Source organism: Providencia sp. NPDC089933 (assembly GCF_049545585.1).
GTDB classification, from domain to species: domain Bacteria; phylum Pseudomonadota; class Gammaproteobacteria; order Enterobacterales; family Enterobacteriaceae; genus Providencia; species Providencia huashanensis.
This window is the reverse complement of sequence record NZ_JBMWDT010000002.1, coordinates 115343-173013: the sequence shown is the minus strand read 5'-3', so window position 1 is coordinate 173013 and position 57671 is coordinate 115343. Positions and strand designations below refer to the sequence as shown.

At 39.6% G+C, this 57671-nt stretch carries 55 protein-coding genes and 1 riboswitch (2 of these 56 running past the window's edge); of the genes, 24 read left to right on the top strand and 31 right to left on the bottom strand.

Annotated elements, in window-relative coordinates; translation table 11 throughout:
- The 3 genes from yeiB to ACPEH5_RS04585 form a co-directional block, all read right to left on the bottom strand.
- Nucleotides 1–702, bottom strand: the 5' portion of a protein-coding gene (yeiB, locus tag ACPEH5_RS04595; protein ID WP_042846579.1) for a DUF418 domain-containing protein YeiB. Its footprint begins 441 nt before the window's first position; 702 of the gene's 1143 nt are visible here — the first part of the coding sequence; the start codon lies at nt 700–702; its stop codon lies beyond the left edge, outside the window.
- A 3-nt stretch (nt 703–705) separates the two neighbouring features.
- Nucleotides 706–1365 carry a GTP cyclohydrolase I FolE gene (folE, locus tag ACPEH5_RS04590; RefSeq protein WP_042846580.1) on the bottom strand — a complete coding sequence of 220 codons (660 nt, stop codon included), beginning with the start codon at nt 1363–1365 and terminating at the stop codon, nt 706–708.
- 201 nt (nt 1366–1566) lie between these two features.
- Nucleotides 1567–2748 carry a YbfB/YjiJ family MFS transporter gene (locus tag ACPEH5_RS04585; protein WP_048606549.1) on the bottom strand — a complete coding sequence of 394 codons (1182 nt, stop codon included), beginning with the start codon at nt 2746–2748 and terminating at the stop codon, nt 1567–1569.
- A 261-nt stretch (nt 2749–3009) separates the two neighbouring features.
- Here ACPEH5_RS04585 and moeA point away from each other — a divergent pair, with 261 nt between their 5' ends.
- The 3 genes from moeA (at nt 3010) to ACPEH5_RS04570 (ending at nt 5531) form a co-directional block, all read left to right on the top strand.
- Nucleotides 3010–4251 (top strand): molybdopterin molybdotransferase MoeA, encoded by a 1242-nt coding sequence (moeA, locus tag ACPEH5_RS04580; protein WP_048606506.1) that lies wholly within the window; start codon nt 3010–3012, stop codon nt 4249–4251.
- Between the two features lie 5 nt (nt 4252–4256).
- On the top strand, nt 4257–5009 hold the full coding sequence (gene moeB, locus ACPEH5_RS04575) for a molybdopterin-synthase adenylyltransferase MoeB (RefSeq protein WP_370661212.1): 753 nt from the start codon (nt 4257–4259) through the stop codon (nt 5007–5009).
- Nucleotides 5010–5195: 186 nt separating this feature from the next.
- Nucleotides 5196–5531 (top strand): zinc ribbon domain-containing protein YjdM, encoded by a 336-nt coding sequence (locus tag ACPEH5_RS04570; protein WP_042846644.1) that lies wholly within the window; start codon nt 5196–5198, stop codon nt 5529–5531.
- Between the two features lie 111 nt (nt 5532–5642).
- On the opposite strand, the gene ACPEH5_RS04565 is transcribed toward ACPEH5_RS04570, so the two are convergent.
- From ACPEH5_RS04565 to ACPEH5_RS04555, 3 genes are all read right to left on the bottom strand, one after another.
- Nucleotides 5643–7241: an ABC-F family ATPase gene (locus tag ACPEH5_RS04565; RefSeq protein WP_281110668.1), complete on the bottom strand. Its 1599-nt coding sequence runs from the start codon at nt 7239–7241 to the stop codon at nt 5643–5645.
- Between the two features lie 250 nt (nt 7242–7491).
- Complete coding sequence (locus tag ACPEH5_RS04560) at nt 7492–7950, bottom strand: GNAT family N-acetyltransferase (RefSeq protein WP_042846585.1); 459 nt, start codon at nt 7948–7950, stop codon at nt 7492–7494.
- Nucleotides 7951–7983: 33 nt separating this feature from the next.
- The gene (locus ACPEH5_RS04555) at nt 7984–8559 is read right to left on the bottom strand and encodes a TIGR00730 family Rossman fold protein (protein ID WP_042846586.1); all 576 of its coding nucleotides are present in this window, start codon (nt 8557–8559) and stop codon (nt 7984–7986) included.
- Nucleotides 8560–8869: 310 nt separating this feature from the next.
- Here ACPEH5_RS04555 and rhtA point away from each other — a divergent pair, with 310 nt between their 5' ends.
- Together rhtA and dps are read left to right on the top strand one after the other, a co-directional pair.
- The gene (gene rhtA, locus ACPEH5_RS04550; RefSeq protein ID WP_042846587.1) at nt 8870–9757 is read left to right on the top strand and encodes a threonine/homoserine exporter RhtA; all 888 of its coding nucleotides are present in this window, start codon (nt 8870–8872) and stop codon (nt 9755–9757) included.
- 326 nt (nt 9758–10083) lie between these two features.
- Nucleotides 10084–10587, top strand: a complete 504-nt coding sequence (gene dps, locus ACPEH5_RS04545) for a DNA starvation/stationary phase protection protein Dps (protein ID WP_042846588.1) — start codon at nt 10084–10086, stop codon at nt 10585–10587.
- Nucleotides 10588–10735: 148 nt separating this feature from the next.
- Here the strand turns inward: dps and dinG are convergent, their stop codons facing one another.
- Nucleotides 10736–12844, bottom strand: coding sequence for an ATP-dependent DNA helicase DinG (gene dinG, locus ACPEH5_RS04540; protein ID WP_131680499.1), 2109 nt, complete (start codon nt 12842–12844; stop codon nt 10736–10738).
- A 249-nt stretch (nt 12845–13093) separates the two neighbouring features.
- Between dinG and ACPEH5_RS04535 the strand changes: the two genes are divergently transcribed.
- The gene (locus ACPEH5_RS04535; protein WP_164975526.1) at nt 13094–13255 is read left to right on the top strand and encodes a hypothetical protein; all 162 of its coding nucleotides are present in this window, start codon (nt 13094–13096) and stop codon (nt 13253–13255) included.
- 37 nt (nt 13256–13292) lie between these two features.
- On the top strand, nt 13293–14132 hold the full coding sequence (sseA, locus tag ACPEH5_RS04530; RefSeq protein ID WP_042846590.1) for a 3-mercaptopyruvate sulfurtransferase: 840 nt from the start codon (nt 13293–13295) through the stop codon (nt 14130–14132).
- A 91-nt stretch (nt 14133–14223) separates the two neighbouring features.
- Here sseA and ACPEH5_RS04525 read toward each other — a convergent pair whose 3' ends face one another.
- The 3 genes from ACPEH5_RS04525 to rhlE all read right to left on the bottom strand — a co-directional run bounded on the left by ACPEH5_RS04525 (nt 14224) and on the right by rhlE (nt 17199).
- Complete coding sequence (locus tag ACPEH5_RS04525; protein ID WP_042846591.1) at nt 14224–14472, bottom strand: GlsB/YeaQ/YmgE family stress response membrane protein; 249 nt, start codon at nt 14470–14472, stop codon at nt 14224–14226.
- Between the two features lie 158 nt (nt 14473–14630).
- Nucleotides 14631–15572 carry a tRNA dihydrouridine(16) synthase DusC gene (gene dusC / locus ACPEH5_RS04520; protein ID WP_166685362.1) on the bottom strand — a complete coding sequence of 314 codons (942 nt, stop codon included), beginning with the start codon at nt 15570–15572 and terminating at the stop codon, nt 14631–14633.
- 301 nt (nt 15573–15873) lie between these two features.
- Nucleotides 15874–17199 (bottom strand): ATP-dependent RNA helicase RhlE, encoded by a 1326-nt coding sequence (gene rhlE, locus ACPEH5_RS04515; RefSeq protein WP_210814282.1) that lies wholly within the window; start codon nt 17197–17199, stop codon nt 15874–15876.
- A 283-nt stretch (nt 17200–17482) separates the two neighbouring features.
- On the opposite strand from rhlE, the gene cecR reads away from it, so the two are divergent.
- The 5 genes from cecR (at nt 17483) to ACPEH5_RS04490 (ending at nt 23329) form a co-directional block, all read left to right on the top strand.
- Nucleotides 17483–18181 carry a transcriptional regulator CecR gene (cecR, locus tag ACPEH5_RS04510; protein ID WP_173424819.1) on the top strand — a complete coding sequence of 233 codons (699 nt, stop codon included), beginning with the start codon at nt 17483–17485 and terminating at the stop codon, nt 18179–18181.
- A gap of 151 nt (nt 18182–18332) precedes the next feature.
- The gene (gene hlyD / locus ACPEH5_RS04505) at nt 18333–19328 is read left to right on the top strand and encodes a secretion protein HlyD (RefSeq protein WP_210814283.1); all 996 of its coding nucleotides are present in this window, start codon (nt 18333–18335) and stop codon (nt 19326–19328) included.
- Nucleotides 19329–19337: 9 nt separating this feature from the next.
- Nucleotides 19338–21077 carry an ATP-binding cassette domain-containing protein gene (locus ACPEH5_RS04500; protein WP_166686720.1) on the top strand — a complete coding sequence of 580 codons (1740 nt, stop codon included), beginning with the start codon at nt 19338–19340 and terminating at the stop codon, nt 21075–21077.
- Nucleotides 21074–22213 carry an ABC transporter permease gene (locus ACPEH5_RS04495; RefSeq protein WP_042846597.1) on the top strand — a complete coding sequence of 380 codons (1140 nt, stop codon included), beginning with the start codon at nt 21074–21076 and terminating at the stop codon, nt 22211–22213. Before ACPEH5_RS04500 ends, ACPEH5_RS04495 begins: the two co-directional genes overlap by 4 nt.
- 9 nt (nt 22214–22222) lie before the next feature.
- Nucleotides 22223–23329 carry an ABC transporter permease gene (locus ACPEH5_RS04490; protein WP_042846598.1) on the top strand — a complete coding sequence of 369 codons (1107 nt, stop codon included), beginning with the start codon at nt 22223–22225 and terminating at the stop codon, nt 23327–23329.
- A gap of 207 nt (nt 23330–23536) precedes the next feature.
- On the opposite strand, the gene ACPEH5_RS04485 is transcribed toward ACPEH5_RS04490, so the two are convergent.
- The 5 genes from ACPEH5_RS04485 to moaA all read right to left on the bottom strand — a co-directional run bounded on the left by ACPEH5_RS04485 (nt 23537) and on the right by moaA (nt 26559).
- Nucleotides 23537–24244 carry a Bax inhibitor-1/YccA family protein gene (locus ACPEH5_RS04485; protein ID WP_048606499.1) on the bottom strand — a complete coding sequence of 236 codons (708 nt, stop codon included), beginning with the start codon at nt 24242–24244 and terminating at the stop codon, nt 23537–23539.
- A gap of 134 nt (nt 24245–24378) precedes the next feature.
- The gene (gene moaE, locus ACPEH5_RS04480; protein ID WP_042846600.1) at nt 24379–24831 is read right to left on the bottom strand and encodes a molybdopterin synthase catalytic subunit MoaE; all 453 of its coding nucleotides are present in this window, start codon (nt 24829–24831) and stop codon (nt 24379–24381) included.
- 1 nt (nt 24832) lies between these two features.
- Nucleotides 24833–25078 carry a molybdopterin synthase sulfur carrier subunit gene (moaD, locus tag ACPEH5_RS04475; RefSeq protein WP_042846601.1) on the bottom strand — a complete coding sequence of 82 codons (246 nt, stop codon included), beginning with the start codon at nt 25076–25078 and terminating at the stop codon, nt 24833–24835.
- Nucleotides 25078–25554 carry a cyclic pyranopterin monophosphate synthase MoaC gene (gene moaC, locus ACPEH5_RS04470; RefSeq protein WP_042846602.1) on the bottom strand — a complete coding sequence of 159 codons (477 nt, stop codon included), beginning with the start codon at nt 25552–25554 and terminating at the stop codon, nt 25078–25080. The genes moaD and moaC overlap by 1 nt, the downstream gene beginning before the upstream one ends.
- Nucleotides 25555–25578: 24 nt before the next feature.
- On the bottom strand, nt 25579–26559 hold the full coding sequence (moaA, locus tag ACPEH5_RS04465; RefSeq protein WP_042846603.1) for a GTP 3',8-cyclase MoaA: 981 nt from the start codon (nt 26557–26559) through the stop codon (nt 25579–25581).
- Nucleotides 26549–26688: riboswitch (molybdenum cofactor riboswitch) on the bottom strand. Its footprint overlaps the gene before it by 11 nt.
- A 651-nt stretch (nt 26689–27339) precedes the next feature.
- Here moaA and ACPEH5_RS04460 point away from each other — a divergent pair.
- The 3 genes from ACPEH5_RS04460 to glsA all read left to right on the top strand — a co-directional run bounded on the left by ACPEH5_RS04460 (nt 27340) and on the right by glsA (nt 30348).
- The gene (locus ACPEH5_RS04460; protein WP_042846604.1) at nt 27340–28248 is read left to right on the top strand and encodes a gluconeogenesis factor YvcK family protein; all 909 of its coding nucleotides are present in this window, start codon (nt 27340–27342) and stop codon (nt 28246–28248) included.
- A gap of 188 nt (nt 28249–28436) precedes the next feature.
- Nucleotides 28437–29369 (top strand): AEC family transporter, encoded by a 933-nt coding sequence (locus ACPEH5_RS04455; RefSeq protein ID WP_166686719.1) that lies wholly within the window; start codon nt 28437–28439, stop codon nt 29367–29369.
- Nucleotides 29370–29412: 43 nt separating this feature from the next.
- The gene (glsA, locus tag ACPEH5_RS04450; protein ID WP_048606494.1) at nt 29413–30348 is read left to right on the top strand and encodes a glutaminase A; all 936 of its coding nucleotides are present in this window, start codon (nt 29413–29415) and stop codon (nt 30346–30348) included.
- An 82-nt stretch (nt 30349–30430) separates the two neighbouring features.
- Here the strand turns inward: glsA and uvrB are convergent, their stop codons facing one another.
- The 5 genes from uvrB to bioB form a co-directional block, all read right to left on the bottom strand.
- Nucleotides 30431–32449 (bottom strand): excinuclease ABC subunit UvrB, encoded by a 2019-nt coding sequence (gene uvrB, locus ACPEH5_RS04445; RefSeq protein ID WP_048606492.1) that lies wholly within the window; start codon nt 32447–32449, stop codon nt 30431–30433.
- Between the two features lie 628 nt (nt 32450–33077).
- Nucleotides 33078–33758 carry a dethiobiotin synthase gene (bioD, locus tag ACPEH5_RS04440; protein ID WP_071547846.1) on the bottom strand — a complete coding sequence of 227 codons (681 nt, stop codon included), beginning with the start codon at nt 33756–33758 and terminating at the stop codon, nt 33078–33080.
- A complete protein-coding gene (gene bioC, locus ACPEH5_RS04435; protein ID WP_166686718.1) occupies nt 33751–34536 on the bottom strand; it encodes a malonyl-ACP O-methyltransferase BioC in 786 nt (261 codons plus the stop codon). The genes bioD and bioC overlap by 8 nt, the downstream gene beginning before the upstream one ends.
- Nucleotides 34514–35671 (bottom strand): 8-amino-7-oxononanoate synthase, encoded by a 1158-nt coding sequence (gene bioF, locus ACPEH5_RS04430; protein WP_166686717.1) that lies wholly within the window; start codon nt 35669–35671, stop codon nt 34514–34516. The genes bioC and bioF overlap by 23 nt, the downstream gene beginning before the upstream one ends.
- A complete protein-coding gene (bioB, locus tag ACPEH5_RS04425) occupies nt 35671–36708 on the bottom strand; it encodes a biotin synthase BioB (RefSeq protein ID WP_042846611.1) in 1038 nt (345 codons plus the stop codon). The genes bioF and bioB overlap by 1 nt, the downstream gene beginning before the upstream one ends.
- Nucleotides 36709–36800: 92 nt before the next feature.
- On the opposite strand from bioB, the gene bioA reads away from it, so the two are divergent.
- Nucleotides 36801–38069 (top strand): adenosylmethionine--8-amino-7-oxononanoate transaminase, encoded by a 1269-nt coding sequence (gene bioA, locus ACPEH5_RS04420; RefSeq protein ID WP_166686715.1) that lies wholly within the window; start codon nt 36801–36803, stop codon nt 38067–38069.
- A gap of 180 nt (nt 38070–38249) precedes the next feature.
- On the opposite strand, the gene pgl is transcribed toward bioA, so the two are convergent.
- Complete coding sequence (gene pgl / locus ACPEH5_RS04415) at nt 38250–39236, bottom strand: 6-phosphogluconolactonase (protein WP_042846613.1); 987 nt, start codon at nt 39234–39236, stop codon at nt 38250–38252.
- Nucleotides 39237–39523: 287 nt separating this feature from the next.
- On the opposite strand from pgl, the gene ACPEH5_RS04410 reads away from it, so the two are divergent.
- Nucleotides 39524–40342 carry a pyridoxal phosphatase gene (locus ACPEH5_RS04410; RefSeq protein WP_042846614.1) on the top strand — a complete coding sequence of 273 codons (819 nt, stop codon included), beginning with the start codon at nt 39524–39526 and terminating at the stop codon, nt 40340–40342.
- A 65-nt stretch (nt 40343–40407) separates the two neighbouring features.
- Here ACPEH5_RS04410 and ACPEH5_RS04405 read toward each other — a convergent pair whose 3' ends face one another.
- Genes ACPEH5_RS04405 through modA form a run of 4 tightly spaced genes read right to left on the bottom strand, consistent with a single transcriptional unit; the run spans nt 40408 to nt 43251 of the window.
- Nucleotides 40408–40716 (bottom strand): hypothetical protein, encoded by a 309-nt coding sequence (locus ACPEH5_RS04405; protein WP_129466772.1) that lies wholly within the window; start codon nt 40714–40716, stop codon nt 40408–40410.
- A complete protein-coding gene (gene modC / locus ACPEH5_RS04400; RefSeq protein WP_042846619.1) occupies nt 40691–41758 on the bottom strand; it encodes a molybdenum ABC transporter ATP-binding protein ModC in 1068 nt (355 codons plus the stop codon). The genes ACPEH5_RS04405 and modC overlap by 26 nt, the downstream gene beginning before the upstream one ends.
- Before the next feature lies 1 nt (nt 41759).
- On the bottom strand, nt 41760–42449 hold the full coding sequence (modB, locus tag ACPEH5_RS04395; protein ID WP_042846620.1) for a molybdate ABC transporter permease subunit: 690 nt from the start codon (nt 42447–42449) through the stop codon (nt 41760–41762).
- A 25-nt stretch (nt 42450–42474) separates the two neighbouring features.
- A complete protein-coding gene (gene modA / locus ACPEH5_RS04390; protein WP_306804601.1) occupies nt 42475–43251 on the bottom strand; it encodes a molybdate ABC transporter substrate-binding protein in 777 nt (258 codons plus the stop codon).
- A 278-nt stretch (nt 43252–43529) separates the two neighbouring features.
- Between modA and ACPEH5_RS04385 the strand changes: the two genes are divergently transcribed.
- The gene (locus ACPEH5_RS04385) at nt 43530–44561 is read left to right on the top strand and encodes an ElaD/SseL family deubiquitinase (RefSeq protein ID WP_166685368.1); all 1032 of its coding nucleotides are present in this window, start codon (nt 43530–43532) and stop codon (nt 44559–44561) included.
- A 90-nt stretch (nt 44562–44651) separates the two neighbouring features.
- Here ACPEH5_RS04385 and ACPEH5_RS04380 read toward each other — a convergent pair whose 3' ends face one another.
- Nucleotides 44652–44804, bottom strand: coding sequence for an AcrZ family multidrug efflux pump-associated protein (locus tag ACPEH5_RS04380; RefSeq protein ID WP_004256731.1), 153 nt, complete (start codon nt 44802–44804; stop codon nt 44652–44654).
- A gap of 215 nt (nt 44805–45019) precedes the next feature.
- Between ACPEH5_RS04380 and modE the strand changes: the two genes are divergently transcribed.
- The 5 genes from modE to ACPEH5_RS04355 all read left to right on the top strand — a co-directional run bounded on the left by modE (nt 45020) and on the right by ACPEH5_RS04355 (nt 50298).
- Nucleotides 45020–45808 (top strand): molybdenum-dependent transcriptional regulator, encoded by a 789-nt coding sequence (gene modE / locus ACPEH5_RS04375; protein WP_206227060.1) that lies wholly within the window; start codon nt 45020–45022, stop codon nt 45806–45808.
- Nucleotides 45809–45947: 139 nt separating this feature from the next.
- Entirely contained in the window at nt 45948–47417 is a 1470-nt protein-coding gene (gene modF / locus ACPEH5_RS04370) for a molybdate ABC transporter ATP-binding protein ModF (protein ID WP_048606391.1), read from the top strand.
- A 200-nt stretch (nt 47418–47617) separates the two neighbouring features.
- On the top strand, nt 47618–48445 hold the full coding sequence (locus ACPEH5_RS04365; RefSeq protein ID WP_281110669.1) for a CPBP family intramembrane glutamic endopeptidase: 828 nt from the start codon (nt 47618–47620) through the stop codon (nt 48443–48445).
- Nucleotides 48446–48626: 181 nt separating this feature from the next.
- Nucleotides 48627–49379 carry a 2,3-diphosphoglycerate-dependent phosphoglycerate mutase gene (gpmA, locus tag ACPEH5_RS04360; RefSeq protein WP_042846626.1) on the top strand — a complete coding sequence of 251 codons (753 nt, stop codon included), beginning with the start codon at nt 48627–48629 and terminating at the stop codon, nt 49377–49379.
- Nucleotides 49380–49557: 178 nt separating this feature from the next.
- Nucleotides 49558–50298: a hypothetical protein gene (locus tag ACPEH5_RS04355; protein ID WP_042846627.1), complete on the top strand. Its 741-nt coding sequence runs from the start codon at nt 49558–49560 to the stop codon at nt 50296–50298.
- A 63-nt stretch (nt 50299–50361) separates the two neighbouring features.
- On the opposite strand, the gene ACPEH5_RS04350 is transcribed toward ACPEH5_RS04355, so the two are convergent.
- From ACPEH5_RS04350 to ACPEH5_RS04330, 5 genes are all read right to left on the bottom strand, one after another.
- Nucleotides 50362–51384 carry a hypothetical protein gene (locus ACPEH5_RS04350; protein WP_281110670.1) on the bottom strand — a complete coding sequence of 341 codons (1023 nt, stop codon included), beginning with the start codon at nt 51382–51384 and terminating at the stop codon, nt 50362–50364.
- Nucleotides 51385–51745: 361 nt separating this feature from the next.
- A complete protein-coding gene (aroG, locus tag ACPEH5_RS04345) occupies nt 51746–52801 on the bottom strand; it encodes a 3-deoxy-7-phosphoheptulonate synthase AroG (protein ID WP_048606384.1) in 1056 nt (351 codons plus the stop codon).
- Between the two features lie 366 nt (nt 52802–53167).
- On the bottom strand, nt 53168–53890 hold the full coding sequence (pnuC, locus tag ACPEH5_RS04340; RefSeq protein ID WP_042846630.1) for a nicotinamide riboside transporter PnuC: 723 nt from the start codon (nt 53888–53890) through the stop codon (nt 53168–53170).
- Nucleotides 53891–53975: 85 nt separating this feature from the next.
- Nucleotides 53976–55016, bottom strand: a complete 1041-nt coding sequence (gene nadA, locus ACPEH5_RS04335; protein WP_042846632.1) for a quinolinate synthase NadA — start codon at nt 55014–55016, stop codon at nt 53976–53978.
- A 675-nt stretch (nt 55017–55691) separates the two neighbouring features.
- A complete protein-coding gene (locus ACPEH5_RS04330) occupies nt 55692–56531 on the bottom strand; it encodes a hypothetical protein (RefSeq protein WP_166696852.1) in 840 nt (279 codons plus the stop codon).
- A 403-nt stretch (nt 56532–56934) separates the two neighbouring features.
- Here ACPEH5_RS04330 and ACPEH5_RS04325 point away from each other — a divergent pair, with 403 nt between their 5' ends.
- A protein-coding gene (locus tag ACPEH5_RS04325; RefSeq protein WP_129466779.1) for an aminoglycoside 6-adenylyltransferase crosses the window boundary here: on the top strand, nt 56935–57671 show its 5' portion. The gene runs 133 nt beyond the window's last position; the window shows 737 of its 870 coding nt (coding positions 1–737); the start codon lies at nt 56935–56937; its stop codon lies beyond the right edge, outside the window.

Genomic DNA, 57671 nt, shown 5'->3' with positions numbered 1-57671 from the left:
CCGGTAATGTTGTGGACTAAATTGCCCTTTAAGCCAACCATTTTTAATTAATAACGCCCCAATGACCATTAGCGCTAATAATTGCCAGCCATATTGGATGACCAGCATTTCTACCATGATAAACATTTCTGTTGTGCGGTAAATAACCCCTTCGATTCCCCCCGCAATTCTTACCATTTGCTCATCAGCTACCTGTTGCGCTGAAATTTGCCAAAAATGGCTCGGGTCAACGCCACTACCTAAAATAAATAATATAATCAAACCAACTAAATAAATGGTAACAGCGAGGTTTAACAATACTCGGTCACTATAATAATTAATTAGATACACAGCGACTAACCCTGTCAATGCATAAGCAAGAAGAATGTCTCCATCCCAAAAAAGCACACCATGAATAACTCCAAAGATAGCTAAGATAAAAAGCCGGCAATGATTCCATCTCAATGTTCGCGACTGTAATAATGCTAAAGTCGCCCCAAATAAAATAGAAAAAATGGCCAAAACCTTGCCTTGAAACAGCACATTGAAAACAACCCAGATATAGGCTTCTGAAGGAGAGGTCGTTGACGTGTAATAGGGGTTTAAATAAGCTGCTTGTGGCAAAGCAAACCCAAAGATATTCAAAAGAAAAATACCTAGAATTGCCATGCCACGAACAGTGTCAAGCTGCGCTATACGCCTTGACGATGCCGCTGTTACCATAACTTATAAGTGGCGAACAGCACGTAGAAACTCTTGCCTTGTGTTTTGGCTAGACTTAAATAACCCACCTAACGATGTCGTCGTTGTCGCGCTGGTGGCGTCGCGTATACCACGTGCTTTAACACAATAATGCACGGCATCAATGGAAACAGCAACGTTCGTCGTTCCCAACAACGTTTGTAAGGCGACTAAAATTTGCTGAGTTAAACGCTCTTGAACTTGCGGGCGCTGAGAGAAAAACTGCACAATACGATTAATTTTTGATAAACCAATGACTTTATCTTTTGGAATATAAGCAACCGTCGCTTTACCATCAATGGTCACAAAGTGGTGCTCACAAGTACTGGTTAATGTGATATCCCGTACCGTTACCATCTCATCGACTTTCATTTTATTTTCAATCAATGTGATTTTTGGGAAATTAGTATAATCTAAACCTGAAAAAATCTCATCGACGTACATTTTTGCAATACGACGAGGGGTGTCAGCTAAGCTATCATCAGATAAATCCAGATTCAGTAGCTTCATGATCTCTGTCATATGCCCTTCAATCAGTTGCTTACGCTCTTCGCCTGATTTCGGCTGGATACGCAAAGGCGTTTCTAAGCCTCTAGCTTCCAAAGCTGCATGAACTAATTCGGCCTCTTTACTCAGAGATGGCATGGGTTCCTCCACAAATGGTGTAACTATTATTATAAAAATGCAGGTGTGCGCTTTACTCTAAAACAGCAGGTACAGATAATCCAGTATAACCTCAACTGTGGGAGTGAAATATTTGCATGTCCATAGGCAACTTTCTTCACCATAGTAATCCTATGATTTAAAATCACTATCACATATATAATATGCTGAACTAAATATTTATTAACGAAGCTCACGTTTAGGGTAACGATAAACCAATAATCCGCCTACTACCAAGGCGATAAGTGCGATATATAGCGCGGGTTCCAATCGCCCTGTTAAAGACGTGGATATAAATGATAGCGTTGGCCCTATTAATTGCCCAATAGCATAAAATGTTGTCAATAACCCTGCCATAAAACGGTTATGATCGGGTGCAAGTTCACGCCCTAATTGAAGCGCTAACTGCACCGTACACATAAAACCTGAACCGACCAATACCGCAGAAAATGCTAAACCTGAAATGTCGGGAACCACTTCCGCAATCAAAATACCGAGCCCTTGTAACCACAAGCTAATCGCTAAACGATTACGGGTTGTTGACAAATTTCGTAGTAGCATGGCTAATACAATCCCAACAACCGCTGATGCCCCAAAAATAGGCCAAACAAACTGGGCAAATAAGCTATCCGGGAAACGCTGTGCTGCCATTTGCGATAAAAATGTAGCAGGTAAAATATAACCAAAACCAGCCAACCCATAACACCAAACCAAACGTTTAATTTCTGGGGTTAGTATTAATTTTTTTATTTCACCAGAAGGCCTTTCCCACTGCCCTTTGCGGGGTAAATATCGGCTAATATATAAGCTTAAGATCAGCGCTAGTACCCCATAAATAATCCAAGCTTGGCTAGCCGTTAAATGCCAACTTTGGATAGCAACAGCCAGCACACCACTAATAAAAATCCCAGCACCTGTGCCCGCAAAAACAGCAACACTGAGTGCTGGCCTATTTAACCGAGCAAGGGTTTCATTCGCCCATGCTGCGACAAGAACTAATGCTATTCCACTCGCCCAACCAATCACAAAGCGGGCAACGCTGTGTAAAATAGGCCCATTTAACAACGCGCTAAGCAGAGTTATCACTACCGCGCCCCAAACACCTAACCACATGCGCTTTTCAACGTGTGAGCGTGCTCTCATCGCATCAAATGAGCCAAGTAAATAACCAAGATAATTACAAGCAGCAACAACACTGGCAGTCGATAGTGTTAACTGATGTTCTTTGATCATTAAAGGCACTTGAGGGGTTAATGTAAATCGCCCTATCCCCATCACCACGATTAAGGAGAGAAACCCCGTAAATGCGATATGAAAAGCCTTTGCGCTATGGCTTGGAGAAAAAGTTATTGGTTTTATTGACACTATATTCACTCATATTAAGCCTGAATATTATTGTTATATAGAATAATTCAATTTCTAACTTTTAACATCATTTCAACAAATCAAGTATGCTTTTCGTGCAGTTTATTGTCGCTTAATTCATTGCTCACTAATATAAATCTGACTAAAAGCTATTTGTAATCAATTTCTATTCATTCACCCAATCAGGTATTTCTGCCATAATATGCATTACCAACACATTTTTAGCCTCAAGGCATATAACAATAATGAGGGTTATTATTTATGGATCAGTGTCATACTAACGATTTGATTTCTCTAGAGCTTGCATTAGAAAAGCTACTCTCTAACACTAAAACCGTGACAGGCACAGAGATCATTCCACTGACCAGCTCAGCTCAACGTATTATCGCCACTGACCTGATTTCCCCGATTAATGTTCCACCATTTGATAATTCTGCGATGGATGGATATGGTTTATGTTTTGCTGATTGGGATGGCAAAACCCCATTGCCAGTTGCCGGTAAATCTTTTGCAGGTAAACCGATGGAGGGGGAGCTTAAAGCAGGTTGCTGTATCCGTATTATGACCGGAGCTCCAATTCCCCAAGGCGTTGATACCGTAGTTATGCAAGAATCAACAGAGCAAACTGAGCAGGGTATTATATTCACACAGCCAATTAAAAAAGGCAGTAATATTCGTAAAGCGGGGGAAGATATTGCCCAAGGTAGCGCAGTGTTCCCTGCGGGCACATTACTGACAACAGCGCAATTACCCCTTATTGCGTCATTAGGCATTTCTGATGTGACCGTCTATCGCCGTTTAAAAGTTGCCGTTTTCTCCACCGGAGACGAGCTACAGGCTGTTGGCCAACCATTAACTGACGGGCAAATTTATGACACTAACCGTTTTACCGTTCGCCTGATGCTCGAAAAACTCAACTGTGAAATATTAGATTTTGGCGTGATCCCCGACTCCCCAGAGAAACTAAAACAGACTTTTATCGAAGCCGACCAACAAGCAGATTTAGTGATCAGTAGCGGTGGTGTTTCTGTGGGGGAAGCTGACTATACCAAACAAATTTTAGATGAGCTTGGTTCGATTGGCTTTTGGAAGTTGGCAATAAAACCGGGGAAACCTTTTGCTTTTGGCAAACTCAGCTCTTCATGGTTTTGCGGTCTACCAGGAAACCCAGTTTCTGCTGCATTAACCTTTTATCAGTTGGTACAACCGCTGATCGCCCGCCTCTCAGGGCACAGCCAATGGTGTACACCGCTGCGTTTTAAAGTACCAGTCACTACACCACTGAAAAAAACACCGGGCCGCCTTGATTTCCAACGTGGTATTTTAACGGCCGACGAACAAGGGCAATTACACGTCGCCACTACTGGCCACCAAGGGTCGCATGTATTTAGCTCATTTAGCTTAGCGAACTGTTTTATCGTATTAGAAAGAGAACGCGGTCGAGTTGAAGCGGGAGAAATGGTCGAAGTTGAAATGTTTAACTACTTATTGAAAAGCGAATAATTATCGTGCAAGAACTCAGTGATGACGAAATGCTGCGTTACAACCGCCAAATTATCTTACGCGGGTTTGATTTTGACGGGCAAGAAAAACTCAAATCCAGCCATGCGCTCGTTATCGGTCTAGGTGGCTTAGGTTGCGCAGCGACCCAATACCTTGCGGCAGCTGGAGTCGGTCACTTAACCTTGGTTGATTTTGATACGGTGTCATTATCAAACTTGCAAAGGCAAATTTTGCACCGCGATGCAACTATTGGTGAGCCTAAAGTTAATTCAGCTAAATCGCAGCTTAGTGCTATCAATCCGCATATTCGTATTGACACAGTTAATATGCAATTAGATGACCAACAGCTTGATGAATTAATTAAACGCCATGATGTGGTCTTAGACTGCACCGACAATGTAGCCATTCGTGAGCAGTTAAATCGTTTATGTTTACCTCATAAAAAACCATTTATTTCCGGTGCAGCTATTCGCATGGAAGGTCAATTGTCCGTTTTTACTTATCAAGATGATACCCCATGCTATCGCTGCTTAAGCCGGTTATTTGGAGAAAATAGTTTAACTTGTGTCGAGGCTGGTGTGATGTCGCCTTTAGTTGGCACTATTGGTACCTTGGAAGCGATGGAAACGATTAAATTACTGGCTAACTATGGCCAAGTAAATTCGGGGAAAGTGTTGCTATTTGATGCTATGACTATGGATTTTCGCCAATTTAAGCTAACTAAAGACCCACATTGCGAAGTATGCGGTCAACACTAATAATCAAACCAAGTTCAATTAGGCGGGAAGTTTCTCGCCTTTCCATTACACTTGCAGTAAATTAAGAATAATCTGAAAAAATATTTTTTTTGCCCTTTCACCTTATACTATCCCTCTTTTGTGGCATTTACGGCTAGCGCTGTTACCACAGTTTATTATTTTGATAACGTTACTGAGAGTATGAATATGCAATTCCCTCCTTGCCCTAAATGTCAGTCTGAATACACCTATACTGATAATGATATGTATATCTGCCCTGAGTGTGCGCATGAATGGAATGATGCCGAGCCTGAAGCTGATATTGATGAGCTCATTGTAAAAGATGCCAATGGCAACCTATTAGCTGATGGCGATACTGTCACTGTAGTTAAAGACCTTAAAGTCAAAGGCAGTTCTTCAATGCTGAAAATCGGTACCCGTGTGAAAGGGATCCGTTTAGTCGAAGGTGACCATAATATTGATTGTAAGATTGACGGTTTTGGCCAAATGAAGCTGAAATCTGAATTTGTTAAGAAGAACTAAGTAAGCATTAGCTTTCTTTAAATAAAAAAGCCCCCCAAATGGATTGTCCAATAATTGGGGGGCTTTTTAGTGACTGAGCATACTCAATCGATACTAAAAGTTAAAATATGATTAGAGCACTACGCCTTGGCTAGTTAGATACTCATCATAACTTCCTTTGAAATCAATAACTTTATCTTCTTTGATTTCTAAAATGCGACTTGCTAGTGAACTTACAAATTCACGGTCATGGGAAACAAATATTAGCGTCCCCTTATACATTTCAAGGGCTAAGTTTAATGACTCAATAGATTCCATATCCAAGTGGTTAGTGGGTTCATCCATAATTAACACATTCGGCTGTTGCATCATCAACTTACCAAACAGCATACGGCCTTGTTCACCACCCGATAATACTTTAACTTTTTTCTTAATATCATCTTGAGAGAACAACAAGCGACCTAAAATACTGCGTACCGCTTGCTCATCATCACCTTCATTTTTCCACTGGCTCATCCAGTCAAAAACAGTTAGGTCTGTTTCAAAATCTTCGGCATGGTCTTGTGCATAATAGCCTATCTTACTGTTTTCAGACCATTTAACCACACCACTGGTGGCTGGTTGTTCGCCCATCAGTGTTTTTAAGAAAGTCGTCTTACCAATACCATTGGCACCGATCACGGCCATTTTCTCGCCCACTTCCAACAGTAAATTGACATTTTTGAATAGTGGACCTTGGTCATAACCATTTGTTACTGCTTCTAATTCAAGCGCATTACGGAATAGTTTTTTCTCTTGCTCAAAACGAATGAATGGGTTTTGACGGCTAGAAGCTTTAACTTCATCAAGCTGAATTTTGTCAATTTGACGAGCCCGTGAAGTTGCTTGCTTCGATTTAGAAGCATTTGCACTAAAACGGCTCACAAAAGATTGTAGTTCAGCAATTTGCGCTTTTTTCTTCGCGTTATCAGAAAGTAAGCGTTCGCGAGCCTGTGTCGCAGCAATCATATATTCATCATAATTACCGGTAAATAAACGCAATTCACCGTAATCTAAGTCCGCCATGTGTGTGCACACCGTATTTAAAAAGTGCCTATCATGGGAAATAATGATCATTGTGCAATTGCGGTCATTCAATACTTGCTCTAACCAACGGATAGTATCGATATCCAAGTTATTCGTCGGCTCATCAAGCAATAAAATATCTGGGTCAGAGAATAATGCTTGCGCCAAAAGTACCCGCAATTTCCAACCTGGAGCAACCTCGCTCATTGGCCCATAATGCTGCTCAACAGGAATACCCACACCGAGTAATAATTCGCCAGCTCGAGCTTCCGCACTGTAGCCATCCATTTCACCGTAAGCGACTTCTAAGTCAGCAACTCGATAACCATCTTCTTCGCTCATTTCAGGAAGTGCATAGATTCTGTCGCGTTCTTGCTTCACATTCCACAGTTCGATATGACCCATAATTACTGTATCTAACACAGTGTATTCTTCGAATGCGAACTGATCTTGGCGAAGTTTACCAATACGTTCATTTGGATCTGTCGTACTCACATTTCCTGAAGTTGGCGTTAAGTCAGCACCTAAGATCTTCATAAATGTCGATTTACCTGCGCCATTTGCGCCGATCAAACCATAACGGTTACCAGTTCCAAATTTAACTGAAATATTTTCAAACAGCGGCTTACTGCCAAACTGCATAGTGATATTGTTCGTTGTTAACACTGCTATGCCTTAAATTAAACGGTGTAAAATAACCTGCGATGAATAAGTTTATATGACAACAGCGTAAGCGAACGGAAATCCCCCAAAATGGGTATTTGGATAACAAAATAAATTTCACACGCCAGTCATTTGAGTACATAGATTACAGCAGGTATAAATAGCGGCGCATTATGCCATATTACGCCGCTTAGATCTTGTGCTGTTTTTAGCGGATTAATAACACAGAAGGAAAAGTTGATTTAACACCAAACTAAAGTTTAATCCCCATTGTCCGGCTGATCTCGGTTAATCCTTCTCGTTCATAAAACTTAATGGCTTGGCGATTTTGTGCCAGCACTGAGAGTTCTAGGTGGCTAAATTGTTTGCTCTTCGCCCACGATTTCATGCCATTTAACAATTCTTGACCTGCTTTTTTACCACGAAAATTCGGGGCAACTACCAAATCAAAGATATAACCAAAGTTTCTAGGGACGATGCAATTATAAGGATCGGCAGATTGTTGTTGAGCAATACAAAACCCTTTAATTTCACCTTCAAATTCAGCTACTAACAGATGAAATTTATCATCAGTTATTGCATTCTCAATAAACTCAAGAGCTTGCTGAGCTGGCTTAATCCGTTCAGGGTCAAATGCAGCCATTTCCGCAAATAAAATTTGATAAAGTGATGAAATAGCCCCTACATCGCTTTTTATCGCTAGTCTTATCATCGTTCTTTCCGTTTATTGCATTAAGAAGAGACGTTAGTCGTAAGTTTTAACTGGCGGCGCAATATATGATTCAAAACTATTTAGTATCCTCTCTGGGGAATCATCAACTATTGCCATATGACGATATTTTTCATGTAAAAAACCTTCATCTGCCATCTTATTAGTCATATCAACTAATGGCTGCCAATAATTATTGATATTAAACAGAGCACAAGGCTTAGTATGTAAGCCAATTTGGCTCCATGTGAAGACTTCTGCGTATTCTTCCAAAGTGCCATAGCCCCCCGGTAAAGCAACAAATGCATCCGCAAGCTCAATCATTTTATTTTTTCGTTGATGCATAGTGTCTACTTTATACAGCTGCGTTAAATTTTTATGCGAAATTTCCCGCTCTTCTAATAACGATGGGATCACCCCAACAACATTCCCCCCTAAAGCAAGGATGGTATCAGCAATGGTTCCCATAATTCCTACGCTCGCCCCACCATAAACTAACGTGATATCACGTTTAACCATCTCTTTAGCAAACTCTATCGCTTTTTGCTGATAGATTTCATGTTTTCCCATGCTTGAACCACAATAGACAGCAACGCTTTTAATTTTTCCCATTTGACCCTCATTTCCCTTTTGATTATGACTTTTTTAGAAAAGAGGATTATACGAGCCTAATATAGAAGCTCAACCCTACATTATTTGTCATAATGAAATTATTATAAATTTTTGCTTATAGCATTACTCTTAATCTAAACTTAGCTATAAAGCACTTTATCCCCTAGGGTAGAAGGTTATTGGCAATAAAGAAATATAAAGCCTCTTGTTTTTATGAGATAATCATTAAGAAATTATTTTTCATAACCAAATACTTATTTTCTAAATATTTATTACCAACTCAGTTACGTTTTCCGAGGTTTACTTATTTATGTCTGCCGACACAAAAAAGAGCGCTCTGCCGCTATTGCCTATAGGGTTATTACTGCTTGCAATGGCCTCTATTCAAAGCGGTGCATCTTTAGCTAAAACTTTATTTCCTGTTATCGGCGCTCCCGGTGTTACTGGTTTACGTTTATTGCTGGCTACAATTATACTCTTTATTATTTTCAAGCCTTGGCGCTTAAAATTCAGAAGAAGCTCACTCGTCCCATTGCTCACATATGGTTTATCCTTAGGTACGATGAACTACCTATTTTATCTGTCACTAGAGCGGATTCCATTAGGGATAGCAGTTGCATTAGAATTCACAGGGCCTTTAGCGGTCGCGATGTTTTCATCTCGCCGACCTATCGATTTCCTTTGGATAGCTCTTGTTATAACTGGGTTATTATTCTTACTGCCTATTGGCGATAATATTAATTCCATTGACCCACTAGGTGCTATTTATGCGCTAGGAGCTGGTGTTTGTTGGGGGATTTATATTATTTTTGGTCAGCGAGCAGGAGCCGGTTATGGCGCAGCAACTGTAGCTATCGGTTCATTTATCTCGGCCATGATCTTCTTCCCGATAGGTTTAATGCAAACAGGGTTTGAAGTCATGTTTGACCCTTCTATTTTGCCTCTTGCATTAGCGGTAGCCATTTTATCGACCGCATTTCCTTATACATTGGAAATGATTGCACTCACACGCTTACCAGCTCGTACATTTGGTACGCTAATGAGCCTTGAACCTTGTATGGGGGCATTTTTAGGTATTGTTTTCTTACAAGAACACTTAACAATGACTCAATGGCTAGCTTTATTGTGTATCGTTTGCGCTTCGATAGGCTCTACCTCGACCGCTACGCCTAAATCAAAAATTGAGAAAGTTTCTTAGTCTATTGTAAAATAGGCTAATTAGTACATTAGGTTAATAAAGACAGTCTTTCCTGTGTTTATTAACCTTTTTTGATGTAAAGATTTATTCATCTGTTTGAAATAATCATTTGTTATTTTTATTTTAATATTTAAATATTCATTAATTACATCTATAGCACTTATTGCAAAAAACAATTAATCCTCAACATCCACAATGAATTAAAGCATATCGGATAGACCTATTAAATTAATCGTTTATTACGCTATGACAAATACACTTTAATATTTTATATTTATTAGCAGATGAGGTTATTAAACAAATTCATATTTAAGAGAGGATGAATCATGAGCACAGCTAAATTATTTAAAGCATCTTCAACTGAACTTTTATATACTCGTAATGATATGGAAGATAGCGTAAAATTGGAAACCATTGGTATCCTTAATGTTATGGTAGTCCATTTTACCGATCTCTCTTTGATGACTAAACAAGCACATTGGAATATGCGTGGTCGTAACTTTATTGCAGTTCATGAAATGTTAGACGGCTTTAGGTCAACCCTTGTGGAACACTTAGATGAATTTGCTGAGCGTGCTGTCCAATTAGGTGGCGTAGCAATCGGTACAACCCAAGAGGTTAATCGTTTTACCTCTTTAGAGGCTTACCCTATCAATATTCACAGTGTACAAGACCACTTAAAAGCCTTAGCTGATCGCTATGCTGTTGTGGCAAATGATATCCGTAAAGCCATTGATGAAGTCGAAGATGAAGACACCGCTGATATGTTTACCGCAGCTTCCCGTGATATGGATAAATTCCTTTGGTTCTTAGAAGCAAATATTGAGTAATGTCGTACCCTAGAGTCAATTTTAATTGACCGAAGGCCACAGCAATGTGGCCTTTTATTTTTGCTTAAAAACCAATATTTACTACTTTTATATCACCATTGATATTTTTCTAAAATAGACCAATAGCGATATAAACCGAATGACTTCCCTATGGTTTTTCAGGCATTTTAGGATGCTCAATAGGGAATACAGGCAAAGCATTTAATAAACGCTTTCCATAATTTTTTGTCAGTAAGCGTTTATCATAAATAATTATTTCACCATAACATTCATGACTACGAATTAGCCGACCTGCCTGTTGGATTAAATTAAATGAAGCACTTGGTAAACTTTGTACTTCAAAAGGGTAACGTTTCAATGACTTTAGCCAGTCACCTTCTGTAATAATCACAGGGTTTGTTACCGGAGGAAATGCAATCTTATGAATATGGACTTGGGTAAGATACTCACCTTTTAAATCTAACCCTTCCGCAAAAGATTGCAAACCAACCAAAGCACTGGATAGCCCTTGGTTAATTCTTTCACAATGTGTTTCGACTAACCGATAGCGAGGCTGATCCCCTTGAACTAAAAGCTGTAACCGTAGGTCTTTAACATGCTCAAGGAACCCTTCCATTGCACGTTGGCTGCTAAACAATACCAAGACCCCACGGTGAGTATCTTTTATAAACTGCTCACGGAAAAATGCCGCCATTTCAGCTAAATGCTGAGCTTCACTATGAATAGTTGGCTCATATTCCATTTGAGGAATAATAATTTTCCCTTGCTCAATATGATTAAAAGGCGAAGAAAGGGTGACAAAACGATCATCATTTTTTTCTGATAGCCCTGTCAGTTCCATAAAACGCGAATAACTGTTTAGAGACCTAAGCGTTGCCGAAGTAATCACAATATGTGGCACATTTCGCCACAGTAAATGTTGCAATTGCTCGCTAACGCGGATCCCCGCGCAATGCATAAAGACGCGTGATTGGTTTTTTTCATAGCGCCGACTTAGCCATTTAGATATTGGCGCCCCTGAGCTTTGGTCTAAGGCTGCCAAACGCCAAAGCTTTGCCATATTTTCAAAATAACCCATAGCCCGACTAGTTGTTAAAATAGAGCGATGTAAGCGAACAATGTCTTGCTTTGCCGTTTGTTCAGTTAAATCGTTTAATATCGCTTCTGCTAACCCTTTTAGAGCATCCGTTTGCTTAAAGAGCATTTGGCAACTTAACTGCATTGGCTCTGGTAGTACCCCTAGAGGAAATAAATATTCATTCTCTTTCGACGTTTCAGGTAGTAAAGCATTCGCTAACATAGAAAAATCACGAAATGACTCTCGTAATTTTTCAGCATGTTGTTGTAGCCGCTCCGGATTAGCTAATTTTGGCGGCTTTACTGGCCGAAACTGCCCCATATATTGCCCTACATGATGAATAAAATTATCAAGCTGAGCAGTTAATTGAACTAACGTAATTTCACCTTCAACTTCAAGGGCATCCCTTGCGACATCAGGAACATGGTGCCCTTCATCAAGTACTAGTAATAATTTTTTAGGATCAGGTAGCACCGACTCGCTTTCCATCGCCGCCATCACTAATGCATGGTTTGCAACCACAACATCTGCATCTTCAATTTCCCGTCTAGCAATAAAAAATGGACAGCGCTGGTAAAATTGGCAATTTCGGCCTAAACAATTCATTTTATCTGTGCTGACTTTACGCCATAAGTTATCACTGAAAGAGCGCTTATGGTGGTCCCTTAGGCCATCCCATGCAAAACTTTGGAAATCATGGCTAAGCTGTTGGCAGATAGCCCGCTCTTCGCTATTTGCGACCTCTGTTTTATCTTCCACTAATAGCATTAAGTCAATTTGCTCGCCTTCTGCCGCACAGATTGCGGCTAAATTGCGAGGGCAAACGTAACGTGCTCGGCCAAATGCGCCAGTGTATTTCAAATCAGGAATAATTTTGCTCAATAACGGCAAATCTTTGCTATAAATCTGGTCTTGCAGCGCCACATTTGCCGTACTGACGACTAGCGTTTTACCTTCGGCTCTTCCCACTGCAATACCGGGTATTAAATAAGACAGCGTTTTCCCCACCCCTGTCGGCGCCTCAATAACAAGGTGGCGACCGTCATCATCTGCCAAATTTTTTGCTACTTCCGCTATCATCTGACGTTGTGGTGCTCGGGGAATAAACCCATCAATTTGTGATGACAGCCCCTTATACCACTGGGTTATTTGTTCTTTAATTTTATTCGACAGGGACATAAGTTATGCAGATGACCAAAGTTAAGATAAAAGATAATGAATCTGAAAACAGAAGGGAACGCCAAAACAATTTGTTTGCCAAGCGCTTCGCAAAACTACTGTATTAAACACCATTATACATAAAAATTGGGAAGCCTTTTGCAAAACACCAACTCATACGCAGAAAAAGCAGCTTTTAACTTGTTTGCAACACTCATCCAGTTATACTTTGTGTTCTTATTACTACTATGATTACGCAGGCCACAGAAAATGAAAAAGGTTGTTATCGCACTTTGCGCATTATGTGCTTTTGGCTCAGTAGGCGGCATTGTTTTAGCTGGCATGAATATTTACACTCGTTCAACGACACCTATTGAACAGGGGCAACAACAATCCCCCTCAGTATTACCAGCACCTAATCAAGTGCAATAATTTAGAGTCATTTATCAAACCAGCATGGAGATAGCTTATGTACAACGACTATTTTGTAACCCCTCAATGGTTAAACGCACATCTGTTTGATGGCAATATCATTGTACTTGATGCCTCATCTCCCCCACCAACCGCTCCTTATGACTGCCGTCAACGTTATCTAGAAGAACACATTCCTAACGCTCAGTTTTTTCATCAAGATGAAATCGCCGATAAATCCTGTGACTTACCTCATATGCTACCAAGCGCTGAAGTATTCAGCCACGCCGTTGGAATGATGGGTATAGGCAATGAGACGCAAGTTATTATTTACTCACAAAATAATTTATTTTCATCGCCTAGAGCATGGTGGACTTTCACCACTATGGGCTGCAATAACGTTAAAATTTTAGCGGGCGGTATCGATGCATGGAAAGCTGCAGGATTTACTGTTCAATCTGGTGAGGTTCCCCCTCCTGAAACTAAAAAATTCACAGCCTCACGTAAAGACAGTAATGCACTGAACCAGCAACAAGTACTTGATATTGTTCATGATGGTAAAATCCAAATTATTGATGCCCGTGCCACTGCTCGCTTTCTAGCTCAAGCACCAGAACCTCGCCCAGGGTTACGTATGGGGCATATTCCCGGCAGCAAAAATGTCCCGTGGGACCTACTGGTTGAAAATGGTATGTTTAAATCCCCAGAACAACTGAAAGCCATTTTTAATGAGCAAGGTGTTGATATTAATGCACCATCAATGACAACATGTGGCTCTGGGATGACCGCAGCTGTAGTGTTGATGGCCCTTACACTTTTGGGTAACCATAATGTACGGTTGTATGATGGTTCATGGGCACAATGGGGGCAGGATAATGGCCTTCCTATAGAGCCATAACTAATCAACCTTTTTCGATACCCCATAAAAGATATAAGCCACTAACTTGTCTGAGTGGCTTATATAATAGATTTTACTAACTAAGAAAGCGTTATTTTACAAATATACCCGCTAAGAACAGCACCACAATTGCCCCGATAACAGCGACAACAAAACTACCAAAGTTGAAGCCGTCAACCTTCCCTTTGCCAAAGAAGGTGCTAATGTACCCACCAACAACCGCACCAACGATCCCTAGCACAGTGGTCATAATAAACCCCATATGGTAAGTACCTGGCATTAGCCACTTAGCTAAGATACCTGCAATTAAACCAAAAATAATCCAAGCAATAACTCCCATCTTACTCCTCCTAGACTAGGTTGTTGCACAGTAATATTCTAAAAATCTTATATAATAGTAGTAAATAAGTTAACTAAACCACTACCATATCAAATAAGTAAAGACCCTATAAGCCAATTTAGCAACTATTAACTCCTGATAATTATTCGTGTTCATCATCAATGGCTAACTATTTCCGTTATGACCTGTGCTATCTGTTGAGCATTTTTTAAAGACCTTACTTGGGAAAATAATTCGTCTGCTTGCCGGTACTCTTTACGTAAATAACCAAGCCATTGCTTGATACGAGCTGCATGGTAATTACCTGTATCCCCTTGTTTTTCTAACTCCGTATATTTTAATAGTAATGACCCAACCTGCTCCCACGGCATTTTTTTATGGTTATGCTTAATCACACGACTCAGGTTCGGGGTGATCAACGCTCCACGCCCAATCATTACTGCATCACAACCTGTAATATTAAGGCAACTCTGAGCGCTGGTATAATCCCAAATTTCCCCATTAGCGATAACAGGGATCGTAAGTTTCTGACGAATTTCAGCTATTGCATGCCAATTAATTCGCTCTGCTTTGTAACCATCTTCTTTCGTTCGCCCATGAACAGTTAATTCTGTTGCACCTGCTTGTTGAACCGCATCTGCAATTTCATAAGCAAGGTCACTATTATCCCAGCCAAGACGAACTTTAGCCGAAACCGGTAACGGTTTAGGTACTGCTGCTCTCATCGCTTTGACTGCGTTATAGATTAAATCAGGCTGTTTTAATAATGTTGCTCCACCGCCATGGCCATTCACTGTTTTAGAGGGGCAACCACAATTTAAATCGACACCATATGAACCTAGTTCTATAGCTCTAGCCGCATTTTCAGCTAACCATTGTGGGTGTTGCCCTAATAATTGCACCCGTACTAAAGTCCCAGAAGGAGTTCGGCTTTTATACTTTAGTTCAGGGCATAGGCGATAAAAGGTTTTTGCCGGCAATAAAGTATCAACTATTCGAATAAATTCGGTAATACAAAGGTCATAATCATTAACTTCACTAAGTAAAGTGCGAACTAGAGGATCTAAAACCCCTTCCATCGGAGCTAATAAAACACGCATAAATTACTCACCCAAAAACGCCATAAGGTAAAAAGAAATTTCATACATTTAATTGCCTTAAATAAAGCACCTTTAGAATATTAATATTAACGTGTGACATAAAACTTAACCTAATCAATTGCCGCCTATAATACATTTTCGTTGGTAAATAAGCAGAAGAATTATCATAAGAATGAGCGTCTTAATGGGGAAATGGCAACGAAGAGTTTTAGCGAGGGGAAAGCTATATCAAAATAAGTAGCTCAACCGATGTAATAAACATCGTGCTGAGCCACTTTTTTAATACGACTAGTTAAATCAGTTAACCTTCGTGACGACCTTGTTTAGCTTTTTTCTGTGCATTTTTCCATGGCGAACTCAACGTTTTCCCCGTACTAGGCTTAGCCGTGGATACATTGGTACGACGAGGTTTATTGCTAGAAGCCCCACTCGAACGGCGCTCACCACGTTGTGGTGTTTTTTGAATAGGTTCCGCTTTAATAGAAGGGTCCGGCTCGTAGCCCTCTACAGACATTCTTGGAATCGGCTTTTTAAGTAATTTTTCAATATCTTTAAGCAATTTAGCTTCATCAATACACACTAATGAAACCGCCATACCTGTCGCTTCAGCACGGCCAGTACGACCAATACGATGTACATAATCTTCAGCTACATTAGGCAGCTCAAAATTTACAACATAAGGCAGTTGTTCAATATCTAAGCCTCGTGCTGCAATATCGGTTGCAACTAAGACTCGAATATCCCCAGATTTAAAATCGGCTAAAGCACGTGTACGAGCACCTTGGCTTTTATTACCATGAATAGCCGCAGCCTTAATACCGTCTTTATTCAAATGCTCAGCTAGACGATTAGCCCCATGTTTTGTCCGAGTAAAGACTAAAACTTGTTGCCAATTCTCACGACCAATCATAAAAGAAAGTAATTCCGATTTACGTTTTTTATCAACTAAATGAACATACTGAGTAATTTGTTCAGAAGCTGAATTACGAGGAGCCACTTCAATGGTCACTGGGTTATTCAGTAACTTATTTGCTAACTGCTTAATTTCATCTGAAAAAGTAGCAGAAAATAATAAATTTTGACGTTTTTTAGGTAATTTATTAATAACTCGGCGGATATCATGAATAAACCCCATATCTAACATGCGGTCAGCTTCATCTAACACAAATACTTCTACTTGAGAAAGATCAACCGCATTTTGATGAGCTAAATCTAACAAGCGCCCTGGGGTCGCGATTAAAATATCCACGCCTCCGCGTAACTTCATCATCTGAGGATTAATACTTACACCGCCAAAAACCACAAACGAACGAATACGTAGATGACGACTATACTCTTTTACATTTTCAGCAACTTGTGCCGCAAGCTCCCTTGTTGGCGTCAAAATTAATGCGCGAATTGGCTTACGATTATTCCCAGCACGAGGAGTAGCAACCAGTTTTTGTAAAATTGGCAACGTAAAACCCGCAGTTTTACCGGTGCCTGTTTGTGCGCTGGCTAAAAGGTCGCTTCCTGCAAGCACTGCTGGGATCGCTTGTTGTTGAATTGGCGTTGGACTTTCATAGCCTAATTCATTAATGGCAAGCAAGATTTCCTCGTTTAATGCGAGGTCTGAAAAAGTAGTCAAATTAAATTACTCCGGGCTTCACCGCTTTCAATAGATTTTGGCAGTTATGGGGGAAGTGAGTCAGAGGAAAAAGCGCAAACTGCCGTGCGACATCACCAAATTCTAACATTATTTGCAGATGATAAATATATTAATTTAGTTTGGTTAATAAATTAATATAAAATCCCCCCTATATAGTATATATACTTACACAATACTATGAGATGTCGTTTTTTGTCCCTTATAAACATAAAAGCCAATTAAGAGCTTATTGGGTGTTATTTAATTCTGATTTTTAAAAGGAATGTTTATGAATACAGGTTCATCGCAAACTTTGCGGGGAGAAAACGCAAAAACACAACTGCTGCACACAGCTGCTGATGTCTATGGAGAGCAAGGCCTTGATGGCGCAACAACACGGAAAATTGCACAAGCTTCAGGGCAAAATATCGCCGCAATATCTTACTATTTTGGTTCAAAAGAAGGGCTTTACTTAGCCGTTGCCCACCTTATAGCCAAAAATATCAAAGATGATTTCAGTGATGTTTTCTTGGCAATTGATCAATTTTTAGAAAAACCGATAGCAACTCAAAAACCTGAGGATGCTTTAGATTTACTGCAACGGACTGTAATTGCGTATAACTATTTTCAACTCGAAAAGAAAAATTTGAGTTTTTCGCGTATATTAGCGCGCGAACAGCTCAATCCAACTGAAGCATATACCATCATTCATGAACATGCTTTAGGCCCAATACACTCACGATTAAACCGGCTTATCGCCCTCTATATTGGTGCAGACCCCAACCATTTAACGACGCTTATCCACACCCATGCTATTCTTGGTGAAACCCTGTCATTTCGTATTGCACGGGAAACATTGTTACGGCAAACGGGTTGGAAACATATCAATGAAAATGAATTTGAAATTATTAATCAAGTTCTTATTGAGCATACTAATATACTTTTAGCTGGTTTACGTCATCGCAAACAACATGAAAAGTGATATCATTAATTAAAGTGAAATATTCACGTTGATTATCACTAGAGGCTGATGATTTTCGCCGTCTTTCAAACAGAAACCGAGCATCAAAAATCAACAGCCTCTAACACCAATATCCGTTTTTCATATCACAGGTTCTTAAGTAAGGTTAGCTATGAACAATAAAAACCGTTCCGCAGTTGTTCTAATTATTGTCATATTAATCGGTATTGCCGCTGGAGGTTATTACTATTACCAATCTCAGCAAGAGAATACATTGACACTCTATGGTAATGTTGATGTTAGAACCGTTAACCTTAGTTTCCGTGTACCTGGAAAACTGGCGTCTTTAAATGTCGATGAGGGTGCACACGTTGTTGCAGGGGATAAACTAGGTCAACTTGATGATGTCCCTTATATCAATGCATTAAATAAAGCTAAAGGGGTACGTGATAGCGCGAAGGCTCAGTTAGCATTAAAAGAAAGTGGTTACCGTACTCAAGAAATTGCTCAAGTTGAAGCTGAAGTCGCACAGAAACAAGCCGCTTGGCAATATGCGGATAATTTTTATAAGCGCCAGCAAGGGCTAGCAGCTTCACGCGTTATTTCAGCCAATGAGCTAGATAATGCAAAAAATAATCGCAATCAAGCTTTTGCCGCACTCCAAGCCGCACAAGATAAACTCAATCAATATCAAAGTGGTTTTCGCCAAGAAGAAATAGCCGCCGCAAGGGGCGAATGGTTGCAGGCTGAAGCTGCTGTTGCACAAGCTGAATTGGACTTACAAGACACTCTTTTAACCGCCCCCTCCACCGGTACAATATTAACTAGGGCTATTGAGCCTGGCACTATCATTAATTCAGGCAATACCGTATTTAGCGTGACACTCACAAACCCTGTTTGGGTCAGAGCCTATGTCAGTGAACCCCACCTCGGTGAGGCAGTACCGGGCAAAGAAGTACTTTTACGTACTGATAGCCGGCCAGATAAGCCTTACCACGGTACCATTGGTTTTGTCTCGCCGACCGCCGAATTTACCCCTAAAAGCGTACAGACACCTGATTTAAGAACTGATTTAGTCTATCGGCTACGCATTGTTGTCAATGATGCAGATGAGGCATTACGTCAAGGAATGCCTGTAACCATTCAATTCACTGATCATAAGCAATAAGAGTTTGCAATGAGTGATAATTACAGTATTCACCTAGTCAATGTCGAAAAAACGTTTGTTGGCCTTAGCGCCCCTGCGGTTGAAAGCTTAACAATCGATATTCATGGTGGCTCTGTGACAGGTCTTGTTGGCCCTGATGGCGCAGGTAAAACCACATTAATGCGAATGCTTGCCGGCTTATTAAAACCAGACTCGGGGAAAATTCGAGTTATGGGGCTTGACCCCATTGAAGACAGTATCGCGATGCGTGCAAGTCTTGGTTATATGCCACAAAAATTTGGGCTATATGAAGACTTAACAGTCCAAGAAAATTTGGACTTATATGCTGACCTTAGAGGCATAGTGGGTGAAGAACGCATATCTACTTATCGGCAATTACTTTCTTTTACGAGCCTAGCCCCTTTTACTAAAAGGTTGGCGGGTAAACTTTCTGGCGGAATGAAACAAAAGCTCGGTTTAGCTTGTACATTATTAGGTAAACCTAAAGTGCTGCTATTAGACGAACCGGGGGTTGGTGTAGACCCAATCGCACGACGCGAGTTATGGCAAATGGTGCATACCCTTGCAGATGACGGTATGTTAATCCTTTGGAGCACATCATATTTAGATGAAGCCCAACAATGTAAAAATGTACTGCTTTTAAATAAAGGAAAGCAGCTTTACTCTGGCGCACCTGAAGTATTAACCCAAAAAATGGCTGGGCGTTCCTATTTACTTGATGCCCCAGCTAACCAAAAACGCACAGTGCTACAAAATGCGCTCGTATTACCCGAAACCACCGATGGAGTCATCCAAGGCCGTTATATTCGCCTAATTTTAAAGCCTAACGCATCCCAAGCAAATTTATTAGCAGCTTTAGATATGAGCGATAAAAAGCTGATTGAGGCACAACCCCGCTTTGAAGATGCTTTTATTGATTTGCTTGGTGGCGGGCCATCCCATCGTTCCGAATTAGCGGCTATCGTGCCACAAATACCTGCTAACCCGCAGGAAACTGTTATAGAAGCTCGTAATTTAACAAAAAAATTTGCTCAATTTGCGGCAACAGATAGGGTCAACTTTCAGGTCAAACGAGGGGAAATTTTTGGGTTGTTAGGGCCTAATGGTGCAGGTAAATCGACAACATTTAAAATGATGTGTGCTTTAATGAAGCCAACCGATGGCCAAGCATTGGTACTGGGTATGGACTTAAAAACGAGTTCAAATAAAGTTAGGCAACATCTTGGCTATATGGCTCAAAAATTTTCACTATATGGCAATTTAAAAGTTGGGCAAAACCTAAAGTTTTTCTCTGGTGTTTATGGTTTACATCACAAACAACAATCAAGCAAAATTCAAGAGATGGTCGATGCTTTCAATTTTACTCCCATAATTAATCAGGTCACAGACTCTCTTCCCTTGGGTTACAAGCAACGTTTAGCACTGGCCTGCTCGTTAATGCATGAACCTGATATTTTATTTTTAGATGAACCGACTTCAGGTGTTGACCCGTTAACCCGTAGGGAATTTTGGTTACATATTAATGGTATGGTTGATAAAGGCGTCACTGTCATGGTCACCACACACTTTATGGATGAAGCAGAATACTGCGATAGAATTGGGCTGGTTTATCATGGCAAAATTATTGCTGCGGGTACCCCCGACGAGCTAAAACAGCAAGTTGTGACTAACGATAACCCAGACCCATCGATGGAAGATGCGTTTATTGGTTTGATCAACCGTTATGATAAACAGCAGGAGGCTCAATGACTCAATCAGCTTCCCATTTTTCATGGCGTAGGCTCAAAGCGCTATGTTGGAAAGAAACTAAACAAATTGTCCGTGACCCAAGCAGTGCATTAATCGCTGTTGTTATCCCACTAATGTTATTGTTTATTTTCGGTTATGGTATCAATCTAGATTCAAGTAAATTACGCGTTGGTATTTTGCTTGAGCAGCAAACCCCACAAGCACGTGAATTAGTCGATACCTTTACAGGCTCGCCATTTATTGATGCAACTATTAGTAATAATAGAAACTTTTTGATAGACAAAATGCAAGCTGGTGAGATCCGCGGCATTGTCGTGATCCCTGTTAATTTTTCAGCGCAATTATTGCAAGCACAAGGCCATGCGGCTATCCAAGTTATTACCGATGGTAGTGAGCCAAATACCGCGAATTTTGTGCAAGCATACACCAAAGGTATTTGGCATACATGGCAGATGCAACAAGGGGAAAACCAAGGTAAACCCATTTCCCCCTTGATTGAAGTCGATATGCGTTATTGGTTTAATGAGGCGGCCATTAGTCAGCATTTTATTATCCCAGGGGCAATCAGCATTATCATTACTGTTGTCGGGGCTATTTTAACCTCGCTGGTCATTGCTAGGGAGTGGGAACGTGGCACAATGGAAGCGTTACTTTCTACTCAAATTACTAAAACTGAATTATTACTTTCAAAATTACTGCCATACCAAGTGCTTGGCTCATTTGTGATGGTTTTATGCATGTTTGTCACCACTTTCGTGTTAGGTGTGCCTTATCGAGGTTCATTACTGGTGTTATTTGTGATCACCAGCCTTTATCTTGCAACCGCACTTGGAATGGGCTTATTAATTTCTACCATCACTCGTAATCAATTCAATGCTGCTATGGTGGCTCTAAATGCCGCATTCTTACCTGCAATAATGTTATCTGGTTTTATTTTTGAAATTGATAGCATGCCAGCAATCATTCAGGTAGTGACTTATTTTATCCCTGCTCGCTATTTTGTCAGTAGTTTACAAACACTATTTCTTGCTGGGGATGTCTACCTCGTTTTACTGACCGATTTTCTGTTGTTAATCGCATCAGCCATCTTATTTATTGGCTTAACGGCGCTTAAAACCCGTCGTCGTCTTGATTGAGGTGTCACTATGTTTTATCGCTTATACACCTTAATTATGAAAGAACTTCAATCATTACTTCAAGAACCACAGACGCGGATGATTTTGATTTTACCTGTGGTTTTTCAGATGATTTTATTTCCCTTGGCTGCCACATTAGAAGTCACTAATACCACGATTGCTATTTTTGACCAAGACAGTGGTAAACACTCTATAGAACTAACCCAACGGCTCGCCAAAGCCAGTGCTTTTTCTCATATTTTATTAGTGAAAAATGAGAAAGAGGTTCGCAAAGTACTTGATAACCGCCAAGCACTACTCGTCGTTCGTTTTAGCCAAAACTTTAGTGCTGATATTGCGACACAACAAAATGCCAATATGTTATTACTGCTTGATGGACGTAATTCAAATAGTGCGCAAATTGCTGCAAACTATGTTGAACAAATTGTGATGCAATACCAACAAGAATTGGCACAAACACAGGTCTCCCTCAATAACAGTGAATTAGTTGTCCGTAATTGGTATAACCCTAATTTGGATTATAAATGGTTTATCGTTCCATCATTAGTTGCTCTGATAACCACTATTGGCGTTTTGATTGTAACATCGCTGTCAATTGCAAGAGAACGCGAACAAGGAACCCTCGACCAACTATTAGTTTCCCCACTAACAACTTGGCAAATATTTATCGGTAAAGCGGTCCCTGCTTTGATTGTGGCTACCGCGCAAGCAACCCTAGTACTTGTCATTGGTATTTTTTGCTATCAAATTCCGTTTGCTGGCTCCCTGCTGCTATTTTATGCCACCATGTTATTTTATGGCTTGTCATTGGTCGGGTTTGGGCTATTAATTTCGGCATTATGTTCAACGCAACAGCAAGCATTCATTGGTGTATTCGTGTTTATGATGCCAGCAGTCTTGTTGTCAGGGTATATTTCCCCAGTTGAAAATATGCCAATTTGGCTACAAGAAATAACGTGGATTAACCCTATTCGCCATTTCACAGAAATAACCAAGCAAATCTACCTTAAAGATGCAGATTTCTCCGTGGTTTTTCATAGCCTTTGGCCATTATTTATCATTGCGATAATCACCAGTTCAGCGGCTTATTATTTATTTAGGAAAAAAATAGCGTGATCATAAAGATATAACATTACGTTTTAGAAGCACAATTGAACATGCTAGAGACACCAATAACGCCTTGAATTACAAACAAACTAATAATATTCAAATCATATTTTACGATAGTATTTAGATCAAAAAACCCTTGTTACCGAAGTAACAAGGGTTTTGAATTTTTACGGCTAAAGCGACCACATGTTAACTAATGGATAGAAACATGAATTATCGACGGTCACCGAAGATACGCAGTAACATTAAGAACAGGTTAATGAAGTCTAAGTACAGAGATAATGCACCCATAATAGAGTACTTACGCATGGTTTCCCTGTCATCTTCATCAATTTGTGAACCCATTTCTTTCAGTTTTTGAGTGTCATATGCGGTTAACGCAGCAAACAGTAGCACACCACCGTAAGTGATCACCCAATACATCATTGTGCTTTGCAGCCAGATGTTAACTAAAGAAGCAACAACGATACCAATTAGAGCCATAAACAGGAAGTTACCCATCCCAGTTAAGCTACGTTTAGTGGTATAGCCGTAGAAGCTTAATGCACCGAACATCACTGCGGTAATTACAAACGTACCCGCGACGGATTCGCCCGTATAAGCAGCGAGGATCACTGAAATAGTTAAACCCGTTAGCAGTGAATAAAGCATAAACATGCCCGTCGCTGCCATTCCGCTAATTTTTTGCAGTAAGAATGATATCCCCATGACCAAACCAAGTTCAGCGATAATCATTCCAAAAAACAATATTTTATTCGTTGCAATGGTGTAATACAAACCACTGCTTACTGAATACCACGCAACAAATGCTGTCAGCAATAGACCGACTGTCATCCAGCCGTATACTTGCGACATAAATGCCTGAACGCCTGTATTGGCCCTCTGGACAAGAGAATCATTACGTTGATCAAACTGACCCATGATGGTTACCCTTTCGCTAAAAGAAAAATCGACCCAGTAAAAATACTGCAATCGGACAAAATTAACCAAAGTCTAACACATTATTTTGACAATACCATTCGGCAAATTCGTATTTTTTAGGGGAAAAAATGCGATTACCAACGGTTTGCAGACGTTTCATCGCTCTCTTTCGCTTCCACCCAGCGCTCGTTTTCTGGCAAGGTTTCTTTTTTCCAAAATGGGGCTTTTGTTTTTAAATAATCCATTATAAATTCAGCAGCTTGAAATGCAGCATTACGATGAGCACTGGTGACGCCAACAAACACGATTTCGTCTCCCGGTTGCAGTGTACCAATACGGTGGATAACACTGACCCTTTGGAGTGGCCAACGGCCTCTCGCCTCAGTGACGATGTTTGTTAAGGCTTTTTCAGTCATGCCAGGATAGTGCTCTAAAGTTAAGGCAGCTACACTGTCCCCTAAATTATGGTTACGAACCTTGCCTGTAAAGGTCACCACCGCGCCATCACTATCACATTCAGCAAGCCATTGATATTGTTCGCCAACACTAAAGTTATCTGTCTGTACTGCGATATGGGTATTTTCCATTTTATCCCCCTGTGACCGGAGGAAAAAATGCCACTTCATCGTTATCAGTAAGCGGATGAGTAAACGGAACAAACGATTGATTAACAGCCGCCAGTAACTTGCCATCCTCAAGTGCCAATGCCCAGCGTTCACCTTTTTGAGAGAGCGCGTAGCGTAAATCTTCAACTGTCTGATAGTGTTCAGTAATGTCTAAACAGTCTACCCCCACTAACTCACGTACTTGCGCAAAAAATAAAACTTTAATCATCATTCCACCTTAAAATGTCCAGACTTCCCGCCTGTTTTTTCTAATAAGCGAACAGGGCCGATGACCATGTCTTTTTGTACAGCTTTACACATGTCATAAATAGTCAGTGCCGCTACCGAAGCGGCGGTTAACGCTTCCATTTCCACACCAGTTTTACCTGTTAAACGACAGCATGTCTCAATACGAACACGGTTATATTGCTGCTCTGCAGTAAGTGTCACTTCGACTTTAGTGAGTAATAATGGGTGACACAAAGGAATAAGCTGCCAAGTATTTTTTGCAGCTTGAATACCTGCGATACGTGCCGTAGCAAACACATCCCCTTTGTGATGGCTTCCATCAACAATCATCGATAACGTTTCGGGGTTCATCGTGACATAAGCTTCAGCACGAGCTTCGCGGATAGTTTCAGTTTTTGCAGAAACATCAACCATATGCGCCTCGCCCGACGCATTGAGGTGAGTCAGTTGGGACATATTTTCTCCTGAAATCTAAAAGGGTTAACCGCCAATAACAGATAAATTTGGTGTAATGCCGCTATCACCCATATGTAGGAAATGAGTTTCACGTTTATGGTGTAATCCACGCTGTATGCGGGCTTTTAGGTCTTCATTTTGGCTATCATCTGCCAACAAATCCCGTAGAGGAACACCATTTTCACCGAATAAACATAAATGTAAATTTCCTAGTGAGGAAACACGTAGGCGGTTACAACTTTGACAAAAATCTTTTTCATACGGCATGATAAGCCCAATTTCACCTTGATAATCAGGGTGACTAAAGACTTGAGCTGGGCCATCGCTACGAGAGCGAGGCAACATATACCAGCCCTCTTCAATCAAGCGAGCACGAACCGTTTCACCGGAAACATGGTAACGTTGGAAGATATCGCTGCCATCCCCCGTTTCCATTAACTCAATAAAACGTAATTGAATTGGGCGATGTTTAATCCAATTTAGAAATGATTTCAACGCAATATCATTGATATTTTTCATCAGTACGGCATTCACTTTGACTTTCTCAAAGCCTGCTTCAAAAGCAGCATCAATGCCTTTCATCACTTGGAAAAATTTATCTTGCCCTGTAATTGCAGCAAATTGACGAGGATCGAGACTATCGACGCTGACATTAATCGCGTTCAGACCAGCCTCTCTCCATGTTTGTACATCCCTCGCCATGCGGTAACCATTAGTCGTCACCGCTATTTTTTTGATGGCGTCATTTTCATTAATTGCGGCAATAATGTCGCTGAAATCTTTACGCATTGTTGGCTCACCACCAGTAATACGCACTTTTTCCGTTCCCAGTTCAGCAAATGCTGTACTGATGCGACGTATTTCATCTAGTGTTAGAAATTCATGGCGGCCACTGGGTTTATAGCCATCAGGTAGGCAGTATGTGCAACGAAAATTGCAAACATCTGTTATAGAAAGCCGAAGATAGTAAAATTTCCGGTCATATTGATCGACGAGTTGTTGCATAATCACACCTTTCCAAATACGGGAGATGCAGACATTTCTATCTTACACCCTGGTGGCTGTATGCCACGGCCAGTGCATCATATTTGTTTATGCAAACTTAGACGCAAAGGCTAGGAGTTTTATTTGGAACTTAGCCGCTGATTTTGAAAAATAAAATTAGCCACTCTGTTCACTTAATTTCTGTATGGATTCTAGCTGATAGAAATTGAAAAAGCGAATCAGAATTCGATATATATTATATTATACAACGACTTGCATAAGATGAGGTAATTGATTCGAAGCCATTATTATTACTGATAATTTTTTGTTTTGAGCTATAACAATGAATACAATTTCTCATAAAATGATTAACACACCTTATTATTTAATTAAACATTTATTGATGTAGATCTAAAATAAGAGCCCAGTTCGCCATTAAACCAGTGTAAACAAAACTCACACGGCCATTTAATTGCAATTCAATACCTCAAATGCAGTTGCAATTATGTTATGACTCCCAATACCGAAGCCTATCATTTCCAGTTTAGTACGATTTATAGCAAGATTATCTGGTGTATTTTTCCGCATTAAGCACACTTCAATACGGAATGTTCTCTTTTATTGTTTTTTATCACAGTACTTAAGCTAAGAATGATGTTTTATGATAGATTAATGCCCAATTTATTTAGAACCCTTTTTAAGTGCAGCATAAAAAATAGCAGTGGCATATCGGATGAATTTTGCCGTTGTAAACGATTTGGTTATTTTTTGGTGCTAAAAATTAATTGATATAGGAACACTATGCCGAATTGCAGTCTGGCGGATCTCAGGCATGTTGTCGCTCTCGGTGGCGGGCATGGGCTTGGTCGCGTGATGTCTTCTCTTTCCTCTTTAGGTTCTCGTTTAACCGGCATCGTTACCACCACTGATAATGGCGGTTCTACGGGTCGAATTCGTCGGTCTGAAGGTGGGATCGCTTGGGGAGATATGCGTAACTGTTTGAACCAATTGATCACTGAGCCTTCAATTGCTTCTGCCATGTTTGAATATCGTTTTAGTGGTAATGGTGAGCTATCTGGCCATAACTTAGGTAATTTGATGCTAAAGTCATTAGATCATCTGAGCGTGCGACCTTTGGAAGCCATTAATCTCATCCGTAATATGCTAAAAGTCGATGCGCAGTTAATCCCGATGTCAGAATCGCCTGTTGACTTAATGGCTGTTGATGAGATGGGTAATGAGGTTTACGGTGAAGTGAATGTCGATGCCCTGAGTGAAGTCCCGAAAGAACTTCGTTTATATCCAACAGTCAAAGCGACAGGCGAAGCTTTAGAGGCTATTCACCAAGCTGATTTGATCATCATCGGCCCCGGTAGTTTTTTTACAAGCCTGATGCCACTCTTATTGTTAGAAGAAATTGCAAGTGCATTGCATGAATGTAAAGCACCAATGATTTATATTGGTAACTTAGCAAAAGAAATAAGCTCCCCTGCCGCTAACCTTTCTTTACCTGAAAAGTTACAAATGATGGAGCATTATATTGGCTGTAAAAAAATCGATGCATTGATCCTTGGGCCACGCACGCAAATAGATAATATTAGTGGAGAGCGTAAAATCATCCAACGTGTTCTTGAGGCAGATGACATCCCTTATCGTCACGATAGAAAACTACTATTACAAGCCATTGAGGCTGCCATCCAATTAATTTAATTAAGCATTTAAGAATTTAGTTCCTCTTTTTAAGGAGGAATTAAATTCTATTCCTAAAAACTTCATAATTATTTTTCTCTTTTCCAAGGTTTTCATCTATATTATTAATATATGATTTTATAAAGATAACTTTTTAATATTTATGACTAGCAAAATGTGGTTCCATATAATGCCATTGAGGAACGTAAATGCTAAATGATTATTCAAATATTTTAATTCTTTTTCTGACTGTTGGGATAGGATTTATTTTAGGTAAAATAAAGTGGTTCAATGAAAATAGTAATAGTGCAATGACAAAGTTATTACTTAATATCACATTGCCTATAACGCTCATTTTATCTATCACTACTGACTTTTCAAAAAAAGAATTTTTAACATTAATTCCAGCTATTATACTCCCATTTAGCACTATTTTACTGTTAATGTTAATTTCCTTTATAGTTGCTATTATAATGAAGCTCCCAAGGGGAGAACATGGCTTATTTATTGGCCTTTGCTCGATGAGTAGCACTGTTTTTTTTGGTATTCCAATCACAATGGCCGTTTATGGTTCCCATCAATTACCTTATGCATTAATGACATACATAGCACAAACCATTATCTACTGGACATTAGGCATCTATTTACTTAAGAATGATAATAATACCGAAAAATTTAACGTTATAGATACAATAAAAAATATTTTCACACCGCCTCTAATCGCATTTATTATTGGTGTATTTCTATTATTAACTCATATAAAGATACCCAGTTTATTAACATCTTTTTTTGACTATTTAAATGGCATGACTTCACCTCTCGCAATGCTGATTATTGGGGTCATCATTTATCTTACTGGCTTAAAAACATTAAAAATAACCATACCTATTATAGTGATTATTATTTTTAGGTTTATTGTTACACCTTTAGTTGTTTTATTACTTGGCCATTTATTGAATATGCCAATAATGATGATAAAAGTCACAATACTAGTCTGTTCACTACCTATTCCAAATACGACTGTTATCTTAGCAAATAAATATAAAGCCGATATAACACTTGCAACACAAGCTTTAACATTTTCTATTCTTACTTATTTATTATATATCCCTGTTATTTTATATTTTATCCATACAATATAACTGAGCTTAATAATTAACTTATATTTATTAAGGAATAACACTTATGCTAGATCTAAAAAAAATGCGCGTTACTGTCGAAGATATTTACCAAGAATTCCGCCATGATACGGAAGGAGCAAATGCAGACTATATTCCATTTTTAGCCAAAATTGATAGTCAACTTTGCGCATTAGCCGTGGTGACGGCTCAAGGGGATATTATTTCAGCAGGTGATACCCAATACCGTTTTGCTATTGAATCGATTTCTAAGGTGTGTACGCTCGCCTTAGCACTCGAAGACTTTAGCCCTGATGTAATTCAAGAAAAGTTAGGGGCATCTGCGACAGGGTTGCCTTTTAATTCTGTGATGGCATTAGAATTACATGGAGATAAACCTTTGTCCCCCTTAGTCAATGCAGGTGCAATTTCAGCGGCAAGTATTATTAAAGCGCAATCAATAGATGAGCGCTGGCAACGTATTTTAGAGATGCAACGAAAATTAGGCTCTAAAGAGATTACTATTTCTGAGGAATTAAACCAGTCCGAACAAGCGACTAATTTTCATAATCGTGGAATTGCTTGGCTATTATATGCCGCTGGCTACCTTTATTGCGATACAATGGAAGCTTGTGATGTATATACTCGTCAGTGCTCAACACTTATTACCACGGTAGAATTAGCCACTATGGGTGCAACTATTGCAACCGGTGGGAAAAACCCAATAACCAAAGAGCAAGTCCTTAACCCTGATAACTGCCCGAAAATACTCGCTGAAATGACCATGGAAGGGATGTACGACAGTTCAGGCAATTGGGCCTATAACGTTGGGCTACCTAGCAAAAGCGGAGTCGGAGGCGGTATATTAACGATAATACCTGGAGTGATGGCAATTGCGGCATTTTCTCCACCTTTAGACCCAATAGGAAACAGCGTTAGAGGGCAAAAGATGGTCGCAAAACTCGCCAAAAGTTTAGGCTATAATTTATACAAATGCCGTTAGCCTATAATACCCCGCCTTGATTGAACAGCCCCGCTGCCAATAAGCGGCGGGGTAATCTTAACAAATTGTTTTTAATCAATATTTATGAGTTAGCAATAAACTGAGAGCGTATCGCTTGCAGTTCATCTCGCACCCTTGCCGCAGCTTCAAACTCCAAATCTTGCGCGTGTTTATACATTTGGGCTTCGAGTTGCGAAATGCGTTGTTCCAACTGTTTTGTCGACATAGATTGCACATCAGCCATAACATCATTTTTGATGTTATCTTTAGCTCGATTCTTGCCCTTGCCCCCCACTTTGTGACCAATTTGCAAGATATCGCCGACTTTCTTATTAAGCCCCTGTGGAGTAATGCCATGCTCTTCATTGAAAGCCATTTGTTTAGCGCGGCGGCGTTCCGTTTCGGCAATCGCTTTTTGCATTGAATTTGTGACCCTATCGCCATACAGAATAGCTTTACCATTCAAGTTACGGGCGGCACGGCCAATAGTCTGAATCAATGAACGCTCTGACCGCAAGAACCCTTCTTTATCTGCATCCAGAATAGCGACAAGAGACACCTCAGGCATATCGAGGCCTTCTCTTAATAAGTTAATACCAACCAACACATCAAACTCACCAAGACGCAAGTCGCGAATAATTTCAACACGCTCAACTGTATCGATATCAGAATGGAGATAACGTACTCGCTCGCCATGTTCCTCAAGATATTCGGTTAAATCCTCTGCCATCCGTTTTGTTAGCGTAGTGACTAACACCCGCTCATTTTTCTGTACACGAATACGAATTTCAGAAATTAAATCATCAACTTGAGTTGCAACAGGACGAACTTCAATTATTGGGTCAAGTAACCCAGTTGGGCGAACAACCTGTTCGATAACCTCATGACCAGATTTATCAAGCTCATAGTTACCTGGTGTTGCAGAGACATAGATTGTTTGAGGTGCCAGTGCTTCAAACTCTTCAAAGCGCATTGGCCGGTTATCCAATGCGGAAGGTAGACGAAAACCATATTCAACCAGAGTTTCTTTTCTCGAACGGTCACCTTTATACATCGCCCCAATTTGCGGGATAGTAACGTGAGACTCATCAACCACTAATAAACCGTCAGCAGGGAGGTAATCAAATAAGGTTGGAGGGGCTTCACCCGGTGCTCGCCCTGACAAATAACGTGAATAGTTTTCAATCCCTGAGCAATAACCGAGCTCATTCATCATTTCTAAATCATACTGAGTGCGTTGAGTTAACCGCTGCTCTTCTACTAATTTGTGGTTTTCCAATAGAACTTTACGTCTATCAACTAACTCAACTTTTATCTGTTCCATCGCTTCAAGAATACGTTCTCTCGGCGTAACATAGTGCGTTTTAGGATAGACGGTGAAACGAGGAACACGGTGTTGGATTTGACCGGTAAGTGGGTCAAACAAGGATAACCTTTCGACTTCGTCATCAAATAATTCAACACGTAAAGCATATTCATCTGATTCAGCTGGGAATATATCAATAACTTCACCGCGTACACGGAACGTACCACGGGTAAAGGCTTGGTCATTACGTGTATATTGTAGATCTGCCAAGCGACGGAGAATCGACCGTTGATCAATAATCATACCGTCCGTTAAATGCAACATCATTTTTAAATAGCTATCGGGATCACCTAACCCATAAATAGCAGATACCGAAGCGACAACAATGACGTCTCGACGTTCAAGTAAAGCCTTAGTCGCAGACAAACGCATTTGCTCAATATGTTCGTTAACAGAGGCATCTTTCTCAATAAAGGTATCCGAGCTTGGTACATAAGCTTCTGGCTGATAATAATCATAGTAAGAAACGAAGTACTCAACCGCATTTTCAGGAAAAAACGCTTTCATTTCACTGTAAAGCTGAGCCGCTAAGGTTTTATTATGCGCCATCAACATGGTTGGTCGATTTTCTTTTGCGATGACGTTAGCTATCGTAAAGGTTTTCCCCGAACCTGTTACCCCTAATAGGGTTTGATGAGCGAGACCATCTTGTAGCCCTTCCCTTAATTTTCGAATAGCTTCAGGCTGGTCCCCCCCCGGTTGGAAATCAGAATGCAGTTTAAAATCCTTACTCATATTAACGCCCCTTAGCTTATCTCTTGCGTTATAATACTGGATAAAAAACCAGCTTCAAGCCCTGAGATGAAATTTTCTGTAATTAACCATTCCAATAAGTTTATAAAAATGTTATCCCCAAAAAAGTACTTGACCTTTTCTAAACTTTATATTTTATGCTATTGCCTTTTTGCGCCCTATGTTAAATACAAATTGAAGGCTTGATTTTATTTAACCAGTTGAATTTAAAATAAATTAATTTCGAGTCCAGATTCACATCAAATAAAGGCAAAGCCGCTTGTCACCTAGCATAGAACTTGTTTTATAACGTTAATACACAAGGTTATCCACAGAAATAGTGGATAACTCTTGAAGCCCTTAGGGCTCATGCTTTCACGCAATATCTAAAATTTGTTAAATGATAGCTAAATGACAATAAGATGGCAGTTCGATGAAAAAATTTTTACGTAGTATCCGCTACGAAAAAGGGATTTTATCTTTTTTACGAAGATCCAGCAGGTATCTCAGGTGAAAAACTTGACAAAATTTAGGTTGATCACGTTAAAAAGATCGCCAATATAATTAACAATTATTACAGCCCACTATCGCTTTCTATATAGGGGCTGATTCATCATTTTAAAATGTTTGATCAAGATGTTAGTAAAGAAAGATCTAAAAATTGCCCTAATGAGCAGCCCATTATATCTTTGCGATGCGGGATCACACCTAAGCAAGGTGCTTTAATCATATGTTTAAGTGTCTCTAAATACTGTTTTTGGTAATCCCCAGGGGTTTCTACCTCATTAGCAACCCAACCAACCACTGATAAGCCTGAAGCGATAATCGCTTTCATCGTTAATAATGCATGGTTAATACAACCTAACTTAACGCCCACCACTAGAATCACTGGTAATTGCTGTTCGATAACCCAATCAGCGTAAGTCTGTTCATGGGATAACGGTGTATACCAACCACCAGCACCTTCAACTAATACCCAATCCGCTTGCGATTGTAGATGCTGTAAGCCTTTATTGATCACTGAAAATTCGATCGGTTGCTGCAATTTATCACTAATTATATGCGGGGATGTTGGTGCTTCAAATACAATCGGATTAACTGCGCTATAAGGTAATGTTAACCCGCTATTTGCTTGCAATAGTAATGCATCACTATTTCGTAAACCATGTGGTGTAATTTCACTGCCTGATGCAACTGGCTTGTAACCTGCTGTTTTAACACCTTGGCAATTTGCAGACTGCAATAAAGCACAGCTTACGACCGTTTTACCAACTTCGGTATCCGTTCCTGTTACAAAATACGTTTTAGTCACGATAAAGTACCCCAAATACCGTATAATAAGTTAAAGGTAACCCTTGTTCTGTTATCGGATATACAGCCGCAAGCTGTTTTAGGCGCTGGCGTGTCATTAATCCCGTTTTGCGCCCAGCGGTTAAATGAGTTGCCCCTATCCCTTTTAATGAATGAAGTAACTCTGTAATCCCAGAAAAATACAATGTATCTTTTTGAATAGTTAGCTGATTTCTCCATCTTTGGCAGCTATTGCGCATTTGCTGAACTCCCAAAAACACATTAACATGAGGAGCATCATCTAATGCTTTCCAAGCGCTCGATAATTCACTTAATGAATGTTCTCCCAGTGTGGTAAATACCACTATTCCCCCACGTTTAGTCACACGGTATAATTCGCTTAATGCTTGAGTGATATCTTGGCACCATTGGAGTGCTAAATTGGAAAACACGACATCAACACTTTGATCCGCTAATGGGATCGTTTCTATATCTGCACAGATATAATGATCCGCAGCACACTTCCCTTCTGCAACATCTAACATCCCTACAGAAATATCTAACGCTGTGACTTGGTAACCTTGAGCTGTAAGTTTTTGACTGAAATACCCCGTGCCACACCCCGCATCCAACGCCCGTAATGGCGCTGAATGTGGCATTAATGCTAATTCGGATGTCAGTTGCTTCAACAGCTGTTCTCCTGTTGCTTGCTGGTAGCTAGCAACAGAATCGTAATTTTTCGCAGCGCGGCCAAAAGCAGCCGCTATTTTATGCTTTTCACGACATAGAGACGAAATCATCTAAAGTCTCCAATAATTGATCAATATCTTGACGTCTATGGGCGGCACTTAATGTGATCCGTAGCCTAGCACTTCCCACTGGCACTGTAGGTGGGCGGACCCCGTGAACCCAAATATTTCTATTACGCAAAAAATTTGCGAGTTGTTGGCTAGCTTGGTTATCACCAACAATTAATGGTTGGATAGCCGTCTTTGAGTCGGCTAGTTTCATCCCATTGAAATTCGCATTATTTCTAAAGTATTTGATATGTTGGTTAAGATTAAAACGCGCTTCATCTGCTTGCTTGATTTGTTGCATCGCCGATAAAATGGCGACGGCCTGTGCAGGCGGCATTGACGTGCTATAAATTAAGTGGCGTGCAGATTGCTCCAAAAAGTCAGCGGTTTGCTGGCCACAAAGTATTGCTGCCCCACTTAAACCGAATGCTTTACCAAACGTCACCACTAAAATTTCAGGCTTAACTCCCTGCTCAAAGCAGCTTCCACGTCCTTGCTCACCTTTAACTCCAATCCCATGAGCATCATCAACCATCAGCCAAGCTTTGTGTTTTGTGGCGATTTGTTGTAATTGTCGCAAAGGCGCACTATCGCCATCCATGCTGAATACCCCTTCAGTGACAGCAAGAGTTTTCCCTGTAATAGGCTTAGTGATTAGATGTTCTAGAGATGATGTATTATTATGATGAAAGCGACGTAATTTAGCCCCTGAATGCATCGAAGCTTCGATGATTGAAGCATGACTTAATTTATCTGCTAAAATACGGTCGTTTTGTGTCATCAACGCCGTGATCACAGCATGGTTGGCAGCAAAACCCGAAATAAACAACAATGCCTTTGAATACCCCAACCACTCAGCAAGTGCCGTTTCGAGCTCATCATGTGCTTTGGTGTAACCAGTAATATGGCCTGAGCCACCGCTACCGACCCCATATTGATTTGCTCCTCTTTGCCAAGCTGCAACAACCTTAGGATGGTGAGTTAACCCTAAATAGTCATTGGATGAGAAGTTAAGATATTCTTTGTCTGCCAGATAAAGTGACCGGCCATCAGCCCGGTCAATACATTGACGTTGCCGCCAGATCGACGCTTGTTTACGCTGTTCAATCTGTTCTTCGATGAATGATTGCCAAGACATTATACAACAGCGTTATAAAATTGTGGGTTATCTGCGGTTAGCAACGTTTCGGCTAGTTTAGCCGCTTGCTGGTTATCTCCCTCATCCGTTTCAATTCGCTCTGGGTTAATGTTTAGTTTGTTAAACAATGCGAGGTCTTTGTTCTCGTCTGGGTTAGGCGTTGTCAGTAATTTACAGCCGTAAAATACTGAGTTCGCTCCAGCCATAAAACACAGCGCTTGAGTCTGCTCATTCATATATTCTCGACCAGCAGAAAGCCTCACATAGGAGGTTGGCATCATGATCCGAGCCACTGCGATCGTACGTATAAAATCAAAGGCATCAACATCTTCATTATCCGCCATCGGCGTCCCTTCGACTTTCATCAGCATATTGATGGGAACACTTTCTGGGGGCTTTGGTAAATTGGCAAGTTGCACTAAGAGTGCAGCACGATCACTCACTTTTTCCCCTAACCCTAAAATCCCGCCTGAACACACCTTGATACCCGCATCACGCACATTTTCTAAAGTATCTAAACGGTCTTGGTATGTACGTGTTGTAATAATATTGCCGTAATATTCAGGAGAAGTATCAAGGTTATGATTGTAATAATCCAAGCCCGCTTCTGCTAAACGCTGGGCTTGGGTATTATCAATCATTCCAAGTGTCATACAGGTTTCCATCCCTAACGATTTAACCTCTTTAACCATCATTTCAAGATAAGGCATATCCCGTTCTTTAGGGTTACGCCATGCAGCCCCCATACAAAAACGCGTTGAGCCTGCTTGCTTCGCTTTCTTAGCTGATTCTAAAACTTGTTGTACTTCCATTAAACGCTCAGTTTCTAGCCCCGTTTTATAACGAGCACTTTGAGCACAATATTTACAATCTTCGGGACAAGCCCCTGTTTTAATTGATAGAAGCGTACTCACTTGCACTTGTTGGGGATCAAAATTTTGCCGATGAATTTGCTGCGCTTGAAATAACAAGTCAAAAAAAGGCATTGAAAACAGTTCATTAGCTTGTTTTATTGTCCACTGTTTTAATTGGCTCACGGGAACTCTCCAGTTGAAAAAGTTGTTGCCAGTTTAAATATTGCGATTATCATGTCAACTAAAATGATCATAAAAAGTTGACGAAGATAAAAATGAACAATGCTGATATTACTTTTGATGCCAAACATATTTGGCATCCTTACACATCAATGAGCCAACCCATTCCAGCCTATCCCATTGTGGAAGCGCAAGGAGTCGAACTCGTGATGCCTGATGGAAAAAGATTGATTGACGGCATGTCTTCATGGTGGGCTGCAATCCATGGCTATAATCACCCTGAACTCAACCAAGCTGTTACCACTCAGTTGAGCAAAATGTCTCATGTCATGTTTGGGGGGATCACTCACCCACCAGCAGTAAATCTATGCAAACAATTAGTGGCTATCACTCCTGAACCACTGGAATGCATATTTCTCGCTGATTCAGGCTCTGTCGCAGTTGAAGTGGCACTAAAAATGGCACTGCAATATTGGCAAGCCAAAGGCGAAAAACGCCAGCGAATTTTGACATTACGCCACGGATATCATGGTGATACCTTTGGTGCTATGGCCGTTTGTGACCCAGATAATTCCATGCATGAACTGTACAAGGGGTATTTGCCCCCTCACGTGTTTGTGGAAGCTCCACAATGTGGTTTTAATGATGAATGGAACCCCGCAGATTTACATCCACTCGAAGCACAATTAGCAGAAAATAGCCATGAAATTGCTGCGATCATCCTAGAACCCATTGTTCAAGGTGCTGGGGGAATGCGCATCTATCACCCTGCCTATTTAAAAGGCGTACGTGATTTATGCGACCATTATGGCCTCTTACTAATAGCAGATGAAATTGCGACAGGATTTGGCCGCACCGGTAAACTATTTGCCTGTCAACACGCAAATATCTCACCTGATATTATGTGTATCGGCAAAGCATTAACTGGGGGTTATATGACGCTATCAGCAACCCTGACAACTCGCCATGTCGCCGAAACCATAAGCAATGGCGAGGCTGGTTGTTTTATGCATGGACCAACATTTATGGGCAACCCCCTTGCCTGTGCGGTTGCAGATGCAAACCTATCACTATTGCTCAATAGCCCGTGGCAACAAACCATCGCCAATATTGAGCTACAACTCAAAGCTGAATTAATGCCTTTGCGCTCTCACCCTAGCGTCGCAGATATACGCGTCCTCGGTGCCATCGGCGTTATTGAAATGAAGCAGCCAGTGGATACAGCGGCATTACAAAAGGTATTTGTTGAAAATGGCGTTTGGGTTCGCCCGTTCGGCAAACTGATTTATGTGATGCCACCGTATATCATCACTCCCGAGCAACTCAGTAAAGTGACGAATACGATGGCAAAAGTGTTGGGATAACACAATAAATTCAATGATAATTGAAGTGATCCTTACTGAGTTTTTAATTAGATAATCTTCTAAATACTTCGAGTTATAGCAAGGCGGCAATCGAAGGTATCTTGGGGAGCATACATCAGTATGTGACCCAAAAGTAGCCGAGTGAAGCCAACACCGCTATAGCTCGAAGTATGACGAAGATTAAAGGATGACTGAAATAACCCACATAGGGCCTTTCCCAACCGCATACCTTCCTATTTGCGTCAGTTTCCCTGTAATTGGGTCAATTTCAGAAACTGAAATATGGTCTGACTTTTGCCCACTGGAAATTAAAAAGCGGCCGGTGTTATCAATATTAAAACCTCTTGGATGGGCTTCTGTCGGGTAACGCGCTTCCAAAGTGAGTTCGCAGCCATCATCAGAAATAAGATAGTGGCTAATATAGCTTTCTGACCGTTCACTGGCATACAAATGGCGGCCATCAGGCGTCACATGGATATCAGCGGCCCAACGCTGGCTTTCATTTCCTGCAGGATAGTTTGCTAATGTTTGCATGGTGCGATAACGGGTAAACTTACGGTAAACACCAATGGTTGAGTCTAACTCATTGATACAGTAGATCACTTTCTCACTAGGGTGGAATGCAAGGTGACGAGGCCCTGACTGCGGTGCTGTCGTAATTTGATCCGCGGTCGCTTCAGTTAGATAGCCATTTTCTTGCAAATCAAACAGGCGAATATGATCTTCCCCTAAGCACGGCACCCAAAGCTGTTGATTATCAGTATCAACATGAGATGAATGAGGGTTACGCAACCCTTCAATAACCTGAACAACTTGGCTTGGAATGCCCTCTTTATTGATCGTCAATACAGATAAATTGTGTTGATGATAAGAAGGAACAAAGAGATATTTGCCATTGTTATCAAGTGATAAATGAACCGGTGTACCTGGAATGGATGTTTCCGCTTTTAAACGTAATGTGCCCTTTGGCTCAATTTCATAGGTCACAACACGAAAATTTGGGCGAACACCGATATAAAGGTGTTTTTTATCATGGCTTAATACCATTGGTTGTACCTGACCCGGTGTTTTTACTGTCTGTAAAAGCGTGAGTTCCCCAACTTCGTTCATCGACCATACGTGGATCTGCTGGCTTTCGGGGCTGGCAATATAAACAACCTGATTCATTCTGACTCCTTAATTCATGACAAAATACTAAACAGCATCTATAGTCCACTACATTGGCTTAACTATACCCTATATTAAGTAAATTGCTGCGAGTAAATAGCACCACCGTTTCAGCCAAAAGGATCGATAATAATGGTACTAAAACGGTTCAGTTAACGCTATGATGATAAAACATACTAAGCTAATTATTTTCGAATGGATAATTTATAGCTGTAATTAATTCATCTTCCCTCCTATCTTTATACTTGATTAAGATAGGCAACCTGTAAAATCACGTGGAGCCGTTTATGTCATACCGCGTTATTGCGCTCGATCTTGATGGAACATTGCTAGATCACCAAAAAAAAATCCTACCTGAATCTTTAGCTGTCTTACAGGAAGCTCGACGCCAAGGCGTTAAAGTTATCATAGTAACAGGTCGCCACCATGTTGCGATCCACCCGTTTTACCAAGCCTTAGACCTTGATACCCCCGCGATTTGTTGTAACGGTACATACCTATATGATTATTTGGGTAAAAAAGTGTTAAAGTCTGATCCGATGCCGCTCGACTCTGTCACTCAAATGATCGATAAATTACGTGGAACCGATATTCAACATCTAATGTATGTCGATAATGCCATGCTCTACAACGCACAAACTGAAGGGATTAAACGTACCTTAAATTGGGCGGAGTCATTACCTGTAGCACAACGACCAACTATTGAGTTTGTGGAAGACTTTGCTGATGTTATGCATGACTATGAATCTATATGGAAATTCGCCGTTAGCTACCCAGATACAGAAAGATTAAAACAAGTCGTTCATGAAATTGAAACGGACTTTGGCTTAGACTGCGAATGGTCATGGGTTGACCAAGTGGACATTGGTCTCAAAGGTAATAGTAAAGGCCAACGTTTAAAAGAATGGGTTGAATCTCAAGGTATGACAATGCAAGATGTTGTTGCTTTTGGCGATAACTTCAATGACTTAAGCATGCTTACTACCGCAGGTTTAGGTGTAGCAATGGGCAATGCCGTGGATGAAATCAAACAACAAGCAAAACTGGTGACACGTGTAAACACTGAACCGGGTATTGCCGAAGTGATCCGTAAGTACGTTTTATAAGCCATTAGCCGAATAAAAGGAGGCACACCGGCTCTTTTTATTCGGCTAGCTAATAATACGTTAGGCTATTGAGCAAGTAACTCTATTAATGTTTGTTCCAAAACAGGTAAAGCCGCACCATAAATCCGTGAGTTACGGCTAATTTGGCTCATTGAAAGTTCAGGTAATGCCTGACCAAAAAAACGGTTTTGCTGTTGAAAACTATCACAAAATGCAGCCCAAATTTGTGGATTTTTCACAAATGGCCCTGAAACAATCAGCCGTGAAGGAAAAAATACCCGACAAATATTGGATGCTGCATGTGCCATATGTGAAATAGCTTGCTGCATTGTCGAATTATTTGCCTCACTATAGCTGACGAGAAAGCGAGACACTTTTCACCTGTGCAAACACCTTTCTTCCTTTACGAATAGAAAGCTCATCCCTCGCCCAGCGGGTGATGCGAGCCCATAGATAATGTTCTTCACCTAAATCTAGCTTCACATCAACTTGCTCACCATCTTCAATCCATTCAATAACTTCTGCCGCTAAAATATTACGAATACTACTCACTTGCGGCTTTTCTAAAACCAAAGAAACATCCGAAGCATCGATACGTATACGTACTTCAGCCCCTTGCTGCATTTCAACTCGCGGAACCCATAACTTTTGACCGCCGACAATTACCGCTGTCATATCGTAATCAGGGTGTTGACTATGTACCTTTGCACTCACCACACTGCTCAATGTTTCTTGCTGTAACCAAGGACGTAATGCACTGCTCGCCCAGACGTCTTCTAATGGGCCAAATGCTTTAACTTTCCCTTGAGCCATTACAATGACTTTATCCGCTAGGCGCAATATTTCATCAAGACTATGACTGACATATAAAATAGGGATTTTAACATCTTGAGAAAGCTTTTCTAAATAAGGTAATAACTCACGTTTGCGGGGGAGATCCAAAGAAGCAAGGGGTTCATCCATCAGCAGAATTTCTGGCGCAGTTAATAAAGCACGACCAATCGCAACGCGTTGTTTTTCACCACCAGATAATGTTATTGGATAACGGTTGAGTAACTTTTCGATACCCAGCAACTCAACGATATCATCAAAGCGTGTTTTCATTTTTGGCGCCATGCCATAACGTAAATTACTTTTGACACGGTAATGTGGAAATAACCGCGCATCCTGAAAAACATAACCTATGTGACGCTGCTCTGGCGGTAAACAAATCCGTTTTTCGACATCAACCAATGTACGACCATTTAACACTATCCGCCCTTTATTTGGCTTAGTTAAACCGCCTATCACATTGATTAAAGAGGTTTTACCTGCACCAGAAAGCCCGAAAACCGCAGTAATGCTTTCTGTTGGTAATTGTGTATTCACTTCCAGCTGTAAGTCCCCTAACTTTTGGGAAAAGTCGAGTTCTAACATATCAGGCTACCCCCAAACGCTTTTTACCCCAACGGGTCAGCCATTCTGAAATTAATAATGAAATTAATGCAAGAACGATCGCAATAATACATAAGCGTGCAGCATCAACCTCTGCACCCGGCGTCTCAATTAAGGTATACATCGCTAATGGAATGGTTTGAGTTTCTCCAGGTATATTTGATACAAATGTAATCGTGGCACCGAATTCCCCTAAAGAACGGGCGAAAGCAAGCACTGTGCCTACAATGATACCCGGCAAAGAAAGCGGAATGGTGATGGTGAGAAAAACGCGCAATGGCGTGGCACCTAATGTTCTAGCCGCTTGCTCTAGCTTTCTATCTACCGCTTCTAATGCTAAACGAATTGCTCGTACCATCAACGGAAAAGCGACCACGGCCGAAGCAAGCGCAGCCCCTCGCCAACTAAAGGTGAAGCTAAAACCAAACCAGTTATATAACCATTCACCGATAAAACCGCGTTTTCCCATACTGATCAATAATAAATAACCCACTACCACTGGTGGCAATACCAGTGGTAGGTGGATAATACTATCGAGCAATGTTTTGCCAGGAAAATTACAGCGAACTAATACCCATGCAACTAATATCCCAAGCGGTAAGCTGAATAATACCGCTACGCTTGATACTTTTAGGCTTAAGTAAATTGCTTCCCATTCATAAGGACTTAACATCTGCAACAATATAATCTCTTAATGTTTATTTGGTACGTGGCTCGAAACCATAACGTTTAAAAACCTCAGAAGCTGCTGGAGTTTTCAGATACTCATAATAATCACGAGTCGCTTTATTATCTTGGTCTTTAACTATTGCCATTGGGTATTCAACAGGTTTATGCGTATCTGCAGGGAATACACCAACCACTTTTACTTTTTGGCTAGCGACCGCATCAGAACCATACACAATGCCTAAAGGTGCTTCTTGGCGTTCAACTAGTGCCATACCACTGCGGACATTGTTAGTACGCGCTAACAGTGGATCAACCGTTTCCCATGCTCCTAAATTACCCAATGCTTCTTTAGCATAAATACCAACAGGTACATGATCAGGATCACCAACGGCTAAACGACCGCCATCTAATAATTTTTTCCAATCTGTTTGCTTATTGATTTCCACTTTATCCAATTTAGAATCTTTTGGTGCAATCAACACTAATTCATTACCTAATAATGTATAACGAGTATCATCCACCATCAATTTTTTATCAATTGCATAATCCATCCACTGCTGGTCAGCAGAAATAAATAGATTAGCAGGTGCTCCTTGCTCAATTTGACGCGCCAATGTTGAAGAAGAGGCATAAGATGCCACAACGTCTACTTTCGCCTCTTGCTTATATTGCTCAGAGATTTCATTCAGCGCGTTAGTTAATGAGGCAGCTGCGAAAACCGTTATTTTATCCGCAGCAAAACTATGGCTAGCCATAGTGAGTGTCAGTGTTGCACCCGCGAGAAGTGATACCAAACCTTTTTTCATTTTTATTCACCATAGTATTAATCAACACGCTATATATATCAGGATACAGCGATAACTTAAAGTCAAACTCGTGATAAAAGTGTGCTGGCTCAAGAAATGATGTAATTTTTCTGCATGTTATCCTAAATGGTAAAGAGACACGCCATGTTTTTAGTTTAAGAAGAATCGTTTTTGTATAGTTTATAACTTATTTCCCTTATAACTTTATCGGCACAAATCGTGTGTCTTTGAATATTTCATTCAACTTTTTACAAGTATATAAAAGCAAAGGAGATAATATGGCAATTCAACCTACAGTACATTCTCCAACTAATGCTCATTACTCAGGCAGCTTAACCACTCAACAATTTTATGGGCTATTTGACAAAGATATTCCCCAAGAAACCTTAGATTCTTTAGCTAAATCGTCTGGAGAAGGGAACTTAAATAGTATTGATTTATTACATAACCTAGCTTTACGACAAGACAGTGTAGGAAAACAAGCACAAAATATCTTGTTTGATTTATTTAGCGGAAAATTGCCAGCGAAGAAAGGTGTAGATAAAGAAATACAAGAAACGAGCAAAGTTTTATATCAATCAGCACATCACCAAGCCGTATTGTCTAAACCATCTAAATTACTGTATATCATTGGCTCCGCATTAAACAATATTGCAGATAAATTAAGCCTAACGCGTTTATTTATGGAACCCGATAATATAAAACCGGCAGCGCCGAAACCACTCGCTGAGAGTAATTTATGGTGTGATAACCGAATGCAGCAAAGTGATGAGCTTTATTCAAACTTAATCAGTGATGATTATTTAGCTTTATTTTCAGTTAACTACCCTTTAGATATCAGCGAGGACAACGCGGCTTTGCTAAAAACAACTATTGAGGAAATAAAAAGACAAAGCAACTTTCTAAATAAGCCCGAAATATTTCCAATAAATACAGGGGCTCATTGGGTGCTATTTATGCTCTATCACGACGTCACTGACAATAAAGTTAAAAGCTTTGTTTTTAATTCATACCATCAATTACCATCGGAAATTAAGCAAACTATAACAGAATGCGCTAAAGAAGCTGGAATACAGAGCGACATTGAATATATTGAAGGGAATATCCAAGAAAATGTGCCAAATGGCTGTGGCCTTTTTGTCATTGAAGCCGTTAAACAACTCGCTGAAACAGCAACAAAAAATTATGTCGAAACACTGAAAAATTTCAAAAATAATTTTTTAGCGTTACCTTTAGCAGAACAACAACAATTTAACCAGTCTAGCCGCAGACAACTCTATGGAAATTACCATGATACATTATATCCATAGAGGGGAACTTGATTAAACGAAAAACTCCCTGATAACTCATTAAGCTATCAGGGAGTTTTATAATCCGTCAGAAAAGAAACTCGCTAAAAGTTACTTGTTCTCTGTATTGTGGTGATGTGGCACATGCGCTTTAGATAACAAGTTAAAAAACGCACCAAGACCATAAATCAGGCCCATGATTAAAAACATCACAACAGGAACCATCATCAGGGCGAAACCTAAACTTTTAATCAATTCTAACATAAAAAAGCCTCTTCAGTGATACTGTACCCACCAGCCTACAAGATACGCTGACGAGGGAAATTCGACTCTCAATTTTTTGATTATAAATCAAATCAAAATAATAACGCATAATAGCGTTATAATGGAGACTATTTTAGACAAAATATTATACTAACGACATACTAAACGTGCTTTTTACCTCTGTCACCACCAACCAAGCCGGAAGGGAGAAAAATATGCAGGCAGAAATCTTACTCACACTTAAATTGCAAGGCAGTTTATTCGCTGATCCACGCCGTATCGCGCTACTCAAACAAATTAAAGCGACGGGTTCTATCAGCCAAGGGGCCAAACTTGCAGGTATCAGTTATAAAAGTGCTTGGGATGCCATTAATGAGATGAACCAACTCACCGATGATATTTTAGTCGACAGAGCAACCGGTGGCAAAGGAGGCGGCGGTACGACATTAACCCATTATGGTGAAAGACTGCTCCAGTTATATGACTTATTAGCTCAGATCCAACAAAAAGCGTTTGATGTCTTAAAAGAAGATAACCTACCTTTAGACAGCCTGCTGGCAGCGATTTCTCGCTTTTCACTACAAACCAGCGCCCGTAATCAATTTTTTGGCACCCTTATCACTCGCGACCACATGCAAGTTCAACAGCATGTACAAATTCGTTTAGCGGACAATAGTACCGTGATTAATGCAGCATTAACCGAACAAAGTGCTAACCGTTTGAGGTTAGTTGAAGGTAAAGAAGTACTTGCTCTCATTAAAGCGCCTTGGGTAAAACTAAGCAAACAACCACAAGCAACCGAGTTCGATAACTGTTTAGCAGGTAAAATTACCATGTTAGAACGTGGTAAAGATAATAGTGAAGTTATTGTAACCCTGACTGGCGGGGAAACACTCTGCTCAACCCTGCCAAATAGCGAGGTTGATACACTGTCACTCAATGTTAATGATGCTATCACTGCCTTATTTAATGCAGACCAAGTTATTGTTGCCACCCTGTGCTAACCACCGCTGCTTACTTACCAAATAAGTAAGTAAGCATTTACCTTTTTTTCATCCTCCCACCTACAGTTGTTGACTTTATCTTCAATCCTGATTATTTGTGATAGATGACAAGGTAAATAAATGATGATAAGGAAGCTTAATGAGCTCAATAACTATACAACATGGCAGCTTTAAGCTCAGTGAAACACAAACACTTGAAATTCAACAACTCAATATTGAAAAAGGTGAAAACTGGGCTTTTATTGGTTCCAATGGCAGCGGTAAATCCTCTTTAGCTCGCGTGCTATCTAATGAACTAAAACCCCTTTCTGGTATTGTCACCAATACCTTTCTTTCCCCTGTCCGCCTTTCCTTTGAACAGTTACAGAAAATTATTACTGAAGAGTGGCAACGTAATAATACGGATATGCTGAGTGAAGACGAAGAAGACACTGGATATACTGCGGCTGAGATTATTCAATTTAACCATAAAGATAATGAATATTGCCTAGAGCTTGCTGCTCGCTTTGGCATCAGTGACTTGCTCTCCCGTCGCTTTAAATACCTTTCAACAGGGGAAACCCGCAAGGTATTGTTATGTCAAACATTAATGGGTAATCCTGACTTATTAATCCTTGATGAACCCTTTGATGGTCTGGATGTCTATTCCAGAAGCAACCTCAGTGAATTACTCTATAGTTTGTCTGAAAAAGGCTTAACTTTAATCTTAATTTTAAACCGTTTTGACGAACTCCCTGAGTTTGTTGAAAAAATGGGGGTCGTCGCGGACTGCAAACTGTCCCTTTCAGGAGATAAAGAGTCAGTACTCGCTAACACGCTAATTAACCAATTACAGCACAGTGAAAAAATAAAATTACTATCGATTCCCGAAACGGAAGATCCGACTGCTGATGAAAAACTAGATGATACTGTTCCTCGTATCATTTTGAAGAATGGGACTGTTAGCTATAACGACCAACCTATTTTGCATGGCCTAAACTGGCAAGTTAACCCAAATGAACATTGGCAGATTATTGGCGAAAATGGGGCGGGAAAATCCACATTATTAAGCCTAATTACAGGGGATCACCCACAAGGCTATAGTAATGACCTCACCTTATTTGGCCGTCGCAGAGGTACAGGAGAAACAATTTGGGATATCAAACGCCATATAGGCTATGTCAGTAACAGTATCCATCAAGAGTACCGGGTCGCAACCAGTGTACTAAATGTCATTATATCTGGCTTTCATGACTCCATCGGCTTATATCAAGCCCCGTCTGACCGTCAAATTCAATTAGCTAATGAATGGTTAACCTTATTAGGTTTTTCAGCCCAAACTGCACAGCAACCTTTCCATAGCCTGTCTTGGGGGCAGCAACGTTTAGTCTTAATTGCGCGTGCTCTGGTCAAACACCCTGCAATGCTAATTTTAGACGAACCATTACAGGGGCTCGATGGGTTGAACCGCTTGTTAGTCCTTAGGTTTATTGATGTCATGCTAAGCCAAGGCAACACACAATTACTGTTTGTCACTCACCACCAAGAAGATGCTCCAGCCTGTATTACTCACCGGTTAACCTTCGTCCCTGATAGCGGAAAATACCGCTACGAAATTGATGAACTTTAAAATTTGATCACTTCGCCAATAAGCTCTATTTCGGATTTATTGGCGAAGTTAATCTAGTGATTAACCAACCAACCACCAAAATAATAATATAATGAATTGATTATTAATAATATTTTTAATTCTTTACGATTAGCAAACTCATTAAAAATGATTAAACTCTGCCGCCCATAATAGTTTAAAGATTAATATAGGTATTATTTATGGCTTGGTTAATATTAGCCTCTTCACTTGCAACACTTGCTACGCATCGATTGATTTCATTCATACTGTTATTGCTTGGGGTTGTTACCGCAGTATTGTCTGGAATTATGAGTTGGCCGGCCCTTTTACTTTGTATTGTTGTCGCAGCCGTTTCTTTTATTCGCATACACTACCAACACCATTTAGCGCTGAAAATAAGCAGTGAGATTGTGTTAATTGCCTGTGCTATAGGGCTATTTATTCACTTATTTCCTGGGTTTAATAACCTGAAATATCTCGATAAAGTCACCGTAGGCACACATAGCGCCCCTTTTACTATGTATTTTAATTTTGATAAGACATTAGTCCCTTTTATTTTACTCGCCTGCTTACCAACGTTATTTGTCTGCCATCCAGCCAAGCATGCAACTAAAGTTCAATGGGTACTGCTGGTTATTTCTGTGCCTCTTTTATTGGTGGTCGCGACTACTGCTGGCGGATTAGCCTTTGAATGGCATTTTCCTAGTTGGTTACCTGTTTTTGTGCTCTGTAATCTACTTTTTGTTTCACTAGCTGAAGAAGCGCTATTTCGTGGTTATTTACAACAAAGACTCACCCAATGGTTCGGTTCCCCTTACCTTGCTTTAATACTTACAGCTCTCTTATTTGGTGGGGTGCATTTTGCCGGCGGCCCACTCTTAATTCTCTTTGCGGCCATTGCAGGCTTAATTTATGGCTTAGCATGGATGTGGAGTGGAAAATTATGGCTTGCTGTATCGATTCACTTCGGGTTAAATTTAGTTCATCTGTTATTTTTTACCTACCCTGTAAAAATGGTAACTGGATAATAAAAAGGCAACTTTCCCCTTACAAACCAAATTATGGCTTGAATATTTCCATTGTTTATCCGTTTTTTGATTTGGTTTCGATAAAACGTAAGTTGCTACTAGCGTTCGAGTTGACTATCCCTATAATGTAGGTCAGCAATAATTCATTTTTAATTTGAGTGTACTGATAGGAGTTTTAGCTATGGCTGTAACTAAACTGGTTTTAGTAAGACACGGTGAAAGTGAGTGGAACAAAGAGAACCGCTTCACAGGTTGGACTGATGTAGAACTGTCTGATAAAGGTCGTGAAGAAGCAAAAATTGCAGGCCAACTGCTAAAAGATGAAGGCTTTGTTTTTGATTTCGCTTATACCTCAGTTCTAAAACGCGCTATCCATACTTTATGGAACATCCTTGATCAAGTTGAACAGCAATGGCTGCCAGTTGAAAAAAGCTGGAAATTAAACGAGCGTCATTATGGTGCTCTGCAAGGCTTAGACAAATCAGAAACTGCGGCCAAATATGGTGATGAGCAAGTTAAACTGTGGCGTCGTGGTTTTGCCATCACTCCACCAGATTTAACTAAAGACGATGAACGTTATCCTGGCCATGACCCACGTTACGCAAAACTTTCTGAAAAAGAATTACCGGTTACTGAAAGCTTAGCAACCACTATCGAGCGTGTTGTTCCTTATTGGGAAGAAGTGATCAAACCTCGCGTTGCTAGCGGTGAAAAAGTGATCATCGCAGCTCACGGTAACTCTCTGCGTGCCTTAGTTAAATATTTGGATAACATGGGTGAAGATGAAATTCTGAACTTGAATATCCCAACTGCGGTACCAATGGTTTATGAGTTCGATGAGAACATGAAACCTATCAAACGTTACTACTTAGGTAACCAAGACGAAATCGCGGCTAAACAAGCAGCTGTTGCGAACCAAGGTAAAGCGAAGTAATTACTTACTTTATCTATAATACGAAAGGGTTAAGCTGTTTGCTTATCCCTTTTTCTTTTCAAAATACCTTTCATTTCCCCCTCTATCAAAAATAAAAAATACAAACAGTTAGTGTTAGAAATAGGAATAACGGATTATCATAGGGAAATACACATAAAAAGGTGCATAGAGCAAAGAAATGAACAAATTTAATATTTACGTGTGGGTAGGGCTGGTTCTTAGCGCGAGTATTTTGGGCTCACTCCTCTATATGATCAATGCAGGTGAGCTCGCCATTGATGGTTCAAATGGTGCAGCAAACCATGAATTAATGAAAACCTTGATGACGATTGCTTGCATCAGCTTTCCTATTCAAATTGTCAGCATGATGGTCATGAAATATAAACCAAGGCTCGCCATTGGCCTTGCTATCATAAGTAGCGTTGCACTCATGCCTATCACAATAGTGTTTGTCATGGGGATGATTTTTTCTGCGATCCGCTGGCGTTATCGCCAATTAGAGCCATTCGATACCACCATCAATATCGACTTTGCAACAAAAATCGAGTTTAATAAACGTAATAATCGTATTGTTGTCATTGCTCTAGGTATTATCAGTGTTGCCTTTATCTTACTTAGCCAAAGTTTAGGTATGTTTCTATTCGTCTTAACCATTTTCCTTGGTTATTTTGGCAAGAAAGCAGCTGATAGCGTTTATTTAGCCATTAAAGATGCACACTTGTATATTCGCCCAAATATTTTCGCTCATTGTTACCGTATTCCACTAAAAGACGTTACTTATACCAAGGGTGAAAAAGGGAAAGTGCATTTTAATGTGCAAACATCAAATGAGGTATTGCAGCTAACCGCTACTCCAGCAAATGCAACCCCTGAAGAGCAAAAGAAACTAGAAGAACTATTAGCCAAAATACCAAAGTAAAAGAGACTGCAATTTATTCGTCCCCTTTACCTACTTTAATATGTAGGTAAAGGGGATAATGACTTAAAATACTTTTATAGGGCTCAAGGGCGTCAGCGTTGATAATCTAGGAACTAAATTATTTATATTCATCGCCTCCATCAAGATAGTATTAGTAGCATTAAACACAGCCACAGCGCAAACTAAGCTCATTGAATCACTAGAAAAATCTTTTTCTACAAAAAACATATATTGAGCTTCAATAGAATATCTTTTTAAAGCATCCTCAGTATGAACAACTCTATATTGTAAATCTTCACGAGCCTGTTTCATGACATTAATTTTACTTTCACTCTCTGTATTTCTTTTTTTACCCTGTGAAACCGCGTTCTCTTTCGAGATTAATTTATTATATTTCTGAATCATTTTTCTGGTGCCATCTAGGTCACTGATAAAATCAACACCATCATATATTTCATTTTCTTCAAACGATTGAATATTATTCAAAAACTCATTTAAGTTATCAACTAGCTCTTTATATGTGTTAGTTAATAAATTAACTTCACTATATTCTAACCCTTTTATATTTTCATTAGGTAGAGTTGAGTTAAACTCACCAACCAAATTTTTATCTAGTTCATCAACTACACAAATTGGCTCTTTTTTAATTATCTCATCGACCTCCATTAACTGTTTATACATATCAACTCTATTATCCTTTTCTACAATATATTCCTTCATTGCATAAATCATACTCTGATAATACCCATGAGCCGATTTAAGTTTCTCTATATGTTTATAAACAACTTTTAACGTATTTAGTTTTGATTCCAATTCTTTAGCATTACCCTGAGAATTTTTATTTTTAACCTCATACTTTTTTATCATTAACCCTATTTTATATTTTCTTTCTTTAATGGACTCATAGAGTGAATCTGATTTTTTTAGTGATTTTAACAATTGATAATTTAAGTTAATTTCATAATTTACTTTCTCCATAAAATTCTTAGAATTAGAATAACCAAGATCAACCGTGATACCATCTGATTTTTTATACTTAGTCGTTTGATATTTTAATTCTTCTCTAATTTCTTTCTTAATAATCATTTCATACTCCATTATGTTAGTTTTACAGGTGATATCCTTGCATCCATAAAATAACAAGCTATTACTTTACTATAAAAAAAACAAATTTTTATTTTATATAAATAAAAGAATTCAACAGAAAAATCACTTAAAATTAAAAAAAGGGAAAAAATATTAAACAATGAATTAATATAAAATTATATTAATAAAAACATCTATATTGTAATGGTAAGGTGTTTTTTGGTACAACCCTTTGATTCTATCTGCAAAACCGATAGTTTTTATTTAAGGTGCTAACCCAACTTAAATGGATTGATATCATAAAAAAAGCGAGTTTAATAAATAAACTCGCTTTAACTTTATTGAGTGAACGTGGTCTTGATTACTTGTTACGACGGGTAATCACTGCATCTGCTAATTGGCGTAATACTTTTTCTGTATCATCCCATCCAATACAAGCATCAGTGACACTTTTACCATAAATTAATGGCTCACCGGACTCTAAATTTTGATTACCCTCTACAAGGTTACTTTCAATCATAACACCTGTAATTGAGCGGTCACCATGACTAATTTGTTCACTTACATTGGTAGCCACTTCCATCTGTTTTTCAAATTGTTTACAGCTATTCGCATGGCTAAAATCGATCATAATACTGGGTGCTAAGCCGGCTTTTTCTAAACCTGCACAGACTTCTTTTACATGCTTAGCACTGTAGTTGGGTTCTTTCCCGCCACGCAAAATAATATGGCAATCAGGGTTACCACTCGTATTGACTATCGCAGAGTGCCCCCATTTGGTAACTGATAAGAAACAGTGGGCTGAACGGGCAGAGTTTATTGCATCAATCGCAATTTTAATCGTCCCATCTGTCCCGTTTTTGAAGCCAACAGGACAGGATAAACCTGATGCTAATTCACGGTGAATTTGTGATTCAGTGGTGCGAGCACCAATCGCTCCCCAACTCATTAAATCAGCAACGTACTGAGGGCTAATCACATCCAAAAATTCACCTGCGGTAGGTAAACCTTGGTTATTGATCGTTAATAATAATTCACGAGCTATACGTAAACCTTCGTTAATATCAAAGCTATGGTCCATTTTAGGGTCATTAATTAGCCCTTTCCAACCCACAGTTGTACGCGGCTTTTCAAAATACACTCGCATGACAATCTCAAGTGAATCTTTTAATTCTTCGCGTAGCTTACCTAAACGCTCTGCATACTCTAAAGCCGCTTTAGTATCATGAATAGAACAAGGGCCAATCACCACCACTAAACGATCATCTTTACCCGCTAAAATATTGTGGATTGCAAGTCGTGCTTCATGAACGGTAAACGCAGCTTTATCAGTTGCTGGAAATTTTTCAAGTAAAGCAATTGGTGGTAATAATTCTTTTATTTGTTTAATTCTGACGTCATCGTTCTGATAGTTCATACCCGTATATCCAATGTTTATTATTTTTTACTGTCGTTGATTTGCATGCCAAGTTTCTTCAAGTTACCCGCGCTAGAGCAAAGCATTAAGCAAGCAGATGAAAGCCTTCACTGCGCTTCAAAAGTTAACTGAAAATTGAAAAGATAATTAGCATCGAATTTTTAATCTAACTGTTCAACCGACGTCTGTAAACAGGCAAACGCACGATAAAACCATGGTTTTACCGTGGGCTGATTATAAAATGAGGTTTAATGTTGATATTTAGCACGATAAATAGGTTAAATACCGATTTTACAGAGCAAAAAATAACTAAAACGGCTAAACGACGATAATGTCACTTTAGCCGCTTTAAGCGATTTTTTCTGGTTAAGTTCGTGATATTGGTGAGGAGCCGTTCTCTTTGGCTGATTTTATCCAAAGCCTAGAGCCATTAACCGCGATACCTAATAAAATTAAGTATTCTAAAGACATTGCATAAACACCCTGAATAAAGAAAATCACGATACTAATCACGTTAATAATGACCCACAATAACCAGTTTTCAACATACTTACGCGTCATCAAGATCATTGCTACAACCGAAAGTACTGTCATTGCAGAATCCCAAAATGGAAATGCATCTGGTTCTATGGCTGGCATTGCTAAGTTTGCGCCAAATAAATTCAATAATTCAACGGCCCATATCGCTAACACACCAAATACAGCATCAATATTAAATGTTAAGTAAACGATAGCTAAAATAGAAACCACGAGTGTGACCATGGCTTTTGGGAAGCTCAACCAGCGAATTTTTAACTCCGCTTGTTGTGAGCTGGTCACTCGGGTCCATGCGTACCAACCATAAATATTCGCAACAAAGAAAAATATCTGTAAGAGCAGGTTTGCATATAATTGGATTTGAAAAAATATGACAGCAAACAATGAAACATTAATTAAACCAAATAGATAGTTAATCGTTTTTTCAAAACTAGCCAGTAAGATACAGAGCAGCCCTGCAACCGTCCCCACCGCTTCAATATAAGACAAATCATAAACAGAACCCCAAAGTGGGATTTGCACTAATGTATTGGCTGTACTAAAGAAATCCATCCCAAAACCCTTTATGATTGATAGTTAATGTTGTATTGCTCAGTACTGAATTAGAATATAGCTAACATATCACGCTAACTTATTTTTATTTTAGACTCTCGGCAAACTCTAGCATCTTATTCAAAGGCAGCAATGCTTTTTCGCGTAAACTTGCACTTACCTCAATTTGATGATTTTGAGTATGGCCTTCTAGAGCCTCTGCAATTGCCTGTAACCCGTTCATCGCCATCCATGGACAGTGTGCACAAGTACGACATGTTGCGCCTTCACCAGCAGTTGGAGCAATATATAGCGCTTTATCAGGGCATGCTTGCTGCATTTTATAAAAAATGCCTTTATCCGTCGCTACAATCATTGAAGGGTTAGGTAGTGCTTGTGCCGCTTTGATTAATTGACTTGTTGACCCGACGGCATCAGCAAGGTCAACAATAGCTTGTGGGGACTCAGGATGAACTAACACTGCTGCTTCTGGGTAAAGCGCTTTCATTTTTTCCAATGACTGTGTTTTAAATTCATCATGAACAATACACGCACCTTGCCAGCACAAAATATCAGCCCCTGTTTGTTGCTGTACATAGCGACCTAAATGACGATCTGGAGCCCAAATTATTTTTTCACCTAAGCTATCAAGATGCTCAATCAATTCTACCGCAATACTGGATGTAACCACCCAATCGGCACGCGCTTTGACCGCTGCTGAAGTATTTGCATAAACGACAACAGTTCTGTCCGGATGTGCATCACAAAAACGAATAAACTCTTCTTCTGGGCAGCCAATATCAAGAGAACATTGGGCATCTAGAGTTGGCATTAATACGTGTTTTTCAGGGCTGAGTATTTTAGCGGTTTCCCCCATAAACTTTACCCCAGCCACGACTAAAGTTGAAGCTGGGTGCTTAGCCCCAAAACGTGCCATTTCTAATGAATCAGCAACGCAGCCCCCCGTTTCTTCCGCTAACGCCTGGATTTCTGGGTCTGTATAGTAGTGCGCAACAATAACTGCATTTTTTTCAACCAAAAGAGATTTGATCCGTTGGCGATAAAATGCTTTTTCATCCGAGCTTAATAGTGCCGGTTTTGCTGGAAATGGATATACTGACTGATCAAAATCGATAAACACGCTCATTTCTTGCCTCTGTTTAGCATAAAGCGATTTTAATGCTTCAAATAAGTTAAGACCGCAAAATTAGCCGCTTTTTGTTTTATATACTAAACAAGATACCCCACTTTACGAAAGAAGTCTCCACCCTTTTTCAGTTATCAAGCATCATTTTCCCCTTACGGTTGCTTTTCTTTAAAAGATATAAAAGTGAAAATTATTCTTTAATTAGATAGAAGCCGATAACGCTCTACTTGATTGGTCATTACACTTGTACTTTTGGTAAGAATTGCAGTGAACTATAAAATTCGACTACAGTTTTAGCATATCGCAAAATAATCGTTCTGATTCATCAGTTTTAAACTGCCATTATATTGAAGTAACTAGAACTCATTGCTTCACTTGATGCTCTAATATGATGATACTGACGCATTTTTGGGATATCTAGAATGGTTCAGGGCTGCCATCCCCATTTATCTGTGATTGATTTACCAACGCTGATGTTATGAGCACAGGCAAATCAACCGCAGAAAGTTGTGGTAATGATTAGTTAGGCGGCTTTAAGTTTTAATTTACTTTGCCATAATATTACTTATAAACCCTTAGGTGTATAATACCTCCTCTATTCAGGTGGCTAAATTAGCTATGTGACTTCAATACCACGACAAGTAGAGTAAAAATTTATTTTCACCACCCGCCGAGTTACATTGTAGGTAGAAATGAAATTAGTACTTTAGCACCATTACTAATATTTATATTATCACTTATTTTATTTAACAATGCTTGTTCACTGCTATATAAACTAACAATATTTTCTATCAATTTAATTCCTTCATTATAAAAACCTAAATTCTCCATATCTTTATCTTTGATTGATTTGTCTTGTTTTAATGATTCTTTTTTTAAACTATCATTTGGCGTATCAGTATTACCCAAATTTTCAGTCATTATTTTAGGCTTATATTCAACAAACTCACCAACTTTCCCTCCTGTTTCTTCATAATCTTTTATTTCATTTATTTTTCTAGATATTAATGCTACTGGCTCTCTTATTTTGGCCAAAGAGGTATGGAAATCTAATGTATAATCTTTAGCTTGATTTGTTTTTTTTGGGGATTTTTGTTTAAACTTAGATGGCAACCTATACAAAGAATAGTTAATAGTAGGATAATTACGAATACTTAATGCCACATTACTATAGATTCCTGTTATCTCTGATGGAATATTTTTTATTTTCACTGGTTCATCAAGATAAGGTTCCAACTTACCTTTTAGTTCCATATATGTGTCCAATCCCCCCTTAACTCTATCAATATATTCATTAACCCTATCAATATATTCATTAGCTACATCATGTTTATCGATTGTTTCTTTTAGATTTGATATTTCTTCAGTTAATGATTTTAGTTCTTTATAATAAGCTGGTATTTTTTCATAGATATATTCAAAATTCTCCTTCAATTCTAAATAACTTTTATTCCTTCCACGAATACCCTCTTTACGATCTTCCTGAGTATTGCTCCCCTGAAAAATAGCATTCATTTCAATTCCTTTTGAAAAAAAACATGATACTGATTAAATTATATTAACCTAAAATAAAATACAAATTTTATTTTATTATGTTAAATAAAGAAGAATAATTTTAAATTATATACATGACTTAAATTCAATTTAAGTCATGCATTATCCTAATGTAAATTTTTCTCGTAAAAATGCGAATAGTCGAGAAAAACCATATCACTTTTTCAACAAGTCCACATTAATACTTGAGATGACTATACTATAAGGTCTCCTCTACTTTGCTCTATAACCTTCGTTTTTCACTTACTAAGCATAGACTTTAATCATTTTCGTGCCTTTTCTACACTTTTTACGTTTGTCCTTTAGCTTTTCACTCATTTTATCGGTATCGTAGCCATTCTTATCAAATTTAATTAGGCCAGTTATGGAATTACCTGTATCTATTATAAATAAAATTATATCCATTTCATTACTCGACCCAAGAATCGAAGCTGTGGTACTCACAGGCTCACGAGGAAGAGAACAAGATGTTGATAATTACTCCGACATTGACATTGAGTTAATCGGTCACGGTGTGACAGAAATATTTAACCAAAAACATTGGGTTGACCATTTTGGCTCCTCTTTAGCAGTTCTACATTTACTCAATCAAGAAGAGGACGCACCAGATTGGCCGACATGTTTAGTTATATACGAGGAAGGTCGCAAAGTTGATTTCACATTTGCTGAGCCTGAACGCTTATATAAAATGAAACGTGAGGGGTTAGATGCGACATTCTCTCGCGGGTTTATTGTTTTGTTAGATAAAACTGGGATCACTGAAGGGCTACCAAAAGATGCCAATTTGCTATCTTTAGCACCAACACCGTTAACAGAGACTGAGTTTTCACAAACTGTCACAGACTTTTGGCACGAAGCCCATCAAGTCGCCATAGCACTAACCCGTGAAGAATTATGGGTGGCATGGTCAAGAAGTGCCGATATGAAGCACTATTTCTTAACGCTACTTGAGCACCTTGTAACCATACAAGGTAAGCATGTTTGGTATAATGGCCGTAAGTACCATGAATGGATGCCACAAAAGTACATACAGGCACTAGAAATCATTTTTAATTGCAGTACCTCAGAAAAAGCTGCCTTGTCATTGCAATGTTTAATGCG

What these genes read in the sequence shown, in the direction of transcription:
- folE (WP_042846580.1), bottom strand. Translation starts at nt 1,365, where the DNA reads ATGCCATCTCTGAGTAAAGAGGCCGAATTAGTTCATGCAGCTTTGGAA.
- moeA (WP_048606506.1), top strand. Translation starts at nt 3,010, where the DNA reads ATGGATCAGTGTCATACTAACGATTTGATTTCTCTAGAGCTTGCATTA.
- ACPEH5_RS04570 (WP_042846644.1), top strand. Translation starts at nt 5,196, where the DNA reads ATGCAATTCCCTCCTTGCCCTAAATGTCAGTCTGAATACACCTATACT.
- ACPEH5_RS04560 (WP_042846585.1), bottom strand. Translation starts at nt 7,950, where the DNA reads ATGATAAGACTAGCGATAAAAAGCGATGTAGGGGCTATTTCATCACTT.
- ACPEH5_RS04555 (WP_042846586.1), bottom strand. Translation starts at nt 8,559, where the DNA reads ATGGGAAAAATTAAAAGCGTTGCTGTCTATTGTGGTTCAAGCATGGGA.
- rhtA (WP_042846587.1), top strand. Translation starts at nt 8,870, where the DNA reads ATGTCTGCCGACACAAAAAAGAGCGCTCTGCCGCTATTGCCTATAGGG.
- dps (WP_042846588.1), top strand. Translation starts at nt 10,084, where the DNA reads ATGAGCACAGCTAAATTATTTAAAGCATCTTCAACTGAACTTTTATAT.
- dinG (WP_131680499.1), bottom strand. Translation starts at nt 12,844, where the DNA reads ATGTCCCTGTCGAATAAAATTAAAGAACAAATAACCCAGTGGTATAAG.
- ACPEH5_RS04535 (WP_164975526.1), top strand. Translation starts at nt 13,094, where the DNA reads ATGAAAAAGGTTGTTATCGCACTTTGCGCATTATGTGCTTTTGGCTCA.
- sseA (WP_042846590.1), top strand. Translation starts at nt 13,293, where the DNA reads ATGTACAACGACTATTTTGTAACCCCTCAATGGTTAAACGCACATCTG.
- ACPEH5_RS04525 (WP_042846591.1), bottom strand. Translation starts at nt 14,472, where the DNA reads ATGGGAGTTATTGCTTGGATTATTTTTGGTTTAATTGCAGGTATCTTA.
- dusC (WP_166685362.1), bottom strand. Translation starts at nt 15,572, where the DNA reads ATGCGTGTTTTATTAGCTCCGATGGAAGGGGTTTTAGATCCTCTAGTT.
- cecR (WP_173424819.1), top strand. Translation starts at nt 17,483, where the DNA reads ATGTTTATGAATACAGGTTCATCGCAAACTTTGCGGGGAGAAAACGCA.
- hlyD (WP_210814283.1), top strand. Translation starts at nt 18,333, where the DNA reads ATGAACAATAAAAACCGTTCCGCAGTTGTTCTAATTATTGTCATATTA.
- ACPEH5_RS04500 (WP_166686720.1), top strand. Translation starts at nt 19,338, where the DNA reads ATGAGTGATAATTACAGTATTCACCTAGTCAATGTCGAAAAAACGTTT.
- ACPEH5_RS04495 (WP_042846597.1), top strand. Translation starts at nt 21,074, where the DNA reads ATGACTCAATCAGCTTCCCATTTTTCATGGCGTAGGCTCAAAGCGCTA.
- ACPEH5_RS04490 (WP_042846598.1), top strand. Translation starts at nt 22,223, where the DNA reads ATGTTTTATCGCTTATACACCTTAATTATGAAAGAACTTCAATCATTA.
- ACPEH5_RS04485 (WP_048606499.1), bottom strand. Translation starts at nt 24,244, where the DNA reads ATGGGTCAGTTTGATCAACGTAATGATTCTCTTGTCCAGAGGGCCAAT.
- moaE (WP_042846600.1), bottom strand. Translation starts at nt 24,831, where the DNA reads ATGGAAAATACCCATATCGCAGTACAGACAGATAACTTTAGTGTTGGC.
- moaD (WP_042846601.1), bottom strand. Translation starts at nt 25,078, where the DNA reads ATGATTAAAGTTTTATTTTTTGCGCAAGTACGTGAGTTAGTGGGGGTA.
- moaC (WP_042846602.1), bottom strand. Translation starts at nt 25,554, where the DNA reads ATGTCCCAACTGACTCACCTCAATGCGTCGGGCGAGGCGCATATGGTT.
- moaA (WP_042846603.1), bottom strand. Translation starts at nt 26,559, where the DNA reads ATGCAACAACTCGTCGATCAATATGACCGGAAATTTTACTATCTTCGG.
- ACPEH5_RS04460 (WP_042846604.1), top strand. Translation starts at nt 27,340, where the DNA reads ATGCCGAATTGCAGTCTGGCGGATCTCAGGCATGTTGTCGCTCTCGGT.
- ACPEH5_RS04455 (WP_166686719.1), top strand. Translation starts at nt 28,437, where the DNA reads ATGCTAAATGATTATTCAAATATTTTAATTCTTTTTCTGACTGTTGGG.
- glsA (WP_048606494.1), top strand. Translation starts at nt 29,413, where the DNA reads ATGCTAGATCTAAAAAAAATGCGCGTTACTGTCGAAGATATTTACCAA.
- uvrB (WP_048606492.1), bottom strand. Translation starts at nt 32,449, where the DNA reads ATGAGTAAGGATTTTAAACTGCATTCTGATTTCCAACCGGGGGGGGAC.
- bioC (WP_166686718.1), bottom strand. Translation starts at nt 34,536, where the DNA reads ATGATTTCGTCTCTATGTCGTGAAAAGCATAAAATAGCGGCTGCTTTT.
- bioF (WP_166686717.1), bottom strand. Translation starts at nt 35,671, where the DNA reads ATGTCTTGGCAATCATTCATCGAAGAACAGATTGAACAGCGTAAACAA.
- bioA (WP_166686715.1), top strand. Translation starts at nt 36,801, where the DNA reads ATGAACAATGCTGATATTACTTTTGATGCCAAACATATTTGGCATCCT.
- pgl (WP_042846613.1), bottom strand. Translation starts at nt 39,236, where the DNA reads ATGAATCAGGTTGTTTATATTGCCAGCCCCGAAAGCCAGCAGATCCAC.
- ACPEH5_RS04410 (WP_042846614.1), top strand. Translation starts at nt 39,524, where the DNA reads ATGTCATACCGCGTTATTGCGCTCGATCTTGATGGAACATTGCTAGAT.
- modC (WP_042846619.1), bottom strand. Translation starts at nt 41,758, where the DNA reads ATGTTAGAACTCGACTTTTCCCAAAAGTTAGGGGACTTACAGCTGGAA.
- modB (WP_042846620.1), bottom strand. Translation starts at nt 42,449, where the DNA reads ATGTTAAGTCCTTATGAATGGGAAGCAATTTACTTAAGCCTAAAAGTA.
- modA (WP_306804601.1), bottom strand. Translation starts at nt 43,251, where the DNA reads ATGAAAAAAGGTTTGGTATCACTTCTCGCGGGTGCAACACTGACACTC.
- ACPEH5_RS04385 (WP_166685368.1), top strand. Translation starts at nt 43,530, where the DNA reads ATGGCAATTCAACCTACAGTACATTCTCCAACTAATGCTCATTACTCA.
- ACPEH5_RS04380 (WP_004256731.1), bottom strand. Translation starts at nt 44,804, where the DNA reads ATGTTAGAATTGATTAAAAGTTTAGGTTTCGCCCTGATGATGGTTCCT.
- modE (WP_206227060.1), top strand. Translation starts at nt 45,020, where the DNA reads ATGCAGGCAGAAATCTTACTCACACTTAAATTGCAAGGCAGTTTATTC.
- modF (WP_048606391.1), top strand. Translation starts at nt 45,948, where the DNA reads ATGAGCTCAATAACTATACAACATGGCAGCTTTAAGCTCAGTGAAACA.
- ACPEH5_RS04365 (WP_281110669.1), top strand. Translation starts at nt 47,618, where the DNA reads ATGGCTTGGTTAATATTAGCCTCTTCACTTGCAACACTTGCTACGCAT.
- gpmA (WP_042846626.1), top strand. Translation starts at nt 48,627, where the DNA reads ATGGCTGTAACTAAACTGGTTTTAGTAAGACACGGTGAAAGTGAGTGG.
- ACPEH5_RS04355 (WP_042846627.1), top strand. Translation starts at nt 49,558, where the DNA reads ATGAACAAATTTAATATTTACGTGTGGGTAGGGCTGGTTCTTAGCGCG.
- ACPEH5_RS04350 (WP_281110670.1), bottom strand. Translation starts at nt 51,384, where the DNA reads ATGATTATTAAGAAAGAAATTAGAGAAGAATTAAAATATCAAACGACT.
- aroG (WP_048606384.1), bottom strand. Translation starts at nt 52,801, where the DNA reads ATGAACTATCAGAACGATGACGTCAGAATTAAACAAATAAAAGAATTA.
- pnuC (WP_042846630.1), bottom strand. Translation starts at nt 53,890, where the DNA reads ATGGATTTCTTTAGTACAGCCAATACATTAGTGCAAATCCCACTTTGG.
- nadA (WP_042846632.1), bottom strand. Translation starts at nt 55,016, where the DNA reads ATGAGCGTGTTTATCGATTTTGATCAGTCAGTATATCCATTTCCAGCA.
- ACPEH5_RS04330 (WP_166696852.1), bottom strand. Translation starts at nt 56,531, where the DNA reads ATGAATGCTATTTTTCAGGGGAGCAATACTCAGGAAGATCGTAAAGAG.